Source organism: Rouxiella sp. WC2420, assembly GCF_041200025.1.
Lineage (GTDB): Bacteria > Pseudomonadota > Gammaproteobacteria > Enterobacterales > Enterobacteriaceae > Rouxiella.
In genome coordinates this window covers 4,995,693-5,052,230 of record NZ_CP165628.1, presented here as the reverse complement: position 1 = coordinate 5,052,230, position 56,538 = coordinate 4,995,693, and the positions used below count along the sequence as shown (strand labels likewise).

General features: G+C 52.3%; 52 protein-coding genes and 4 tRNA genes (2 of these 56 running past the window's edge). 36 read left to right on the top strand and 20 right to left on the bottom strand.

The window, feature by feature from the left end:
* The 7 genes from wzyE to AB3G37_RS23250 all read left to right on the top strand — a co-directional run.
* Positions 1 to 98 carry the final stretch of an ECA oligosaccharide polymerase gene (gene wzyE, locus AB3G37_RS23280; protein ID WP_369789214.1) on the top strand. The gene continues 1,282 nt to the left of window position 1, outside the view, so the window shows 98 of its 1,380 coding nt (coding positions 1,283–1,380); its start codon lies off the left edge, out of view; it ends in the stop codon at positions 96 to 98.
* A 2-nt stretch (positions 99 to 100) separates the two neighbouring features.
* Positions 101 to 850 carry a lipopolysaccharide N-acetylmannosaminouronosyltransferase gene (gene wecG / locus AB3G37_RS23275; protein ID WP_369789213.1) on the top strand — a complete coding sequence of 250 codons (750 nt, stop codon included), beginning with the start codon at positions 101 to 103 and terminating at the stop codon, positions 848 to 850.
* A 235-nt stretch (positions 851 to 1,085) separates the two neighbouring features.
* Positions 1,086 to 2,459: an amino acid permease gene (locus AB3G37_RS23270; protein ID WP_009637860.1), complete on the top strand. Its 1,374-nt coding sequence runs from the start codon at positions 1,086 to 1,088 to the stop codon at positions 2,457 to 2,459.
* Between the two features lie 152 nt (positions 2,460 to 2,611).
* Positions 2,612 to 2,688 (top strand) — tRNA-Arg (locus AB3G37_RS23265).
* Positions 2,689 to 2,755: 67 nt separating this feature from the next.
* Positions 2,756 to 2,831 (top strand) — tRNA-His (locus AB3G37_RS23260).
* Positions 2,832 to 2,883: 52 nt separating this feature from the next.
* A tRNA-Leu gene (locus AB3G37_RS23255) sits at positions 2,884 to 2,970 on the top strand.
* 68 nt (positions 2,971 to 3,038) lie between these two features.
* A tRNA-Pro gene (locus tag AB3G37_RS23250) sits at positions 3,039 to 3,115 on the top strand.
* 748 nt (positions 3,116 to 3,863) lie between these two features.
* On the opposite strand, the gene hemY is transcribed toward AB3G37_RS23250, so the two are convergent.
* Genes hemY through hemC form a run of 4 tightly spaced genes read right to left on the bottom strand, consistent with a single transcriptional unit; the run spans position 3,864 to position 7,925 of the window.
* On the bottom strand, positions 3,864 to 5,057 hold the full coding sequence (hemY, locus tag AB3G37_RS23245) for a protoheme IX biogenesis protein HemY (RefSeq protein WP_009637859.1): 1,194 nt from the start codon (positions 5,055 to 5,057) through the stop codon (positions 3,864 to 3,866).
* Between the two features lie 3 nt (positions 5,058 to 5,060).
* Positions 5,061 to 6,224, bottom strand: a complete 1,164-nt coding sequence (gene hemX, locus AB3G37_RS23240; protein ID WP_009637858.1) for a uroporphyrinogen-III C-methyltransferase — start codon at positions 6,222 to 6,224, stop codon at positions 5,061 to 5,063.
* 22 nt (positions 6,225 to 6,246) lie between these two features.
* Entirely contained in the window at positions 6,247 to 6,987 is a 741-nt protein-coding gene (gene hemD / locus AB3G37_RS23235; RefSeq protein ID WP_009637857.1) for a uroporphyrinogen-III synthase, read from the bottom strand.
* Positions 6,984 to 7,925, bottom strand: a complete 942-nt coding sequence (hemC, locus tag AB3G37_RS23230) for a hydroxymethylbilane synthase (RefSeq protein WP_369789212.1) — start codon at positions 7,923 to 7,925, stop codon at positions 6,984 to 6,986. The genes hemD and hemC overlap by 4 nt, the downstream gene beginning before the upstream one ends.
* A gap of 311 nt (positions 7,926 to 8,236) precedes the next feature.
* On the opposite strand from hemC, the gene AB3G37_RS23225 reads away from it, so the two are divergent.
* The 7 genes from AB3G37_RS23225 to uvrD all read left to right on the top strand — a co-directional run bounded on the left by AB3G37_RS23225 (position 8,237) and on the right by uvrD (position 16,634).
* On the top strand, positions 8,237 to 10,795 hold the full coding sequence (locus AB3G37_RS23225) for a class I adenylate cyclase (protein WP_369789211.1): 2,559 nt from the start codon (positions 8,237 to 8,239) through the stop codon (positions 10,793 to 10,795).
* 145 nt (positions 10,796 to 10,940) lie between these two features.
* Positions 10,941 to 11,135 carry a lipoprotein gene (locus AB3G37_RS23220; protein ID WP_037378880.1) on the top strand — a complete coding sequence of 65 codons (195 nt, stop codon included), beginning with the start codon at positions 10,941 to 10,943 and terminating at the stop codon, positions 11,133 to 11,135.
* A gap of 57 nt (positions 11,136 to 11,192) precedes the next feature.
* Entirely contained in the window at positions 11,193 to 12,017 is an 825-nt protein-coding gene (dapF, locus tag AB3G37_RS23215) for a diaminopimelate epimerase (RefSeq protein ID WP_009637853.1), read from the top strand.
* Positions 12,014 to 12,724 (top strand): DUF484 domain-containing protein, encoded by a 711-nt coding sequence (locus AB3G37_RS23210; RefSeq protein ID WP_369789210.1) that lies wholly within the window; start codon positions 12,014 to 12,016, stop codon positions 12,722 to 12,724. Before dapF ends, AB3G37_RS23210 begins: the two co-directional genes overlap by 4 nt.
* On the top strand, positions 12,721 to 13,632 hold the full coding sequence (gene xerC, locus AB3G37_RS23205) for a tyrosine recombinase XerC (protein ID WP_369789209.1): 912 nt from the start codon (positions 12,721 to 12,723) through the stop codon (positions 13,630 to 13,632). The genes AB3G37_RS23210 and xerC overlap by 4 nt, the downstream gene beginning before the upstream one ends.
* On the top strand, positions 13,632 to 14,348 hold the full coding sequence (gene yigB / locus AB3G37_RS23200) for a 5-amino-6-(5-phospho-D-ribitylamino)uracil phosphatase YigB (protein WP_009637850.1): 717 nt from the start codon (positions 13,632 to 13,634) through the stop codon (positions 14,346 to 14,348). Before xerC ends, yigB begins: the two co-directional genes overlap by 1 nt.
* A gap of 120 nt (positions 14,349 to 14,468) precedes the next feature.
* Complete coding sequence (gene uvrD / locus AB3G37_RS23195; RefSeq protein WP_369789208.1) at positions 14,469 to 16,634, top strand: DNA helicase II; 2,166 nt, start codon at positions 14,469 to 14,471, stop codon at positions 16,632 to 16,634.
* A 195-nt stretch (positions 16,635 to 16,829) separates the two neighbouring features.
* Here the strand turns inward: uvrD and AB3G37_RS23190 are convergent, their stop codons facing one another.
* Complete coding sequence (locus tag AB3G37_RS23190; protein WP_369789207.1) at positions 16,830 to 17,306, bottom strand: WbuC family cupin fold metalloprotein; 477 nt, start codon at positions 17,304 to 17,306, stop codon at positions 16,830 to 16,832.
* A gap of 456 nt (positions 17,307 to 17,762) precedes the next feature.
* Here AB3G37_RS23190 and corA point away from each other — a divergent pair, with 456 nt between their 5' ends.
* Positions 17,763 to 18,716, top strand: coding sequence for a magnesium/cobalt transporter CorA (gene corA, locus AB3G37_RS23185; protein ID WP_009637847.1), 954 nt, complete (start codon positions 17,763 to 17,765; stop codon positions 18,714 to 18,716).
* Positions 18,717 to 18,843: 127 nt separating this feature from the next.
* The gene (locus tag AB3G37_RS23180; RefSeq protein ID WP_369791019.1) at positions 18,844 to 19,899 is read left to right on the top strand and encodes an AbrB family transcriptional regulator; all 1,056 of its coding nucleotides are present in this window, start codon (positions 18,844 to 18,846) and stop codon (positions 19,897 to 19,899) included.
* Here the strand turns inward: AB3G37_RS23180 and rarD are convergent.
* Positions 19,896 to 20,834, bottom strand: coding sequence for an EamA family transporter RarD (gene rarD / locus AB3G37_RS23175; RefSeq protein ID WP_369789206.1), 939 nt, complete (start codon positions 20,832 to 20,834; stop codon positions 19,896 to 19,898). The genes AB3G37_RS23180 and rarD overlap by 4 nt on opposite strands.
* Before the next feature lie 25 nt (positions 20,835 to 20,859).
* The gene (locus AB3G37_RS23170) at positions 20,860 to 21,342 is read right to left on the bottom strand and encodes a thioesterase family protein (protein WP_369789205.1); all 483 of its coding nucleotides are present in this window, start codon (positions 21,340 to 21,342) and stop codon (positions 20,860 to 20,862) included.
* 209 nt (positions 21,343 to 21,551) lie between these two features.
* On the opposite strand from AB3G37_RS23170, the gene pldA reads away from it, so the two are divergent.
* From pldA to rhtC, 3 genes are all read left to right on the top strand, one after another.
* The gene (gene pldA, locus AB3G37_RS23165; protein ID WP_009637843.1) at positions 21,552 to 22,430 is read left to right on the top strand and encodes a phospholipase A; all 879 of its coding nucleotides are present in this window, start codon (positions 21,552 to 21,554) and stop codon (positions 22,428 to 22,430) included.
* An 87-nt stretch (positions 22,431 to 22,517) separates the two neighbouring features.
* Positions 22,518 to 24,350, top strand: a complete 1,833-nt coding sequence (recQ, locus tag AB3G37_RS23160) for an ATP-dependent DNA helicase RecQ (RefSeq protein ID WP_369789204.1) — start codon at positions 22,518 to 22,520, stop codon at positions 24,348 to 24,350.
* Between the two features lie 57 nt (positions 24,351 to 24,407).
* Positions 24,408 to 25,037, top strand: coding sequence for a threonine export protein RhtC (gene rhtC / locus AB3G37_RS23155; RefSeq protein ID WP_009637841.1), 630 nt, complete (start codon positions 24,408 to 24,410; stop codon positions 25,035 to 25,037).
* 216 nt (positions 25,038 to 25,253) lie between these two features.
* Here the strand turns inward: rhtC and rhtB are convergent, their stop codons facing one another.
* On the bottom strand, positions 25,254 to 25,874 hold the full coding sequence (gene rhtB, locus AB3G37_RS23150; RefSeq protein WP_369789203.1) for a homoserine/homoserine lactone efflux protein: 621 nt from the start codon (positions 25,872 to 25,874) through the stop codon (positions 25,254 to 25,256).
* Positions 25,875 to 26,019: 145 nt separating this feature from the next.
* On the opposite strand from rhtB, the gene pldB reads away from it, so the two are divergent.
* Both pldB and yigL read left to right on the top strand, forming a co-directional pair.
* Positions 26,020 to 27,012 carry a lysophospholipase L2 gene (gene pldB / locus AB3G37_RS23145; protein WP_369789202.1) on the top strand — a complete coding sequence of 331 codons (993 nt, stop codon included), beginning with the start codon at positions 26,020 to 26,022 and terminating at the stop codon, positions 27,010 to 27,012.
* A 48-nt stretch (positions 27,013 to 27,060) separates the two neighbouring features.
* The gene (yigL, locus tag AB3G37_RS23140; protein WP_369789201.1) at positions 27,061 to 27,870 is read left to right on the top strand and encodes a sugar/pyridoxal phosphate phosphatase YigL; all 810 of its coding nucleotides are present in this window, start codon (positions 27,061 to 27,063) and stop codon (positions 27,868 to 27,870) included.
* Positions 27,871 to 27,952: 82 nt separating this feature from the next.
* Here the strand turns inward: yigL and glpT are convergent, their stop codons facing one another.
* The 3 genes from glpT to AB3G37_RS23125 form a co-directional block, all read right to left on the bottom strand.
* Positions 27,953 to 29,305: a glycerol-3-phosphate transporter gene (glpT, locus tag AB3G37_RS23135; protein WP_369789200.1), complete on the bottom strand. Its 1,353-nt coding sequence runs from the start codon at positions 29,303 to 29,305 to the stop codon at positions 27,953 to 27,955.
* A gap of 311 nt (positions 29,306 to 29,616) precedes the next feature.
* Positions 29,617 to 30,186 (bottom strand): DcrB family lipoprotein, encoded by a 570-nt coding sequence (locus tag AB3G37_RS23130; protein ID WP_009637835.1) that lies wholly within the window; start codon positions 30,184 to 30,186, stop codon positions 29,617 to 29,619.
* A gap of 106 nt (positions 30,187 to 30,292) precedes the next feature.
* Positions 30,293 to 30,982 (bottom strand): 7-cyano-7-deazaguanine/7-aminomethyl-7-deazaguanine transporter, encoded by a 690-nt coding sequence (locus tag AB3G37_RS23125; protein ID WP_009637834.1) that lies wholly within the window; start codon positions 30,980 to 30,982, stop codon positions 30,293 to 30,295.
* Positions 30,983 to 31,348: 366 nt separating this feature from the next.
* Between AB3G37_RS23125 and tusA the strand changes: the two genes are divergently transcribed.
* Positions 31,349 to 31,594, top strand: coding sequence for a sulfurtransferase TusA (tusA, locus tag AB3G37_RS23120; RefSeq protein WP_369789199.1), 246 nt, complete (start codon positions 31,349 to 31,351; stop codon positions 31,592 to 31,594).
* Between the two features lie 73 nt (positions 31,595 to 31,667).
* On the opposite strand, the gene AB3G37_RS23115 is transcribed toward tusA, so the two are convergent.
* The 4 genes from AB3G37_RS23115 to rsmD form a co-directional block, all read right to left on the bottom strand.
* Positions 31,668 to 34,019, bottom strand: a complete 2,352-nt coding sequence (locus AB3G37_RS23115) for a zinc/cadmium/mercury/lead-transporting ATPase (protein ID WP_369789198.1) — start codon at positions 34,017 to 34,019, stop codon at positions 31,668 to 31,670.
* Between the two features lie 158 nt (positions 34,020 to 34,177).
* A complete protein-coding gene (locus tag AB3G37_RS23110) occupies positions 34,178 to 34,804 on the bottom strand; it encodes a lysoplasmalogenase (protein WP_369789197.1) in 627 nt (208 codons plus the stop codon).
* 280 nt (positions 34,805 to 35,084) lie between these two features.
* Positions 35,085 to 35,360, bottom strand: a complete 276-nt coding sequence (locus AB3G37_RS23105; RefSeq protein WP_009638768.1) for a DUF1145 family protein — start codon at positions 35,358 to 35,360, stop codon at positions 35,085 to 35,087.
* A complete protein-coding gene (rsmD, locus tag AB3G37_RS23100) occupies positions 35,350 to 35,973 on the bottom strand; it encodes a 16S rRNA (guanine(966)-N(2))-methyltransferase (RefSeq protein WP_369789196.1) in 624 nt (207 codons plus the stop codon). The genes AB3G37_RS23105 and rsmD overlap by 11 nt, the downstream gene beginning before the upstream one ends.
* 262 nt (positions 35,974 to 36,235) lie before the next feature.
* On the opposite strand from rsmD, the gene ftsY reads away from it, so the two are divergent.
* From ftsY to rpoH, 4 genes are all read left to right on the top strand, one after another.
* Positions 36,236 to 37,771: a signal recognition particle-docking protein FtsY gene (ftsY, locus tag AB3G37_RS23095; protein ID WP_369789195.1), complete on the top strand. Its 1,536-nt coding sequence runs from the start codon at positions 36,236 to 36,238 to the stop codon at positions 37,769 to 37,771.
* Between the two features lie 5 nt (positions 37,772 to 37,776).
* Entirely contained in the window at positions 37,777 to 38,448 is a 672-nt protein-coding gene (ftsE, locus tag AB3G37_RS23090; RefSeq protein ID WP_369789194.1) for a cell division ATP-binding protein FtsE, read from the top strand.
* Complete coding sequence (gene ftsX, locus AB3G37_RS23085) at positions 38,438 to 39,418, top strand: permease-like cell division protein FtsX (protein ID WP_009638772.1); 981 nt, start codon at positions 38,438 to 38,440, stop codon at positions 39,416 to 39,418. Before ftsE ends, ftsX begins: the two co-directional genes overlap by 11 nt.
* A gap of 319 nt (positions 39,419 to 39,737) precedes the next feature.
* Positions 39,738 to 40,595 carry an RNA polymerase sigma factor RpoH gene (rpoH, locus tag AB3G37_RS23080; RefSeq protein WP_009638773.1) on the top strand — a complete coding sequence of 286 codons (858 nt, stop codon included), beginning with the start codon at positions 39,738 to 39,740 and terminating at the stop codon, positions 40,593 to 40,595.
* Between the two features lie 116 nt (positions 40,596 to 40,711).
* On the opposite strand, the gene panM is transcribed toward rpoH, so the two are convergent.
* Positions 40,712 to 41,098 (bottom strand): aspartate 1-decarboxylase autocleavage activator PanM, encoded by a 387-nt coding sequence (gene panM / locus AB3G37_RS23075; protein WP_369789193.1) that lies wholly within the window; start codon positions 41,096 to 41,098, stop codon positions 40,712 to 40,714.
* 278 nt (positions 41,099 to 41,376) lie between these two features.
* Here panM and AB3G37_RS23070 point away from each other — a divergent pair, with 278 nt between their 5' ends.
* The 6 genes from AB3G37_RS23070 to ugpQ all read left to right on the top strand — a co-directional run bounded on the left by AB3G37_RS23070 (position 41,377) and on the right by ugpQ (position 47,884).
* The gene (locus AB3G37_RS23070) at positions 41,377 to 42,564 is read left to right on the top strand and encodes a PLP-dependent aminotransferase family protein (protein ID WP_369789192.1); all 1,188 of its coding nucleotides are present in this window, start codon (positions 41,377 to 41,379) and stop codon (positions 42,562 to 42,564) included.
* Positions 42,565 to 42,835: 271 nt separating this feature from the next.
* Positions 42,836 to 44,152, top strand: coding sequence for a sn-glycerol-3-phosphate ABC transporter substrate-binding protein UgpB (gene ugpB / locus AB3G37_RS23065; protein ID WP_009638776.1), 1,317 nt, complete (start codon positions 42,836 to 42,838; stop codon positions 44,150 to 44,152).
* Positions 44,153 to 44,297: 145 nt separating this feature from the next.
* On the top strand, positions 44,298 to 45,185 hold the full coding sequence (gene ugpA / locus AB3G37_RS23060; protein ID WP_369789191.1) for a sn-glycerol-3-phosphate ABC transporter permease UgpA: 888 nt from the start codon (positions 44,298 to 44,300) through the stop codon (positions 45,183 to 45,185).
* Positions 45,182 to 46,027 carry a sn-glycerol-3-phosphate ABC transporter permease UgpE gene (gene ugpE / locus AB3G37_RS23055; RefSeq protein ID WP_369789190.1) on the top strand — a complete coding sequence of 282 codons (846 nt, stop codon included), beginning with the start codon at positions 45,182 to 45,184 and terminating at the stop codon, positions 46,025 to 46,027. Before ugpA ends, ugpE begins: the two co-directional genes overlap by 4 nt.
* A gap of 37 nt (positions 46,028 to 46,064) precedes the next feature.
* Positions 46,065 to 47,138, top strand: coding sequence for a sn-glycerol-3-phosphate import ATP-binding protein UgpC (locus tag AB3G37_RS23050; protein WP_369789189.1), 1,074 nt, complete (start codon positions 46,065 to 46,067; stop codon positions 47,136 to 47,138).
* Positions 47,139 to 47,140: 2 nt separating this feature from the next.
* Positions 47,141 to 47,884, top strand: a complete 744-nt coding sequence (gene ugpQ / locus AB3G37_RS23045; protein ID WP_369789188.1) for a glycerophosphodiester phosphodiesterase — start codon at positions 47,141 to 47,143, stop codon at positions 47,882 to 47,884.
* Positions 47,885 to 48,060: 176 nt separating this feature from the next.
* On the opposite strand, the gene AB3G37_RS23040 is transcribed toward ugpQ, so the two are convergent.
* Positions 48,061 to 48,378 (bottom strand): hypothetical protein, encoded by a 318-nt coding sequence (locus AB3G37_RS23040; RefSeq protein ID WP_369789187.1) that lies wholly within the window; start codon positions 48,376 to 48,378, stop codon positions 48,061 to 48,063.
* Positions 48,379 to 48,472: 94 nt separating this feature from the next.
* Entirely contained in the window at positions 48,473 to 49,360 is an 888-nt protein-coding gene (locus AB3G37_RS23035; RefSeq protein ID WP_369789186.1) for a LysR family transcriptional regulator, read from the bottom strand.
* A gap of 135 nt (positions 49,361 to 49,495) precedes the next feature.
* Here AB3G37_RS23035 and AB3G37_RS23030 point away from each other — a divergent pair, with 135 nt between their 5' ends.
* Positions 49,496 to 50,722 carry an MFS transporter gene (locus tag AB3G37_RS23030; protein ID WP_369789185.1) on the top strand — a complete coding sequence of 409 codons (1,227 nt, stop codon included), beginning with the start codon at positions 49,496 to 49,498 and terminating at the stop codon, positions 50,720 to 50,722.
* 3 nt (positions 50,723 to 50,725) lie between these two features.
* Here AB3G37_RS23030 and metR read toward each other — a convergent pair whose 3' ends face one another.
* The gene (metR, locus tag AB3G37_RS23025) at positions 50,726 to 51,679 is read right to left on the bottom strand and encodes an HTH-type transcriptional regulator MetR (protein WP_369789184.1); all 954 of its coding nucleotides are present in this window, start codon (positions 51,677 to 51,679) and stop codon (positions 50,726 to 50,728) included.
* A gap of 104 nt (positions 51,680 to 51,783) precedes the next feature.
* Here metR and metE point away from each other — a divergent pair, with 104 nt between their 5' ends.
* Positions 51,784 to 54,060 (top strand): 5-methyltetrahydropteroyltriglutamate--homocysteine S-methyltransferase, encoded by a 2,277-nt coding sequence (gene metE / locus AB3G37_RS23020; RefSeq protein ID WP_369789183.1) that lies wholly within the window; start codon positions 51,784 to 51,786, stop codon positions 54,058 to 54,060.
* 246 nt (positions 54,061 to 54,306) lie between these two features.
* Positions 54,307 to 55,071 (top strand): SDR family NAD(P)-dependent oxidoreductase, encoded by a 765-nt coding sequence (locus AB3G37_RS23015; protein ID WP_009638786.1) that lies wholly within the window; start codon positions 54,307 to 54,309, stop codon positions 55,069 to 55,071.
* A gap of 116 nt (positions 55,072 to 55,187) precedes the next feature.
* Here AB3G37_RS23015 and AB3G37_RS23010 read toward each other — a convergent pair whose 3' ends face one another.
* Positions 55,188 to 56,015: a dienelactone hydrolase family protein gene (locus AB3G37_RS23010; RefSeq protein WP_009638788.1), complete on the bottom strand. Its 828-nt coding sequence runs from the start codon at positions 56,013 to 56,015 to the stop codon at positions 55,188 to 55,190.
* Positions 56,016 to 56,391: 376 nt separating this feature from the next.
* Between AB3G37_RS23010 and udp the strand changes: the two genes are divergently transcribed.
* Positions 56,392 to 56,538: the beginning of a uridine phosphorylase gene (gene udp, locus AB3G37_RS23005; RefSeq protein WP_009638789.1), read on the top strand. The gene runs 615 nt beyond the window's last position; the window shows 147 of its 762 coding nt (coding positions 1–147); the start codon lies at positions 56,392 to 56,394; the stop codon falls past the right edge of the window.

Here is a 56,538-nt window from a genome sequence, read left to right as displayed (position 1 = left end):
TGTTTGATACCGCCGGATTAATAAGAATGCGTGTTGACCACCTGGCCAATGTTGAACCCGTTGTGGTGACAGAGCCGTTCGTGCGCGATAAAGGATAATAATGAATTCAAGCTCAATCCCCCTGTCTATTCCGAAATACAGCATCCGTGACATTGAGCTGTGGGGATTTCGCGACATGGACCAGTTCCGCGACTATCTCATTACTGAGGACGCAGTAAAAACGGGGACTCTGGTCGCGATCAATGCCGAGAAAGTGCTGGCGACCGAGCGTGACGCCCAGCTGCGCAGTTTGATCAAAGAGGCGGATTATAAGTATGCCGACGGGGTCAGTATTGTGGCTTCCATCCGTCGAAAATATCCCGCCGCCAACGTTGAACGCGTGCCGGGTGCCGACCTGTGGGAAGCCGTAATGCAACGCGCAGGACAACTTGGAACGCCGGTATTTTTGATCGGCGGTCAAGAAGCTGTGTTATCACAAACCAAGGACAAGCTGCGTAAGCAATGGAACGTCAATATTGTCGGCAGTCAAAACGGTTACTTTACCCCAGCAGAGCGAGAGGCGCTTTTCGAGCGGGTTAAAGCCAGTGGGGCGAAAGTGATTACCGTGGCGATGGGATCTCCACGTCAGGAGATTTTGATGCGTGACTGTCGCAAGGTTTATCCCGACGCGCTGTACATGGGCGTTGGTGGAACCTACGACGTATTTATCGGCGCGGTAAAGCGTGCTCCTAAAGGTTGGCAGAAGCTCGGACTAGAGTGGCTTTACCGATTAATCAATCAGCCTAGCCGTCTGCCGCGCCAACTTAAACTGCTTAAGTTCGTTCTTTATTATTACACCCGTCGGCTGTAATCGTTTCATGCCCGTGTCTGGTCGCGGGCTTTTATCCTTACTCTCAACGTAATTTCACTGCAAAATTGCTGAAAATTCGACCTGCCCCGCTATTTTATTCATTCTCATTTGCAACTGACCCCAAAATACGAAACCATACCGCCGTTTTATCTGCCCTGACCTTGGGAAATAACAATAATATTCCGGAAAATCCGGAAAACAGAACAAACACAACACTTTGAGAAACAGAGGATTTATGGCGAGTAACGAAGAAAAAAACGGACTTCATCGAGGGTTGGAGGCCCGCCACATTGAATTGATAGCCTTAGGCGGGACTATCGGGGTTGGATTGTTTATGGGGGCCGCCAGTACATTGAGATGGGCAGGCCCTTCTGTTTTGCTGGCATATATTCTGGCTGGCGTGTTTGTCTTCTTTATTATGCGTTCAATGGGCGAGATGTTGCATCTCGAACCCGTCGCCGGATCGTTTGCCGTTTATGCTCATAAATATCTTGGTCCGTATTTCGGTTATCTAACCGCCTGGGGCTATTGGTTTATGTGGATAGCGGTGGGGATTTCGGAAATTACCGCCATCGGCGTTTATGCCCAGTACTGGTTTCCGCATTTGCCACAGTGGATCCCCGCGCTGGCGGCGGTTGCCATCGTTGCAGCGGCCAACCTTGCGGCGGTCAAGCTTTACGGTGAGATGGAGTTCTGGTTTGCGCTGATTAAAATCACGACCATTATTGTGATGATCGTCGTCGGCCTGGCGGTGATTTTCTTTGGTTTTGGCAACCACGGGCAGGCCATCGGTTTCGATAATCTGACCGTTCATGGCGGTTTCTTTGCCGGAGGCTGGAAAGGTTTCCTGTTTGCGCTCTGTATTGTTGTGGCGTCGTATCAGGGGGTTGAACTGGTGGGGATCACTGCCGGTGAAGCCAAGAATCCGCAAGTTACCCTTAAACGCGCGATTAATAACATCCTGTGGCGTATTCTGATTTTTTATGTTGGCGCGATTTTCGTCATCATTACCATTTTCCCATGGAATGAGATGGGCACCCACGGCAGCCCGTTTGTGCTGACCTTCGCCAAAGTCGGGATCACCGCCGCGGCCGGTATTATCAATTTTGTGGTGCTGACTGCTGCGCTATCAGGTTGTAACAGCGGCATGTACAGCTGTGGCCGTATGCTCTACGCGCTGTCGCAAAACGGCCAGCTGCCAGCGTTTCTGTCTAAAGTCTCTGCCAGCGGTGTGCCGGTGTACGGCATTACCGTAACGATTATTTGCCTGCTGGTCGGCTCGTGCCTGAACTATTTGATCCCGAATCCCGAGCAAGTGTTCGTCTATGTCTATAGTGCGAGTGTATTACCGGGGATGATCCCGTGGTTTGTGGTGCTGATTAGCCAACTGCGTTTTCGTGAAGCACATCGCACTGCATTGAAAGCGCACCCGTTTAAGTCAATTTTATTCCCGTATACCAACTATCTGACCCTGGCTTTCCTGCTTTGTGTGCTGGTTGGTATGGCAATTAACCCGGATACGCGAATTTCTTTGCTGGTTGGGGCAATTTTTATTGCTGCGGTATCACTTATTTACCTGGCTTTGGGAATGAATCGCCGCAGCCGTTAAGCGCTTTTAAAGAAAAAAGCGTGGGTGGGGAGCCTGATATGCTTACTTTTAGTGCTTAATGGACAATTCGTAATCAATCGAAACTTTTTCAAAAAAAAGCACTAGACAGCATGGCGGTTAAGCCGTAGTATCCCCACCCGCAACGGCGCTAAGCGCCCGTAGCTCAGCTGGATAGAGCGCTGCCCTCCGGAGGCAGAGGTCTCAGGTTCGAATCCTGTCGGGCGCACCATTGACCTCGGTTGGTTTTGCGCAAAGAGTTGCGGTGTTAGTTTCGGACGTGAAGTAAAGATACAATGGTGGCTATAGCTCAGTTGGTAGAGCCCTGGATTGTGATTCCAGTTGTCGTGGGTTCGAGCCCCATTAGCCACCCCACTTCTTCCTTGTGAAGTGAGTGTGAGTTGTAAAGAGTAAAGTTTGTGACAGTGCGAAGGTGGCGGAATTGGTAGACGCGCTAGCTTCAGGTGTTAGTGTTCTTACGGACGTGAGGGTTCAAGTCCCTCTCTTCGCACCACACAAAACTTTAATAGCTCTGTACCACGTAATCCGTAAGACAGGTTGTAAAGAGTAAAAGCACGACATCGGCGAGTAGCGCAGCTTGGTAGCGCAACTGGTTTGGGACCAGTGGGTCGGAGGTTCGAATCCTCTCTCGCCGACCAATTCAAATAAAGAGCCCTGCAGAAATGCGGGGCTTTTTGTTTTTCCTCTTTGTCATATTCCGTTGAATTACCTCATTACTTTCCCTTAAATCATCTTCTGTTCCCTTTCAGCGACAATAACTGTTAAGCTTTTGTTTTTAATAGACATTTATCTGTGAGTTTAATCGGCAGGAAAGGTAATACTTTAAATTCCAGTATTGATTGTCGTTGGTAAGAGACACTCATCTATCTGAAAAGTAAAAGATAAAAACCTTCGTGCTTAATAGTGTCGCTGAAAGACGACAGATTTGCTGTAAAAAATCTTTTTCTAACAATACGTTAATTCATTCCGAAAATGCTGCTCTTGGATAACTGAATATTTATACTTATTTATCATAGGCATAATTTTATATAGTCATGTCGGATGAGGTAATCAACCGATCTGGCACGCTCCCTGCAATATCTCTGTCGTAGATGCTCATTCCACCTTTTATGATTGCGTAGCTTCATAACCCTGGGAATGACGCAGAGCCAAATTACAGTGTCTCTTGTCTATCTGCCCGATAACCATTGTTCTCTCTGACAAACGTTATCAACCAGCAGACAAAACGTTGAGTGTGACACTACCCCTGTTGTCCAAGACCTGATTGTTTTTGACACTTGTCTCTCCGGCAAGTGTTTTTTTTGCCTGTGATTTATTAATCGTCCGATCCTGCGGCGAAAAAAAAAGCCCGCCAGATTGGCGAGCTTTAATCAGTTTTAAAGCGAGTTATTGCTGCGAATTGTTAATCGTCAGCATCAGCCCCTGATGGCGCATCTCCGCCGCTTCAGCCGGTTTGTGCAGCTTATCAAGCGCATCGGCCAACCAGGCGTAATCGTAGGCGTCAGGCCGTTGTCGCAGCGCTTCACGAAACGCTTCACTTGCCTGCAACCATTCACCATGCTTCAACAAAACTTGTCCCAGCGTGCTGCTTAGCAGCGGGGTAGCACCGTTTTGCTTGATTGACTGACGCAGGAATTTCTCAATCTGATCCGAGTTACCTGAGCGCAGTTTCGGCAGCATCGCTACCAGGCGTTCATCGTATTGGCGTTTCAGGCCATCAAGAATGACTTCCTGTGCCAGATCGTGATCGTTGCATTGAATCAAGTGCGCCGCCATTGCTACCTGTAATGCAGGTTCGTGGCGGGTTTTACGACTCTGATTCTTCCACCAGCGCTTGAGGCCTTCACTGCCTTCCTCAGCCATCAACTGGTTCATCATGCCGACGTAAGCTTGTTCCTGAACACGTTGCAGCTGCTCTTCGTCATAGATATTCGCTTTCGCCATCGAGGGCAAAATTTCCATCAGCGACGCGTAAGCACCCGTGCGCATGTATGCCTGTTCTGCCAGACGCAGAATTTCAGGGTGACGTGGCGACAGGCCAATCAGGCGATCGACACCGTGACGTGCGGCGTGGATCTCGCCCTGCGCCAGCTGAATACGCACGCGGGTAATATCCACCGGCAACTGATCGGTATCGGCAATCTCGGCGGCACGTTCCAAATACTGGTTAGTGCGAATCTCGTCACCGCGCTGCGAAGCCGCTTCGGCCGCCAGCAAATAGTTCACCATCGGCTGATCGGCATGGGCAGCGTTGCTGGTCAGCAGCTTTTCCATCTGACGATGGTCGCCCTCTGCCAGCTTGATCATCGCGCGCTGGGTCTGTTTACGCGCCTTTGAACGCTTGCGGCCCACAAACCAGCCACGAGTATTTGCGCCGGTACGGAATAAACGGCGCAGCAGCCATTCGATCAAAAACAGCACCACAAACAGCAGAATCGCCATGATCACCAGACCGGTAACGCTGGTTTCAACATTATAGTTGTCGGTCTGGATCAATACATAGCCCTGATGCCCGGCCAGCATTGGCCCAACAACAATCCCGGCAATAATGATTAGAAACAGTATGAGAACACGTAGCATGCGTTATTCCCCCTGTTTGCTGGTCGTTGCGGCGTTGCTGGTCGCCGCCGCGGCAGGCTGTTGAAGCAGATTGCGCACGCGCGTTTGCATCAGTTTTTCCAGCATTGGCTGGCTTTTCAGCTGATCCGGAACGTCCATTGAAACAGACTGTTGGCTCAGACTATCGAGATCCGCAAGGAACGCCTTGGTCGAAGGATCGGTTGTATCAAAATAGGCGCGAACCCAGGTCGATACCGTTTCCAGTGACTGCTTATAGATTTCATTCTGATGACGCGGCACGGCCTGTGCGGCAATCAGTAGACGCGAGCGGATGTTTTCGCGCAGATACACGTCCTGATTCGGTGCTAACAGCGGCTCGGCGCTGGTGTCGCGACGACGAATGGTAATGAAATCGGACATAAAGTTGTGCCAGCTCTTGCTCAGGTTTTGACGCCATTCTGTCAGTGAACCGGAGAGTTCGCCGCTGTCGCTGTCCATCGGCGTGTCATCCGTGTCGTTATCAGCCAGACGCAGGTTATCAACCTGATTTGAAAGCTGATTCACCTTAAGGATGATGCCGTCGAAATCGACCTGAGTCACTGCGGACAGGCTGCCGATATCGTCATTAATCGCTTTACGAACGCCAATCAGGCTTGGGTCGTTCATGTCGGCCAGGCTGGCGTCCGCGCTTTTCAACAGCGCGGCGGCAGTGGTAACGTCCTGATCGCTCCACAGTTTTCTACCAGCCAGTTTGACCAGGAAATCTGCCTGCGACAGCATCCAGGTTTTGGCATCGCTGCCGGAAATGCTGGCGACCTTATCCTGCAACTCACTTAACTGACGGCTGTAAGAGGCTTGCTGGCGCGTGGCTTCCTGCTGAGATTTATCCTGCTGGCTCAGCAAGGTGTCGATTTGTTGCTTATCCTGCTGCTGGCTGCTCTTGAGCGTCGCCAGTTGGTCTTGCAATGCTTCGTTGGCAGCAACTTCCGCCTGAGCCTGTTGGTGTCCGTGATAATAAATGCCTACGCCAAGCGCGATCACCAACACAATGGCGATTGCACCCAAAACGGGGCCCGTACGTTTTTCTTTCTGTACGGTTTCACGAGAAGCAATGTCTGGCTGTTGGGGGCTCTCAACCGCAATGTGAGTTTCATCTACCTTTGCGGAAGGATTTTTTTGTTCCGTCATCTGGGCACGTCCCTTAGTCAGGTTATTTTAATGCACGGATCAGCGCATCATTATCTGCGTTATCTGCAACCCTAATAGATTGCCAGCCAAGTTGGCGGGCAAGGGTTGCCAAACGTTCGCTGACCACTATCAACGTGCAGCTTAAAAGCCAACTTGTTCGATAGTAATCAGGAACTAACGTATATAACTGTTGTAACATTTCTCCGCTGGTGACCACCAGAGTATTCACCCCGGCGCGTTGCCAGCTTGAGCTTTGCTCACTGCCATCATAGAAAATCGGGCTGCGTCGATAACACTCACAGTAGCTTACGTTAACACCGCGCTCCCTCAGCGTATCCGCCAGCAGTTCTCGCCCGCCATTCCCACGCAAAATCAAAGCATTACGGCCTTTGATTGATTGCAAGGCAGGAAGATTCAACAGTGTTTCGCTGGTCTCGCCATCCTGTGGATAAATTATCGGCAGGCTGCTGGCGCGATGCGTCAGCAAACCAGTGGTTCGCCCAATAGCATAATAGCTTACAAAATCAGGCCAGTGTTGAGCCTGCTGACGTATCGCACGGTCAGCGTAGTTCACCGCATACTGGGAAAGGACAAAAATCATATCCTGCGGCTTTAACGAGGATAGCATTGTGGGCAGCTGCGCAAGCTCGCTACCCGGTGCAAACTCGATTAAAGGCGAGTGATAGGCGACCCTACCCAGCGTACGAAGCCGGGCTACAAGCTGTTCTCCCGAAGGTGAAGGGCGGGTCACCAGAATGGTCATTTTGGTGCGTTACCCTGGTAGACTTCCTGCAAGATTTCGCGTGCTCCGGCGTTCAACAACTCTTCCGCCAGACTGATGCCCATGCTTTCCGCTTCGGATGTCGGGCCACGACGTTCGCCGCGCACCATTTGACTACCGTCCGGCGCGCCAACCAGCGCGCGCAGCCAAAGGGTATCGCCTTCAAGCTCCGCATAACTGCCGATCGGTACCTGACAACCGCCTTCAAGACGCATGTTCATCGCACGCTCTGCGGCAACGCGCAGTGTCGTTTCTACATGAGCCAGCGGGGCCAGTAACTCCCGAGTGCGAACGTCGTCGAGACGGCATTCAATACCCACGGCACCTTGACCGACGGCGGGCAGGCACTCTTCCGGCGTCAGCGCAGCGCGAACGCGTGAGTCCAGACCCAGGCGTTTCAGACCGGCGACAGCCAGAATAATCGCGTCGTAATCGCCATTATCGAGCTTACCCAGACGGGTGCCAACGTTGCCGCGCAGATCGCGAATTTGCAGATCTGGGCGTTGCTGACGCAGTTGACACTGACGACGCAGGCTTGAAGTGCCTACTACGCTACCCAGAGGCAGATCGTCGAGGCTGGCAAAGTGATTGGAAACGAAAGCATCGCGCGGGTCTTCGCGCTCGCAAATCGTGACCAGCCCAAGGCCTTCCGGGAAATCGACCGGTACGTCTTTCATTGAATGAACGGCGATATCGGCGCGGCCTTCCAGCAAGGCCAGCTCAAGCTCTTTGACGAACAAGCCTTTACCGCCAACTTTGGCCAGTGGCGTATCCAGAATGATGTCACCTTTGGTGACCATCGGGACTAATTCAACCTGCAAATCCGGATGAAAAGCTTTAAGCTGACTTTGAACAAATTGTGCCTGCCACAGGGCTAGCGGGCTCTGTCGAGTGGCAATTCGGATGGTTTTGTCTAACATTCTTCTTACCGTTTTTTAATTTCGCAGACCATCCTACCACCTACGGTGATGAGGTGTCAGCGATCAGGGAAGTTGTGACGGTTTAACAGGGAAATTTGTGGCATGACGGATCAGGAAGTAAAATGTATAGAGACGCAACAGTAATTGTGGTGCGTTACTTCCTTTACGGTCAAACAGCAAGGTGTTAAATTGATCACGTTTCCAGCAATAATACGTCAAATACATATTTCAAATTAAAGTTTTTAAAAACTAATGGCGTATTTGGATACGGGGTTGTTTCTAGACACTGGAAGAAAATCGGGCGAAAAGTCTTGTACCTCTACATCGAGACATTAAAGCAAAGATTGGATGCAATTAATCAGCTTCGCGTTGATCGCGCAGTTGTGGCTCAAGGACCCGCTTTCCAGCAGGTCTATAGTCTGTTGCCCGTCTTGTTACATCACCACCATCCCCTGATGCCGGGTTACCTTGAAGGTAAAGTGCCCCATGGCGTCTGCATTTTTACGCCTGATGAATCCCAACAAACCTATTTGAACACTCTTGCCGAGAAATGGGGCAGTCCTTTTGAGCCGACGGTTAAAGGCGAACTGCCGATTACCGGCGTCTATTCAATGGGCAGCACCTCGTCGATTGGTCAGAGCCAATCTTCCGATCTCGACATTTGGGTCTGTCATCAATCCTGGCTAGACAACGAAGAGCGTAATCGCCTGCAGGAAAAATGCCTGCTGCTCGAAAAATGGGCGGCGTCGATGGGCGTTGAGGTCAGCTTCTTCCTGATTGATGAAAACCGCTTTCGCCATAATGAAAGCGGCAGCCTGAGTGGTGAGGACTGTGGTTCCACTCAGCATATCTTGCTGCTCGATGAATTTTACCGTACCGCCGTGCGTCTCGCCGGCAAACGTATTCTGTGGAATATGGTGCCGGGCGAAGAAGAGGCGCATTACGATGAGTACGTGCTCTCCCTTTATTCACAGGGTGCGCTCACGCCGAACGAGTGGCTTGACCTCGGCGGCCTGAGCACGCTGTCTGCCGAGGAGTATTTCGGTGCCAGCCTGTGGCAGCTATATAAAAGTATCGACTCGCCTTACAAGGCGGTGTTGAAAACCTTGCTGCTTGAAGCCTATTCCTGGGAATACCCTAATACCCAGCTGTTGGCGATGGACATCAAACAGCGTCTGCACCAAGGGGAGATTGTCTGCTTCGGTCTTGACGCCTACTGCATGATGCTCGACCGCGTGACCCGTTATCTGACGCAGGTGGAAGACTTCACCCGTCTTGACCTGGTTCGCCGCTGTTTCTATCTCAAAGTGCATGAAAAACTCTCTCGCACTCGCGCCACGGTGGGCTGGCGTCGTGAAATTCTGACTCAGCTGGTCAGCGAGTGGGGCTGGAGTGAAGAGCGGCTGGCGATACTCGATAACCGAGCCAACTGGAAAATCGAGCGCGTGCGTGAAGCACACAACGAGCTGCTTGATGCGATGATGCAAAGTTATCGTAACCTGATCCGCTTTGCGCGCCGTAACAACCTTAGTGTCAGCGCCAGTCCGCAGGATATCGGCGTATTGACCCGTAAACTGTATGCCGCCTTTGAAGCGCTGCCGGGTAAAGTCACGCTGGTTAACCCACAGATTTCGCCTGACCTTTCCGAAAGCGATTTGACCTTTATTCACGTTCCGACCGGGCGCGCCAATCGGACAGGCTGGTATCTCTATAATCAGTCGCCGTCGATGGATTCGATTATCAGCCATCAACCGCTGGAATATAACCGCTACCTAAGCAAGCTGGTGGCCTGGGCCTATTTCAACGGGCTGCTGACGCCGACTACGCGTCTGCACATCAAAAGCAGCAACTTATGTGATATCTCCAAGCTGCGCGAGCTGGTGGCAGATATCTCAAACAATTTCCCTATCCGCCTGCCTGCCCCGACGCCAAAGGCGCTGTATAGCCCTTGTGAAATCCGTCATTTGTCGATCATCGTCAATCTAGAGCACGATCCGACCGCGGCATTTCGTAATCAGGTGGTGCATTTTGATTTCCGCAAGCTCGACGTATTCAGCTTCGGCGAACAGCAGCAGTGCCTGGTGGGCAGTATTGACCTGCTGTATCGCAACTCGTGGAATGAAGTGCGTACCTTGCATTTCAGCAGTGAGCAAGCGGTGCTTGAAGCGCTGAAAACCATCCTGGGTAAAATGCATCAGGATGCCGCGCCGCCGGAGTCTGTAGAAGTCTTCTGCTATAGCCAGCATTTGCGCGGCCTGATCCGCACCCGTATTCAGCAGTTAGTGTCTGAATGCATTGAGTTGCGCCTGTCGAGCAAGCGCCTTGAGCCAGGTCGTTTCAAAGCGGTGAGAGTTTCCGGTCAGACCTGGGGACTGTTCTTCGAACGTCTCTCCGTTTCGGTGCAAAAACTCGAAAACGCCATCGAATTCTACGGCGCTATCTCCAATAACAAACTGCACGGTTTGTCGGTCAAAATGGATACCTCACAGGTGCATCTGCCGTCGGTAGTTGACGGCTACGCCAGCGAAGGGATCATCCAGTTTTTCTTCGAAACCAGCAGCGATGAGGTCGGCTTTAACATCTATATTCTGGATGAGTCGAATCGCGTCGAGGTTTATCACCATTGCGAAGGCAGCAAAGAAGATCTGGTGCGCGACGTCAGCCGTTTTTATTCGTCATCCCACGATCGATTCACCTACGGTTCAAGTTTTGTGAATTTTAACTTGCCGCAGTTCTACCAGATTGTCTCGCTTGAAGGGCGTACCCAGGTTATCCCTTTCCGCAGCAACGTTCTGTCGCACCTTTACGCGGCGGTGCCGGAAGTCGGTTCGGAACCTGCCAGCCTGGCGCAGCAGTTTCAAATCCACTGATCTGTCGATAGCCTACGCGACTGTTCCCTGTTTTTGATAATCGATTCCTATTGCTTTTCATGATCCAACTGCGATTATAGAGAGCTTGGACGGTGGATCGCAGATCCTGGTTAAAATGAAAACAATCAAAATGAAAAATTTGCATATGAAAACCGCACTACGTTGCTCTATGGCTGCTATGGCCCTGTTTGCACTTTCCGGCTGTGGATTGAAAGGGCCGTTGTACTTCCCGCCAGCCGCTAAATCTGCCAACCAAAAAGCAGTAGCGCCTAACGCGAATCAGGCAACCGGTGTTTCTCCTGATAAAGACGCGGCTAAAAACAGCGGGCAGCTTTACTAATCGTCAAGCAACAGGATCACTCTTCTGGCGATGGCCAGAGGTCAAGCGGAGTAAGATATGCAGTTCGCTAAAATGCACGGCCTGGGCAATGACTTTATGGTCGTTGACGCCGTCACCCAAAATGTTTACTTCTCTCCCGAACTGATCCGCCGACTTTCCGATCGTAACCGAGGCGTCGGCTTCGACCAATTGCTGGTCGTCGAGCCTCCTTACGATCCTGAACTGGATTTTCATTATCGCATCTTCAACGCCGACGGCAGCGAAGTCATGCAGTGCGGCAACGGGGCACGCTGTTTCGCCCGTTTTGTCCGTATCAAGGGGCTAACCAACAAACGTGAAATTCAGGTCAGCACCCAAAACGGGCGCATGACTCTCACGGTGACGGAAGACGAGCTGGTTGAAGTGAATATGGGCGAGCCGATTTTTGAGCCGCAGCAAATTCCTTTCCGTGCCCCTAAACCTGAAAAAACCTATATTTTACGGGCAGAAGAACACACTGTACTGTGTGGCGTCGTCTCGATGGGCAATCCTCATTGCGTGTTACAGGTTGACGACGTGGTCACTGCCGGCGTAGAACATCTTGGCCCACTGCTCGAAAGTCACGAACGTTTTCCAGAACGTGTTAACGTCGGTTTTATGCAGGTGATTCACACCGCCAGCATCAAGCTGCGAGTGTACGAGCGTGGTGCGGGAGAAACGCAGGCCTGCGGAAGCGGTGCCTGTGCAGCAGTCGCAATTGGCATACATCAAGGGCTGCTTGCGGAAGAAGTTCAGGTGGACCTGCCGGGAGGCAGCCTCAACATTCGCTGGAAAGGGCCGGGCCATCCGCTGTTTATGACCGGACCTGCCACCCATGTTTATGACGGATTCATTCATCTATGAACAATCTTGATGATCAGATAGAAAGCGCCAACGTTGCCGAGCTTGATGACGAGCTGGTAATGCAGTATTTGCTGCAAAACCCTGATTTTTTTATTAGAAACTCGCGCAGCGTTGAGCAAATGCACATTCCGCACCCGGTGAAAGGCAGTATCTCGCTGGTGGAATGGCAGCTTGGACGTCAACGTAACCAGATTTCCCGGCTGGAAGAAGAAATTACCCTGCTGATGGAACAGGCGACCATTAATGAAACCCTGTTTGGCCGCCTGATTGAGCTGCAAGCCAATCTCGCCGACGCTACCAGCCTGCAAGACATGCTTAACCGTTTGCAACGCTGGGGCCGAGGTTTTGGATTGGCGGGTGCCAACGTTCGGCTGTTTAGCGAAAGCTGGCGAATTGGCGCGCCTTCCGATTTCACGCATCTAGCTTTGACGCGCAGCTCGTTTGAATCTTTACGTATTCAAAGACTTGGTGATACCCACCATTTCCTCGGCAGTCTTAACGGCCCGGAACTGTTGCTGGTTCTGCCTCAGGCCAAGGCGGTCGGCTCAGTTGCGCTGTCGCTGATGGGCCAGGAAGGCGAATTGGGGATGCTGATTTTCAGCAGCCGCGATCCGCAACACTATCAGGCAGGAATGGGCACCGTGATGCTCGACCAGCTGGCAAAAATGCTACCCGGCCTGGTGTCGCGCTGGATAGAGCGCGCATGAGTCAAACTGACTCGCCACTGCAACCCGCGGTCGAGGCATTCTTACGTTATCTGCGGGTCGAGCGCCAGCTCAGCCCGCTAACGCAAAGCAGTTATCACCATCAACTTCAGGCGCTGATTGGCATGGCTGCCGATCTGAATCTGACTGACTGGCGCGACCTTGACGCCGCCAAAGTTCGCATGCTCACAGCTCGCAGTAAACGCGCGGGTCTCGGCGCGTCCAGCTTGGCATTGCGCCTTTCGGCGTTGCGCAGCTTCCTTGACTGGCAGGTGCATCAGGGCGTGCTCAAGGCTAATCCAGCCAAAGGAATTTCTACCCCGCGCGCGCCGCGCCATCTGCCTAAAAATATCGACGTCGATGAAGTCGGGCAGTTACTGAATATCGACCTCAATGATCCGCTCGCGGTTCGCGATCGCGCTATGCTCGAAGTAATGTATGGCGCGGGCCTGCGTTTATCTGAGTTGGTGGGCATAAATCTCGGACACGTTGATTTACCCTCCGGCGAAGTTTGGGTGATGGGTAAAGGGAGCAAAGAGCGAAAACTGCCGATTGGCCGCACGGCGGTCACCTGGCTTGAGAACTGGCTGGCGCTGCGTGACCTGTTCGGACCTGAAGATGACGCGATGTTTTTATCTAATCAGGGCCGAAGAATTTCAACCCGCAACGTGCAAAAGCGCTTTGCAGAGTGGGGCATCAAGCAGGGCGTGAACAGTCATATTCATCCCCACAAGCTGCGCCATTCCTTTGCGACGCACGTTCTGGAGTCGAGTGGTGATTTGCGCGCCGTCCAGGAGTTACTGGGCCACGCCAACCTGTCGACCACGCAAATCTATACCCATCTCGACTTTCAACATTTGGCGTCAGTTTACGATGCCGCGCATCCCCGCGCTAAACGAGGAAAATCCTGATGAAGTTCTACCGTCCCCTGCAACAGATCGAGGCGATCACATTCGATCTCGACGATACGCTTTACGATAACTATCCGGTGATTGTCCGTACCGAGTCGGAAACGATGCAGTTTTTGCGTCAGTACCATCCGGCGACCGCAGATATCGAATCGGCAGAATGGCGGGCGGTGCGAGCGGAGCTGCTCGAACAGGATGCAGAAATTTATCATGACGTTACCGCGTGGCGTCATAAGGCGCTGTACCACACGTTGCTGCGTCGCGGGTTGAGCGAGGCAGAATCCACAGCCGGTGCCGAAGCTACGATGCAGAACTTTGCTCAATGGCGCAGCCGCATTGATGTACCGCAGGAAACCCACGACACGCTTGCCGCGCTGGGCAAAAAATTCCCGCTGGTGGCGATCACCAACGGCAATGCCAATCCCGACCTGTGCGGCCTGTCGAAGCATTTCGAGTTTACACTGGTTGCCGGGCGGGACGGGCGCGCCAAGCCGTGGGACGACATGTACCAACTGGCGGCCGAGCGTCTTGACTTGCCGCTAGCCAACATTCTCCACGTTGGCGACGACTTGACCACAGACGTCGCCGGTTCTGTTCGCTGTGGCATGCAGGCCTGCTGGATCAACCTGCGTCAGGGTAATCTGATGACTATTCCCGATGCGCGCCTGTTGCCGCACATCGAGATCAACGCACTAAGCTCTCTCACCACGCTACTGTGATACCTCGGGTAGCCTTTTGTGATAATATACTGTATATAACAGCAGTAAACCTCCTTGGGGTGGTCGAAATTTCTTCGACCTTCCCGTGGATGCAATTCTCTATCCAGACAAACGGTGCTTATGGACGTTTCTGACCTGCTCGACAGCCTTAATGAAAAACAACGCGAAGCCGTAGGCGCCAAGCGCAGCAATCTTTTAGTGCTGGCAGGTGCAGGCAGCGGGAAAACCCGAGTTCTGGTGCATCGCATCGCCTGGCTGCTGTCAGTAGAGAACTGCTCCCCGTATTCCATTATGGCGGTGACCTTTACCAACAAGGCCGCAGCCGAAATGCGCCACCGTATTGAACAGCTGATTGGCACCAGCCAGGGTGGCATGTGGATTGGTACTTTCCACGGCCTGGCTCACCGCCTGCTGCGCGCCCATCATCTTGACGCCAATTTGCCGCAGGACTTCCAGATCCTCGACAGCGACGACCAGCTCCGCCTGCTCAAGCGTATTATCAAAGCGCTGAACATCGACGACAAACAGTGGCCGCCGCGTCAGGCTATGTGGTACATCAATGGCAAAAAAGATGAAGGTCTTCGTCCTCAACACGTTGAAAGCTATGGTAATCCAGTTGAAGCTACCTGGCTGAGGATTTATCAGGCCTATCAGGAAGCCTGCGATCGCGCCGGTCTGGTGGATTTCGCCGAGCTGCTGCTGCGCGCTCACGAGCTGTGGCTGAACAAGCCGCATATCTTGCAACACTACCGTGAGCGTTTTACCAACCTGATGGTGGACGAGTTCCAGGATACCAACAGCATTCAGTACGCCTGGATCCGCCTGCTGTGCGGTGAAAATAACAACGTGATGATCGTCGGCGACGATGACCAGTCAATCTACGGCTGGCGTGGTGCGCAGGTGGAAAACATCCAGCGTTTCCTGCAGGATTTCCCCGGCGCGGAAACTATTCGCCTCGAGCAGAACTATCGTTCCACCAGCACCATTCTGACCGCTGCCAACTCGCTGATTGCCAATAACAATGGCCGTATGGGTAAAAACCTCTGGACCGAGGGTGTCGAAGGCGAACCCATTTCTCTTTACTGTGCGTTTAACGAGCTAGATGAATCCCGCTTCGTGGTTAACCGCATCAAGGCGTGGCAGGACAACGGTGGGGCGCTGAACGACTGCGCGATTCTTTATCGCAGCAATGCCCAATCGCGCGTGCTGGAAGAGGCTTTATTGCAGATGGCGATGCCATATCGCATCTACGGTGGCCAGCGATTCTTCGAACGTCAGGAAATTAAAGACGCGTTGGCTTACCTTCGCCTGATGGCTAACCGCAACGACGATGCCGCTTTTGAGCGCGTGGTGAATACTCCGACGCGTGGCATCGGCGATCGCACCCTCGAAGTGGTGCGTCAAACGGCTCGCGATCGTCAGCTGACTATGTGGCAGGCAACTCGCGTGCTGTTGCAGGAAAAGGTATTGGCCGGTCGCGCAGCGTCTTCACTACAACGCTTTACCGAGCTGGTAGACGCGCTGGCGCACGAAACGGCAGAGATGCCATTGCACGTTCAGACCGACCGGGTGATCAAAGACTCTGGCCTGTTTATCATGTATGAGCAGGAAAAAGGCGAAAAAGGCCAGGCGCGTATTGAAAACCTTGAGGAACTGGTGACGGCAACGCGTCAGTTCAGCTATCAGGATGAAGACCAGGATCTGATGCCGTTGCAGGCTTTCCTTTCTCACGCCGCGCTGGAAGCCGGAGAAGGGCAGGCAGATGCTTATCAGGACGCGGTGCAACTGATGACGCTGCACTCGGCTAAAGGACTGGAATTCCCGCAGGTGTTTATTGTCGGTATGGAAGAGGGGATGTTCCCGAGCCAGATGTCGCTGGATGAGGGCGGGCGTCTTGAAGAAGAGCGTCGACTGGCCTACGTTGGCGTAACCCGTGCAATGAAAAAGCTGACTCTGACCTACGCCGAAACTCGCCGATTGTACGGTAAAGAGGTCTATCATCGGCCTTCACGTTTTGTTGGCGAACTGCCGGAAAACTGCGTTGAAGAGGTGCGGTTACGCGCCAGCGTGACGCGTCAGGTCAAACACCGCAGCATGGGCACGCCGGTGCTCAGTGAAAACAGCAGCGGCTTCGCTTTGGGGCAACGAGTGCGTCATCCAAAATTCGGTGAAGGCACCATCGTCAATCTGGAAGGTAGCGGTGAACACAGCCGCCTGCAGATCGCCTTCCCCGGCGAAGGCATTAAATGGTTAGTCGCCGCCTATGCCCGCCTTGAGGCGGTTTAAGCTAGCTTACTTGCTCTGTTGAGCTTGGGCAGTGCTCGAAATCCTCACGTACTAATGTACGCTCCGGTTTCTCCGCGCTGTCCGCACTCAACATAGCCGCGACGCTTGCGCTTAAATGTGATATTCAATGAGTAGAGCACTCAAACTGCCTACGACAATAACGCCCTCGTTTGGGCGTTTTCTGTGTTTAAAAGCTTAAAACTTCACGGTATCGCCCACTTTGGCATCCGGATACCAGGCCATAATCGCTGCGGATTTGTCGTCGCCTTCGGCCGGGCTGCCGGAGAAGGTATCTTCCTCTGGCACAGGGACATAAGGCCCCTGTTTAATTTCCAGGAAAGTGGTGCCTTTATCCAATGCAATCGCGCTGTGCCAAATACCCGCCGGAATTTCCAGCGTTCGTGTCTCTTCACCCAACACCAGCCGTTCGGTTATTTTTCCCTCTGAATTGTAAATCAATACAACAAGACGGCCGCTCAAAATGCTCAATAATTCCCAGGTATGCGGATGGCGATGGATGCGCACATAGCTTTGTGGCTCCATGGTCACTGCCAGTCGTTGTACCGGATCGTTGACGTCAGGATGCAGGTTAAGATTGGTGCGCAGGCGCGGCGATTGTTCCGCTTTGCTCGCGAGTTGGCCAAGATTTTCACGGGTAATTTGCTTAATCATTTTTGATCCTGAAAAGTATGGAGTGGTGGGGCGAATTTCGATTTGGTGTGCTACAGAGTGTAGTCAAAAAACGTCTTGCGGGTAAGCAGGCAGACTGTTGATGGACGGTTGAAAATCATGCCGAAATGTTGCGGAATTAAGCACCTTCCCGGTTGACAGTCTTTTTCTTATCGGCGTAACATGCGCGCACTATTATTTATGAGGATTTTCGCCTTGGACGCACCCAGTCGATACTGGCTCAATAATCTGTTAAGCAGGTTCCACTCCTAGGCCCTCATTGCTGACGGCCAGAGAGCGGATAATCGAATCCTGCTTAACTTGGTTGTCAGCGGCTCCAACCCGTCGCTGTGAGTCAGACCTGAATCGGGTCTGAAACATGCTGGTGACTTTCACCTGTGTTTCCCCTAGTGCTTCAATGCGTTGTCTAAACCTGTCACCATTAGGGAGAACGGGCACATGCTGAGTGCTTTTAAATTAGATAACAGCCGCTTATCCCGTTTGGAACTGGATGAATCAGAGACCTCTCTGTCTGAGTCTCTGTGGGTCGATTTGGTTGAGCCTGACGATCTGGAACGCGATCGCGTACAGAACGAATTAGGGCAAAGTCTGGCAACCCGGCCAGAACTGGACGATATCGAAGCGTCGGCACGTTTTTTTGAAGACGAAGACGGCCTGCATATTCACTCCTTCTTCTATTACGAAGACGCGGAAGATCACGCTGGTAACAGCACCGTGGCATTTACCATCCGCGACGGTCGCCTGTTTACTCTGCGTGAGCGCGAACTGCCGGCGTTTCGCCTGTACCGCATGCGCGCCAGAAATCAGCAACTGACCGACGGCAATGCCTACGAGCTGCTACTCGATCTGTTCGAAACTAAAATCGAACAGCTGGCCGATGAGATCGAAAACATCTACAGCGATCTGGAGAAGCTCTCGCGCGTGATTATGGAAGGGCATCAGGGCGATGAGTACGACGCCGCGCTTTCTACGCTGGCTGAGCTGGAAGATATCGGCTGGAAGGTTCGCCTGTGTCTGATGGACACCCAGCGCGCGCTGAATTTCCTGGTGCGTAAAGCCCGTTTACCTGGCGGACAGCTTGAGCAGGCGCGTGAAGTATTGCGTGACATCGAGTCGCTGCTGCCGCACAACGAATCGTTGTTCCAAAAGGTCAACTTCCTGATGCAGGCGGCGATGGGCTTTATCAACATCGAGCAGAATCGCATCATCAAAATTTTCTCGGTGGTTTCGGTTGTGTTCCTGCCGCCGACGCTGGTGGCATCGAGTTACGGGATGAACTTCCAGTTTATGCCTGAGCTAAAACTGGAATTTGGTTACCCGGCAGCGCTGGTATTAATGCTGCTGGCGGGCCTTGCACCCTATCTGTATTTCAAAAGAAAAAACTGGCTGTAACGCTAATTTCACCCGTGACAAATTCCCCGGTTCGCCGGGGAATTTCTGCCCTACTCTTACCTGTTCCCTTCCTAAATGTGCTAAAAATATGCCTCCTGTTGCTTTTACGTAGATTCGAATAATGTACATGGAAAGAATGGCTCCCGTCGCCCAGTGGTGTAGTCTGGTCGTCGCGTCGCTGATTTTAGGCTTTATCTTTCAATATTTTAATGTTCCGGCCGCATTGCTGTTGGGGCCGATGATCGTCGGCGTCGTGATGGGCCTGTTTGGCGCTACGGTGCGCATTCCAGGCGTATTTTTCAAAATCGCGCAAGGCGTGATTGGCTGTATGATTGCGCAGGCGCTTTCACCTTCCATTTTACCGCCGCTGCTGCACGACTGGTTTTTAGTATTGATGGTGTTGGTCTGCACGCTGCTGGCCAGCGGTCTTTCCGGCTGGCTACTGGTGAAATTCAGCGATCTTCCCGGTCCGACCGGTGCGTGGGGGTCTTCTCCGGGCGGTGCCAGCGCAATGGTGGCAATGGCTGGCGACTTTGGGGCCGACGTGCGATTAGTCGCGTTTATGCAGTACTTGCGCGTGCTGTTTGTCGCCACGGCGGCCGCGATTGTCTCGCGGCTAAGCTTGGGCGATCACGCCACGGGTGCGGCGGCAGTAGAATGGTTTCCGGCATTGGACTGGCGCTTTCTGGTGACACCCGCGCTCGCGCTCGCCGGCGTCTGGCTTGCCCCCAAGCTGCGTATTCCCTCGGGTGCGCTGCTTATCCCGGCGGTGGTCGGCGCGTTCCTGCACTCTACAGGCACGGTATTATTAGAAGTTCCCGAATGGTTGTTGGCGATTGCCTATACCCTGATTGGCTGGAGTGTAGGCCTGCGTTTTACTCGCCCTATCTTCAAGTTGGCTTTGCGCACGCTGCCGCAGATGGTGGTCTCGATTATTGGTTTGATTTTGCTGTGCGGCGCAATGGCCTGGGTACTGACTAAAATCCTGCACGTCGACATGCTGACGGCCTATCTGGCAACCAGCCCGGGCGGGCTGGATACGGTGGCAATTATCGCAGCCGGTAGCCACGTGGATATTTCGTTTATAATGGCGATGCAGACACTGCGGCTGTTGACCATTATTGTCACTGGCCCTGCAATGGCGCGCTTTATCTCACGCAGCGCCACGCCGACAACCTCTTAGTTTTTGATTTCGACGGCCTCGGCGGTGGCGATGCCTACCGCCTTGAGGTTTTTCTGCTGGCGCTGATGCTGAACCGCGTCATAGATAAAAAAGGCTAAACCGGCCCAGATAAAGGCGAATGTCACCAACTGAGATTGTTTAACCGACTCGCCATAAAACAGCACCGCGAGCAGGAACATCAATGTTGGGCCGATATACTGGAAAAAGCCCAGCGTGGAGAATTTCAGTCGTGAGGTCGCGGCGGTAAAGAACAGCAGCGGCACGGTGGTGATCACCCCTGCTGCCGCCAGTAACAGGTCCAGAGACAGTGGATTGTTAATCAGATTGCTGGTCGCACTGTGGGCAAAATAGAACAGATAAATTGCAGCAGGCAGTAGCAGCCACATCGTTTCAATCAACATTCCCGATTGAGCATCCACGGCGATCTTCTTGCGTAGCAGGCCATAAAACGCGAAGGTCAGTGAAATCCCCAGGCCAATAATCGGCAGCGAGCCAAATATCCACAACTGTACCAAGACCCCGGCTAGCGCCAGCACCGCCGCCACCCACTGTAATCGACGAAAGCGTTCGCCGAGAAACATCATCCCCAGCAAAACGTTCACCAGCGGACTGATAAAATAGCCCAGGCTGGCCTCGAGAATATGGTCATGGTTGATGGCCCAGATAAACAGCAGCCAGTTTCCACCGACCAGAAGGGCGCTCACCAACAGTAATCCAACCTTAATCGGGGTGCCAAACACTTTGCGCACGCCGCCCCAGCCTCGGCTGACTGACAGCAACACCAGCATAAAGAAGAAGGACCAGATCACCCGATGGGTCAGGATTTCTTCGGCGGGGACTCGTTGCAGCAACTTGAAGTAGGCAGGCGCAACGCCCCAGATAAAATAGGCGATAAAGGCAAAGATTACGCCCTCGCGGGTTCTTTTGGCATCCATGGCAATTCCCTGTTAATTCATGTTCCTAGCCAACCAGATAGGTCGCGGTGGCGGTGGCGATATGAATCGCGGTTTCATTGAATAAATCGACGCGCGCGACGGAAACTTTATTTCCAGCGCGGATCAGTGTGCTTTTTACTACAAAATTTTCGCCACGACCGGGACGCAGATAGTCAACTCGCAGATCAATGGTGCCCATCTTCGATAAACGCTGACGCAGTTCCGGTTCCAGCAGTGGATGTTCAGGTTTATCAAAGCGGATCAGTGCGCTGTTAACGCACACCAGTCCGGCGGCGACGTCCAGCACTGACGCAATCACGCCGCCGTGCAGAATCTTTTGCACCGCATTGCCCACTAACTTCGATTGATTTTGAAAAGTCAGCTCGGCATAGCCAGCATCAAGGCGGCAAAGTTCTAGACCAAGCTCGCGATTGAATGGCATGTCATAGATAAAAATCTCACCTATTAGCTGGCGGGCTGCATCGTGACTCAATGGTGTGGCAGACATAACATTTCCTGATAGCGAATGACGAGGATAGTATTTGCTTTGTGAATGAATTGTTGATTTTAAGCATCCTGGTGATTGTTTTCTAGCTTACTTATGCTAATCCTCTACAGGTTTAAAATTGTGTGTAGAATGGCCTGTTTTTTTAACAATATGTATCAACATTTTTTGATTATGCCGATTCGCGGCAATTAACTTTTTGGGGTGAAAGGATGGGTAAATCTTGGGCTGCTGGCGCTGCCATGCTGGCTTTACCGCTACTCAGCTATGCTGATGAAGCAAAAATTCAGGACGTGCATGACACACCGAGCGTGCGCGGCAGCATCATTGCCAACATGCTCCAGGAACACGATAATCCGTTTACGCTTTATCCTTACGATACAAACTATGTCATTTATACTGACACCAGTAATATCAACAAGCAGGCGATCCAGTCTTATAACTGGGCCCACAATGCCAGACACGATGAGCTAAAATTCCAGCTGAGTCTGGCGTTCCCAATCTGGCGCGGTATTGCTGGCGATAACTCAGTATTGGGTGCGTCTTATACGCAGAGATCCTGGTGGCAGATTTCCAACAGTAAAGAGTCCTCGCCTTTCCGTGAAACCAACTACGAGCCACAGTTATTCCTCGCCTGGGCCACTGATTACGAGTTCCTTGGCTGGACTCTGCGCGAGGCCGAGTATGGATTCAACCATGAATCCAACGGTCGTGCCGATCCCACCTCGCGCAGCTGGAACCGCGTGTATGCTCGTTATATGGCGCAGCATGGCAACTGGCAAGTTGAGCTAAAACCCTGGTACCGTATTCCAGAAAGTAAAAGTAATGATGATAATCCGGACATCACCAAGTATATGGGTTATTACCAGGTGAAAGTCGGCTATGCGCTGGGCGATAGCGTTATCACCGTAACCAGCCACTATAACTGGAACACCGGTTACGGCAGCGGTGAACTGGGTTGGAGTTATCCAATTACTCGTCATGTGCGCTTCTATACCCAGCTGTTTAGTGGCTACGGTGAGTCAATGATTGACTACAACCACAAGCAGACTCGCTTCGGTATTGGTATCATGATGAACGATATGATGTGACCGACCGATCGGCACCAGCATAACCCGACGCTATCTTCATGTTATTCAAGGAGAAGTGTTCGGGTGTAATAAATTTTGGGGAAACGAGTGTCAACGGCGGCAGTGATAAATAAGGAGTTACTGGCAGAGCAGGTGTTGCGAGATACCTTCGGCTACCAGCAATTTCGACCGGGTCAGCAGACGATCATAAATGCAGCCATCTCAGGTAAAGATTGCCTGGTGGTGATGCCTACTGGCGGCGGAAAGTCGCTGTGTTATCAGATCCCTGCGCTGGTGATGGATGGCCTGACGTTGGTGGTCTCTCCGCTGATTTCCCTGATGAAAGATCAGGTCGATCAGCTGATGGCTGCCGGTGTAGAAGCCGGTTGCCTCAATTCTACCCAAACCCGCGAACAGCAGCAGGAAGTCATGGCTGGCTGTCGCAGCGGGCGTATTAAAATGCTCTATATCGCCCCTGAGCGTCTGACCATGGGCGATTTCCTGGAGCAGCTGCAACAGTGGAATCCGGCGATGCTGGCGGTCGATGAAGCTCACTGTATTTCTCAGTGGGGCCACGATTTCCGTCCAGAATATCGCGCGCTCGGCCAGCTGAAACTGCGTTATCCACAGCTGCCGGTGATTGCCCTGACCGCAACCGCCGATGACGCTACGCGTAACGATATCGTGCGCCTGCTCGAACTTAACGACCCGCTGGTGCAGGTTAGCAGCTTTGATCGTCCCAATATTCGCTACACTCTGGTCGAGAAGTTTAAACCTCTCGACCAGCTGCTGCGTTTCGTGCAGGACCAACGCGGCAAAAGCGGCATTATTTATTGTGGTAGCCGCGCCAAGGTTGAAGACACCGCCGCCCGGCTGCAAAGCCGTGGCATCAGCGTGGGTGCCTACCATGCCGGTTTGGAAAACGATCGCCGATCGCAGGTGCAGGAAGCATTCCAGCGTGACGACGTGCAAATTGTGGTCGCGACTGTCGCCTTTGGCATGGGGATTAACAAGCCCAATGTGCGGTTCGTGGTGCACTTTGATATCCCACGCAATATCGAATCTTATTATCAGGAAACCGGACGCGCGGGGCGTGACGGTTTGCCTGCCGAAGCTTTACTGCTTTACGATCCGGCCGACATGGCTTGGCTACGCCGATGCCTTGATGAAAAACCGGCAGGGCCACAGCAGGACGTCGAACGCCACAAGCTCAACGCGATGGGCGCCTTTGCCGAAGCGCAAACCTGCCGTCGTTTAGTGCTACTGAATTACTTTGGCGAAGGCAAGCAGGAAGCCTGCGGCAACTGCGATATCTGCCTTGACCCACCTAAACGCTACGATGGCCTGATGGACGCGCAAAAAGCGCTGTCCTGCGTGTATCGTGTCGGCCAGCGCTTTGGCTTAGGCTATATCGTTGAGGTGCTGCGTGGGGCGAACAATCAGCGTATCCGCGAATACGGCCATGACAAGTTGCCGATTTACGGCATGGGGCGCGAGCAAAGCAATGAGCACTGGATAAGCGTGGTGCGCCAGCTCATTCACCTCGGGCTGATTACCCAAAATATCGCCATGCACTCCGCGTTGCAGCTCACCGAGGCTGCCAGACCGGTATTGCGCGGCGAGATAGCGATGCAGCTGGCCGTTCCGCGCCTGCAAACACTTAAAATTCGCGGCACCAACACGCAGAAAACCTATGGTGGCAACTATGACCGCAAGCTGTTTGCCAAACTACGTAAGCTGCGTAAGACCCTTGCGGATGAAGGAAACGTTCCACCTTACGTAGTATTTAACGACACGTCGCTGTTGGAAATGGCCGAACAGCTGCCAGTCAGCCCCGGCGAAATGCTTGGTATTACCGGGGTTGGCCAGCGCAAGCTTGAAAAATTTGGTCGTCCATTTATGGCATTGATCCGCGATCACATTGATAACGACGACGAATGAGTACAATGCCCGACCGTCAATAATCAAATAAGTCAGCGTAAAGAGGAGCAGTAAATCATGTTAATTCTGTTTTTAACCGTTGCCGCCGTGCATCTCGTAGCATTGATGTCGCCGGGGCCAGACTTCTTCTTTGTTTCTCAGACGGCAATGAGCCGCTCGCGCAAAGAGGCAATGATGGGCGTGTTTGGCATTACGCTGGGGGTGCTGGTTTGGGCCGCCGTCGCATTAATGGGCCTGCACCTTTTGCTGCAAAAAATGGCCTGGCTGCATCAAATCATTACCGTGGGCGGCGGGCTGTATCTTTGCTGGATGGGCTGGCAACTGCTGAAGTCTGCGCGGGCGCAAAAAGCGGCGGGTGAAAGCGTATCCGAGATTCAGCCGGTAATCTTGCCCAAGCGCGGTAAAACCTTTATGCGCGGTTTGCTGACCAATCTTTCTAATCCGAAAGCGGTTATTTATTTCGGCAGTATCTTCTCGCTGTTCGTTGGCGATAGCGTCGGCAATGGCGAGCGTTGGGGATTGTTTGCGTTGATCAGTCTCGAAACGCTGGCCTGGTTCTCGGTAGTCGCGATGGTGTTCGCTCTGCCAGTGATGCGCCGAGGTTATCAGCGCTTAGCCAAGTGGATTGATGGCGTAGCGGGCGTGCTGTTCGCGGGTATCGGTATCCACCTGATTATTTCCCGCTAATCTTCAACGTCATGTAATAAAAAACCGCCGATGGCGGTTTTTTGCATTATTAAGTGACTAAAGCAGCTATTTTTCGTTTATCTTCGGCGATTAATACCACACTCCAATGACTTTTTATTCGGATGCCCGCTCCAAATCGCGCTTTCAGGAATAGCCTCACCATGGTGAGTGAGTTTTTGTCCATCATAGGGATAAAACGGGCCTTCTTCGCTGTCGTCAAATTTTCCGCGCCGTTGCCAGCAGCAGCCCAACCATCATAAACAGCGAGCCGAAGATGCGATTGAGCAGGGTCATTTGCTTTGGCGCTTTTATCCAGCCAGAAATGCGTTTTGCCAGCGTGGCGTAACCGATCATCACGATAATATCGACGGCGACAGTGGTAACTCCCAGCACCAGATACTGCGCAACTTGCGGTTGGTGTGGAACGATAAACTGCGGGAACAGCGCGGCGAGAAACACGATGCTTTTTGGGTTGGTAAGATTGACCAGCACCGCGCGTTTGAACAAACGACGGCGCGGCATACTACTGGCCAGCGCGTTCATGTCGATAGCTCCCGCTGCGCGCCATTGGCAGATCCCCAACCAGATAAGATACGCCGCCCCACACCATTTCAGAATTTCAAACGCCAGCAGCGACTGTGACACCAGCGCGCCAAGACCGATACCCACCAGCACGATATGAATCGACAGGCCGAGCTGTAATCCGGAGATAGAGGCGACCGCACCGCGATAACCGTGGCTGATACCGGTACTCATGGTGTTAATGGCACCAGAACCCGGTGAAAGGCTTAAAATCGAGGTTGTGAGCAGATACGTCAGCCACCAATCTACTGTCATTTTACTTCTTCCTTAATGCTGACTCTGCAGCTTGAAATCTATTGAGAACCGTCTTTTTGTGGCACAATACGCTATTGCTTATTAATGCGCTACGGCCTGAAAACAACTTATTTCTCCACGCGGTATTTTTGTTCTGGGACAGTCGATGCCATCAAATTACGATCGCTGGTTAACGCGAGAATACGGCTTTTCAGCCTTTGCTACCGGACCCTTGCTGGATTTCTGGCGCACACGCGAAGAAGCCGAGTTTAACGGGGTTGATAACGTCCCGATCCGCTACGTGCGTTTCTGCTCCGCTCGTCATAACAAAGTCATTTTTATATCCACCGGGCGTATCGAAAGCTACGTAAAATATCCTGAGCTGGCCTACGATTTGTTTAACTGTGGCTACGACGTCATGATTCTTGACCACCGTGGCCAAGGCCGTTCAGGAAGATTACTTAAAGATCCGCACTTGGGGCATGTCGACAAGTTTGACGACTACGTGTCAGATTTATCGACCTTTTATAAGCTCGAGATCGCTCCGCGCAATTATGCTAAAAAGTTTGCGCTGGCTCATTCGATGGGTGGCGCGATCATGGCACTGTTTTTAGCCAGTGAACCTAAAAACTTCGATGCAGCAGTGCTTTGCGCACCGATGACAGGAATTTCGTTGCGCACACCGGACTGGCTAACGCGCAATATTCTTAACTGGGCTGAACGGCGTCCGCTTTATCGTAATAATTACGCACTGGGTACCGGCACCTGGCGGCCACTGCCGTTTGTGGTCAATCGCCTGACCCACAGCCGCGAGCGCTATCGTCGTAATCAGCGTTTTTATGCCGATTATCCCGAGTTGCGGGTGGGCGGGCCGACCTACCATTGGGTGCGCGAAAGCATTCAGGCAGGCGTCAAGATTCTGGAACAAGCCAAAAATATTACTACGCCACTGTTGTTATTGCAGGCAGGTGAAGACCACGTTGTCGATAACAGGTCGCATGCTGCTTTTTGTCAGGCCATGGCCATTGCCGGACACCCCTGCGTTGGGGGTAAGCCGCTGGTTATCGAAGGCGCACGCCATGAGATCCTGTTCGAGCGGGACGATATGCGGGCAAAGGCGTTAGACGCCATCATGCGCTTTTATGCGCGACGAACTTAAACCGCGGCCTACCGCGCACAACTCCATCAGAGGTTAGAACCTAACGTTATGTATCATGTTGTTGCATCCGATTTAGATGGCACGCTGCTGTCACCCGATCATTCCCTGAGCCCTTTCGCCAAAGAGACCCTGCAACTATTAACCCAGCGGGATATTCACTTTGTGTTTGCCACCGGACGTCATCACATTGACGTTGCACAGATGCGCGATGCTCTGGGCATCAGCGCGTACATGATCACCTCCAACGGTGCGCGCGTACACAACACCGACGGCGAATTGATTTTTAGCCATAATCTCGACCCGGATATCGCCGAAGATCTCTTCGCCATTGTCCACGAAAATCCCGATATTCTGACCAATGTATACCGCAACGACGATTGGCACATGAATCGCGATCGTCGCGATCAGGAAGACTTTTTCAAAGAATCGATTTTCAAGTACAAGATCTATCAGCCGGGCCTGCTGGAAACTGACGGTATTGCCAAGGTGTATTTTACCTGCGACGATCACGAAAAATTGATCCCGCTGGAGCAGGCGATTAACGCGCGCTGGGGCGACAGGGTCAATGTCAGCTTCTCGCTGCCGGTATGTCTGGAAGTGATGGCCGGTGGCGTGTCGAAAGGCCACGCGCTGGAAGAAGTTTCCAGGCTGATGGGCTATACTCTGAAAGACTGTATCGCCTTTGGTGACGGCATGAACGACCTTGAGATGCTAAACATGTCGGGTAAAGGCTGTTTGATGAGCGGTTCACTGCCGCGTCTAAAAGCGGCGATGCCGGAGGCGGAAATTATCGGCTCCAACGCCGACGACGCCGTGCCGCATTACCTGCGTAAAATGTATCTGAACAGCGAGCGTTAATACTTCGCTTACGAAAAAGGGCCGTCAGTTGTGCAACTCGCGGCCCTTTGTTTTTCCGGCTCATTATCTGATTTTTTTATGACTAACTGCGTTTAGCCAGTTCCGCTTTGTGTTTGCTTTCACTCAGCATAGTCATTACGAGCAAAATCACCGCCAGCACACAGCCGCCGATCATCACGATAAACCCACCATTCCAGCCGAAATAGTCCACCGTGTAACCAACAATCGCGCTTGCTGCGACCGATCCTCCGAGATAACCAAAAAGGCCGGTAAAACCAGCCGCCGTTCCTGCTGCTTTTTTCGGTGCCAGTTCCAGCGCGTGCAGGCCAATCAGCATTACCGGCCCGTAGATCAGAAAGCCGATGGTGATCATGCAGGCCATATCCACGCCGGGATTTCCCACGGGATTAAGCCAGTAAACCACAGTGGCGATTGTCACCAGCGTCATAAAGAACACGCCAGTGGCCCCGCGATTGCCCTTGAACACTTTGTCTGACATCCAACCGCAAAGCAGAGTGCCCGGTATCCCGGCATATTCATAGAGGAAATAGGTCCAGGAAGACTTATCGAGTGCAAAGTGCTTCACTTCCTTAAGATAGGTCGGTGACCAGTCGAGAATGCCGTAACGCAGCAGGTAAACAAATACGTTGGCCAGTGCGATGTACCACAGCAGCTTGTTGGGCAACACGTATTGCATAAAGATTTGTTTTGCCGTCAGTTCTTGCTCGGCCGAAGCTTTGTCATAATCGGCCGGGTAATCGTTTTTATATTCTTCGATAGGCGGCAGACCACAGGATTGCGGGGTATCGCGCATCATTACAAAAGCAAAAATTGCCAGCGCGATAGCGGCAAATGCCGGCATGTACAGCGCGGCGTGCCAGTCGTTAAACCACGCCATGCCGAGCAGAAACAGTAGGGGAGGAATGCCGCCACCGACGTTATGCGCACAGTTCCATACTGAAACGATGCGCCCGCGCTCTTTCTGTGACCACCAGTGAACCATAGTTCGTCCGCATGGCGGCCATCCCATGCCCTGGAACCAGCCACAAAGGAACAGCAATACGAACATGATGGCAATGCTTGACGTTGCCCAGGGCACGAAACCCATAAAAAGCATCACTACGGCGGATAAGATCAGCCCGGCAGGCAGAAAAACGCGGGGATTAGAACGATCGGAGACCGCACCCATAATAAATTTGGAGAAACCGTAGGCGATGGAAATGCCTGACAGCGCCAGCCCAAGATCGCCGCGTGAGAATCCCTGTTCAACCAGATACGGCATCGCCAGAGCAAAATTTTTACGCACCAGATAGTAGGCCGCATAACCAAAGAAAATGCCGATAAATATCTGCCAGCGCAGGCGGCGGTAGAGTGGATCGACGTGCGTATCGTCCACTGGCGCGATATGCGCGGCCGGTTTGAAAATACTAAGCATGATGCCTCCGAGGTGCTTTCCATAGGTATTGAAATGTTCCATAACGAGCATCCTACGGATCCGACACACGAAGATGGAATCTGCTTTATGACAGTAATGTTGCAGAAATATGACTGTCGGGGCGATTCTGCCGGATTTATTAACACTTTGAAATATTAATGCGCATGAATTGGCGGGATGAGATCACGTTTTAAGGATTTATATGCGCATTTACGTTCGATTTTGCGCGAAATGTGAGGGTGTGTTGAAAATAGGCGGGATTTTAAGGACGAAATACGCGGAGGCAGGCTCCGCGTTTATTGCCGCTAATATTACTGAACTTTAAGCGTTGAGATAATCGCTTCGGCATCAGTTTGTGCCTGTTGCTGATTGTCGGCAGGCAGGGTGATTTGCATGGTCATCAGCTGGTTGTCAATTTTCGCCAACACAATAGAAGAATAGGCTTTTGAACCGGCAGAGTTGATCACGCTGTCATACTGTTGCAGAGTTTGACCATTTACCTGGATCGATTTATTGGTCACAACTTGCAGGTTGGTATCGCGATCGTGCTGCTGCTGTTCCAGTCGATTGGCAATAACTTCCAGCGAGTCTGGTGTGGAATCGCCGAGAATAACGATCACTGCTTTTTGCCCGGATTTATCGGCATAAACGTGCATGTTATTGGCTTGAGTACCCAACTTGCCGCTTTGGTCACTCATGCCGTTTGGCAATGCAAAGGTGAGTTTGCCATCCAGCAGGCTAATTTGCTTAGTTGCGGCAGCCGCAGCGGCTGGCGTTGCGCCCTTGTCTGCTGATGCTGTTTTATCATCAGTTTTGCCATCGCAGGCCGCCAAACCGGCAACCAGCAGCGTTATTCCCATAAACTTGGCTAATTTGTGCATAGGGCTTCCTTTAAGTTTCACGCACCTTACATCCGCCAACGCGTGACGGATGTAGATTATTGACTTCACGGCCTTTATGGCAACCTATTCACGGGCGAAAAGCAAGTCAGATATTGGCGGCTTTTGTGTCGTCATGAAACGCTACGGGTTCGCCTTTACCTGATTGCGCCAGGCGCTTGAGCAGGACGTTGAGCAGCATACCGTACATCGGCAGGAAGAAAATCAGACAAATGAGCAATTTGAAGCTGTAATCTACCAGTGCAATTTCAACCCAGTGCTGGGCCATAAACGCATCGCTACTTTTATAGAAAGCAATAAAGAAGAACGCCAGAGTATCGCTGATATTACCGAGGAACATTGCCGCCGTGGGCGCTACCCACCAGCTGTTGCGCTGACGCAGGCGGTTAAACACTTGTACATCAAGGATTTGCCCCAACACGTAAGCCATAAAGCTGGCGGTTGCGATGCGCGCCACCATAACGTTGAGACTACTCAGCGAAGCAAAGCCCTGCCAGCTTCCCTGATAAAACAGCGCGGAGATGAAATATGAAATCACCAGCGCAGGCACCATCACCGATAAAATAATCCGCCGCGCCAGGGGAGCACCAAAAATACGCACCGTCAGATCGGTTGCCAGGAAGATAAACGGAAAGGTAAAAGCGCCCCAAGTGGTAGTAAAACCAAAGATGGAGACAGGTAATTGCACCAGATAATTACTGGAAGTAATGATGGCGATATGAAATAGCGAAAGCCATATCAACGCGGAAAACCGCTGTTGAGCTGTAAAGGAATACATAAATTGTGACCTTTTTAGTGGTTGGGGTGAGGGAACCCAATAACGCCTGCTGCATCTTGCCCTATGCGACGAGTGCTGTGCGGGCTAAATATTGTACTAAAAACGGCGAATTTGCTACCGCGGCGCGCATACTATCCTTCCCACCTCGTTTGCGCAACACTATCCTGCCCCCTTGACGCTGTAACATCGTTGGCTTCGCTCTTTCACCCGAATCACTTACTAAATGCAAGCTCATCGGGATTCACTCGCTTGCCGCCTTGTTACAGCGCCAAGGGCTTTGGGGTACAACATCGCTTGCGTCGTTTAAATTGCGAGTTAAACTGTCGCGGCTTAAACAGGGTGAATCAGAAAGGGGAAACCGCCACCATGAACGACGTATTTGACCATCCCGACCACCAGTTAGACGCGCTCGGCCTGCGTTGCCCGGAGCCGGTAATGATGGTGCGCAAAACCGTGCGTAAAATGAACGACGGTGAAACCCTGCTGATTTTGGCCGACGATCCGGCAACTACCCGCGATATTCCTGGCTTCTGCCGTTTTATGGAACACACCTTAGTAGCCTCTGACACTGAACAGCTGCCTTATCGCTACCTGCTGAAAAAAGGGTTGTAATAAAAAAGCACCGACGCATAACCACGCCAGTGCTTTTAGATTTTAAACAGTCCAGCATTCTGACCTGATTATTTTATGATTTTTTCCTGAGTAACCGCAGCGCATTGGCCGTGACCAAGGCCGTTGCCCCCGAATCTGCTAATACCGCCAGCCAAAGACCGGTCAATCCAATCAGCGTCGTCACCAGGAAAATCCCTTTTAGACCCAGAGCGATAGTGATGTTTTGGCGGATGTTAGCCCGCGTTGCTCGTGAAAGCTCAATCATCTGTGCCAGACCACCGAGGCGATTGTGAGTCAGGGCCGCATCGGCAGTTTCCAGCGCCACGTCGGTGCCGCTGCCCATCGCAATACCTATACGCGCGGCCTTCATCGCCGGTGCATCGTTGATGCCGTCACCTACCATTGCTGTAACCCGGTTCTGGCTAAGCTCGGCCACTGCACGTACTTTATCTGCCGGAAGCAGACCTGCCTTGAAGTCGATGCCCAGTTTGGCGGCAATACTCTGTGCGGCCAGCGGGTTATCGCCGGTCAGCATCACCGTTTCAATTCCCAATCGTTTAAGGTCCGCCAACGCGCTGATAGCGTCCGCCCGCAGTTTGTCCTGCATCGCCAACAGCCCAACCGGGCGCTCATCCTGAACAATCACGACGACGGTTTTACCCATCGACTCCAGCTCGGTAATTTGCGCAACCACTGTGGCCGTCAAGGTATTTTCAGGCAAATGTTTGGGGGCAGCGACCAATACCCGTTTTTCGTGTACCCAACCTTCAACGCCCACACCAGCTAGTGCTCGACGACGTTCGGCAGTCAAAGGCGGTTGCGCCGTGGCAGCTTCGATAATCGCCTTGGCCAGCGGATGATGCGAGCCGACCTCCACGGCTGCGGCCATTGCCAGCAGCTGCGATACCGAAATATCGGCTAATGCGATACTGTCGGTGACCTCTGGTTTGCCTTCGGTCAGCGTGCCTGTCTTGTCCAATGCAATAGTCTCAACCAGCGCCAGCTGTTCGAGCGCGGCACCGCCTTTTATTAGCGCTCCCTGACGTGTTGCCGCCGCCAGTCCAGAAGTAATCGCGGCTGGGGTTGAAATCACCAACGCGCAAGGGCAACCAATCAGCAGCAGCGTCAGCCCGCGATAAATCCAGGTTTCCCAAGCTAAACCCATCGCCAGCGGCGGGATGATAATCACCAGCAGCGCCATCAGCATGATAACCGGAGTGTAATAACGGCTAAAGGTATCGAGGAAACGCTCGATGGGTGCGCGGCGTTCTTCTGCTTCTTCAATCAGCTGCAAAATGCGGTCGATGGCACTTTTGCCCGGCGCAGAAGACACGTTGAGCTGCGCAACCGCATCAACACACAGGCTGCCTGCCGGAATTTTTTCGCCGGGCTGGCGTTCGACCGGAACGGACTCGCCGGTTAACGCGCTTTCATCAAAGCTCGCAGCGGCCTGCATCAATACGGCATCCACCGGCAAACGGCCACCGGCCGAGACTTCAATAACATCATCAGGGCGCAGGCTGGCAACTGGCACCGTCTGCAATTTACCCGCGACCATTTTCTGGGCGCTTTCGGGGATCAGTGCCATCAGGGCTTTGACACCACTGCGCGCGCGGCTGGCGGCAAAGGCTTCAAGCTTTTCACCGACCATAAACAGCAGCAGAACCATCGCTGCTTCGGCGGTGGCACCAATAAACAGCGCGCCAATTGCAGCAATGCTCATCAGGGTTTCAATGGCAAACGGCGTGCCGCTGCGAGTCTGACGAATTGCCTGACGCAGCACCGGCCACAGGCCAACCAGCGTAGTTAGAGTAAAGGCGATTTTGCCAAACTGCGGCGTAAACTGATTGAGTAAACTACTCAGCAGCATCAGTCCAATCAGTCCAATCAGTAAGGCGTTTTCCCGCAGAAAGGAGGGCGCTGCAGCAGCGGGGGATTCTGGCTCGATCAGCGTGAAACCGGCGGCTTCAACGGCCTGAGTGATTTTTAGGGAAAGGCTTTCAGCCGAGAGGTTGTGAGGGGCATCAACCACCAGTTTTTCGGTTGCGAAAAGTACTTTGGCCTTGCTGATATTGGCCAGGCCGCCGACGGCATTTTCAATCTTGCGCGCACAGCTAGGGCAATCCATACCCGTTACTAACCAGCTTAAACGCTGTGTACCGGGTTGAGCCGTGCTGGGACTTTCCTCATCACCGCCTTCATTATCATCACTGTTGCAAGCCTCGTGGTTGTGCGAGTGTGAGTGCCCACTGGGTGGGGTTGAAGTACAGCAGGATGAGGCGGCCAGAGGCGCAGAATCACTACAGCAATCAGCCGGATGCGGGCCAACAGGTTTGATACGGCTAATTTGCTTAAACGTCGTCGTGCGAGGGGCCGAACTTTTACAGCTCCCGCCACAGCTGGAAGAATGTTGATGTGTAGACATATAAACTCTCCTGAATAGCGTCTTCGAACGCTGATTGCAGGAGTGTACACCTTGGAGTGGACTCCAGGGTCAAGGTAAAAGTACAGGCCGATGCCCAACGCCCCCTTTAAATAATTTTTACGCTAATAATTTCAATTATTTAAAGGGGGCAGAAGGCGTTACAGATACAGTGATTCCACAATCAGGAAGTGGCCGCCGAAATAACAGGCGGCAACAATGGCGTCTGCCGTGCGGAATTTGTAGCGGTAATGGCTGACCATCCAGACGATATTGGCGACCAGCAACAGGATCGCGCCGCAAAGTGCTGCGAAGGCTGCGTTAGTGCCACGGAAGAAATATTGCTCGCCGGCGACCCATACCATGATTAACGTCATAACCATGAAAGTGATAATCGCCCAGCGCATTTCTTCGAGTCGGGTCCAGATCGTTGCCAGCAAAACCAGGCCGATGACGAAGAGCACGACGGGTAGCGGCCAGTAGTATACAAAACTCATCTGACTGGCGAAGCTCAGGGTGTAAAGCAAGTGCGACAGGAAAAATGCCCCGATAGCGTAAAGGTAGCGCTCTTTAGGCAATAGCAGCAGCGCATCGGCAATCAGCGTTGCCAGCAGGCCCACTTCAATCAGGTAGCCATTGGTGGAAATCACCGGCGCTAACCACGCGAGCAGCATCAACAATAGCAGGGTAACAGGTTTAAACAGCCAACCTTGCCAGCGCGGCCCCCGATAGCGAGCATCGACATACAGCCAGGCAGAAAGAAATACAGCAATAAACGGCCAACTCATTGTTTGTCCTTATCTATTCAAAGAAAGCAAAGAACTGCCAAAACAGAGGAGCAATTCCCGCTCCACCACATCCTTTCAGTGTAGGAGAGGCACGGGGGGCCCGACAATCTTAAAACAGGCTTAAAATTGCTTTAGTGAAATAAACTGGGGATTTAGACAGGTTGGTTTAACTTTTATCTAGCTAAATCGCGCCGTGCTGGGGATGAAAGATGCGATGGCGATAAGCGACTCTGACAGGCAACACAATCACCTTAGTCATCGACAGAGTCGCCGTAGTCATTTATTTTTTCGGCAGCGGCGGCTGTTTCTTCTGCCAGGCCAGCAGTTCAAATACGCCGAACAGGAAAATTCGCAGCTCGAGCCAGCCGCCAATCTTAGGCTGATCTTTGGCCTGCGTGGCTTTAAGCAGCATGACCTGAATCCCGTGCATGAAGAACATAAACACCATCGCCACGTCGAGGAAATATCTCATCGGTTTAGGGAACGGGTGCACGATGTTCGACAGCAAGAAAATCCAGATGCAAAGCATCAGTAAACGACCAAAATTAATCAACATCTGACTGCTCCTGTGGCGAGGTGTCCGCGTCTGGCGTAACGTCGCGATGATATAAACGATAGGCAACTTGTCCGGCTATTTTTTCGCGATGTAGACGCCAGCCATTGGGCACCAGGATCGGGCCGTGTTCCACTTCTGATTCAATGTAAATCCAGGCTTCATCAGCCAACCAGCCGTTTGCGTCGAGTAATCCGAGCGTGTCTTGCAGGATGCCTTTGCGAAAAGGTGGATCGAGAAAAATCACGTCATAGGGCGTACCACTTTTAGCTAGCCAATTCATGGTGTTAACGTTAATCACCTGACCCTGCTGCGCATTCAGCAGCGCGAGATTACGCTCGAGTTGCTGAGCTACCGGTTTTTCGAATTCCAGCAACGTGGCGCTGCCCGCATAGCGCGACAGGGCTTCGATACCCAGCGCGCCACTGCCGGCGAAGCAGTCCAGGCAACGCGCACCCTGAATTACCGGGGCCAGCCAGTTAAATAATGTTTCTCTCACCCGATCTGTTGTCGGGCGCAGTCCTGGGCTGTGCGGCACCGGTAGCTTGCGTCCACGCCATTGCCCACCAATCAGGCGGATCTGGCCAGCAGCCGGGGTTTGCGGTTTTTTTGCCATAGTTTTTGAGTATAAATTCTGGTTGTATAAATGTCGTCGTGGGTGTTCAGAACACGGTTTGGAGGGCTATTCTACCGGTGTGGCACGTTTGGGCAAACATTTATCCCTCTCTTGCGTAACGGTTCGGCGCGTAGTTGATTGTATGAGCAGTGAATTCATCACTCAGGCGTGTTGCGTTTAAGGGAAAGTGATAGACTGCTAGGTTATTACCCTATTAATAATCCGTTCGTCGAGAATTAACGGCGTGGAGTGAAGTTGTAAAATGGCAAAAGAGAAAAAACGCGGCTTTCTTTCCTGGTTTGGACGTGGTCGCAAGGAAGAAGAACAGCCGCAAGATGCAGAAAAACTTGAGCAGCCCGTTGAGCCGGTAGAACTTGCCGAAGCCGAGGCGCACTTAGCTTCTGAACAGCATCATGAAGCTCCTCGCGAAGAGCACGCCGGAGAATGGGACGCTGCCGCAGTCGCCGAAGCAGAAATCGTTGATAAAGCCCACGAAATCATTTCTGAGCCTCAGCACGTCGAGCCTGTGGTTATAGAATCCGAGACTGTAGGGTCTAGTGTCATAGAACCTGAAGTTGCAGAGCCTGAGGTTATTGAAAGTCTGCCGGAAGTCGAGCCTGCAATTGCAGAGCACCAGCCCGAAGCCGAGCCAGCGATCATTGACGTCGAGCCGATAAAAGAGGTTGAGCCGACTTCACAAGTGCTGGCACAGGAAATCGTTGAAGTCACCGAGCAGGTTGCCGCGCACCAACATCTGCCCGAGGCAGTGATCCAGCCAGAGCACGACGTGCCTGAAGTGCAGGATTTACCGGTCGCACAAGAGCCGTTGGTCAGCCTGCCTGCGCTGGAACAGCAGACCGAGCAGGAGCGTCCAACCAAAGAAGGCTTCTTTGCGCGCCTTAAACGCAGCCTGATTAAAACCAGGCAGAATTTAGGTTCCGGCTTTATTGGCCTGTTCCGCGGCAAGAAAATTGATGACGAGCTGTTCGAGGAGCTGGAAGAACAGCTGCTGATCGCTGATGTCGGCGTCGAAACTACCCGTAAAATCATTACTTCCCTGACCGAGCATGCCAGCCGCAAGCAGTTGAAAGATGCTGAAGCGCTTTACAGCAAGCTGAAGGAAGAAATGTCTGAAATATTGGCTAAAGTTGATAAGCCGCTGGATGTTGGCGGGAAAACCCCGTATGTCATCCTGATGGTCGGTGTTAACGGCGTCGGTAAGACCACAACCATCGGTAAACTGGCGCGCCAGTTTGAGGCCGAAGGTAAATCGGTAATGCTGGCGGCGGGCGATACCTTCCGTGCAGCGGCGGTCGAACAGCTACAGGTGTGGGGACAGCGCAACAACATTCCGGTGATTGCCCAGCATACCGGCGCTGATTCTGCCTCGGTGATTTTCGACGCGATTCAGGCAGCCAAATCACGCAAAGTTGACGTGCTAATCGCCGATACTGCGGGCCGTTTGCAGAATAAATCCCATTTAATGGAAGAGCTTAAGAAAATTGTCCGGGTCATGAAAAAACTGGACGAAGACGCCCCTCACGAGGTTATGCTGACGCTGGATGCCAGTACTGGGCAGAACGCGGTGAGCCAGGCCAGGCTGTTTAACGAAGCAGTCGGTCTGACGGGCATCACCTTGACCAAGCTGGACGGTACCGCCAAGGGCGGCGTGATCTTCGCTATCGCCGACCAGTTTGAGATCCCTATCCGTTACATCGGCGTAGGTGAGGGTATCGAAGATTTAAGGCCGTTTAAGGCTGACGATTTTATTGAGGCACTTTTTGCCCGAGAGGATTAATACGGATGATTCGCTTTGAACAGGTCAGTAAAGCTTATCTAGGCGGGCGACAGGCGCTGCAAGGCGTCGATTTTCATATTCAGCAGGGAGAGATGGCGTTTCTGACCGGCCATTCTGGAGCCGGTAAAAGTACACTGTTGAAACTGATTTGCGGTATCGAACGCCCGAGTGCAGGAAATATCCTGTTTGGCGGACATGATATTAGCCGCTTGAAAAGTCGCGAGGTGCCGTTCCTGCGTCGTCAGATCGGCATGATCTTCCAGGATCACCACTTGCTGCTGGATAGAACCGTTTACGACAATGTGGCTATGCCATTGATTATCGCTGGTGCCAGCGGTGAAGATATTCGCCGTCGCGTTTCTGCCGCGCTGGACAAAGTCGGGCTGCTGGACAAGGCGAAAAATTTCCCTATCCAGCTGTCCGGCGGCGAGCAGCAGCGCGTGGGCATCGCTCGTGCCGTGGTGAATAAACCGGCGGTACTGTTGGCCGATGAACCTACAGGTAACCTGGACGAAGCGCTGTCGGAGGGGATTTTGCGGTTGTTTGAAGAATTTAACCGTGTCGGCGTAACTGTGTTGATGGCAACCCATGACATGGGGCTGATTGCCAGCCGACGTTATCGCACGCTGACTTTGAGTCAGGGAAGAATGACCGGAGGCGCGTACTATGGCGAATAGTCCAAAACCGGTCAGGAAGGCCAAGAGCACCCCTGAATCGAAGAGTAAATCATTGCAGGGCGGTTTCCGCGAGCAGTGGCGCTATGCCTGGAGCAACACCATCCGTGACATGTTGCGCCAGCCGCTGGCCACACTGTTAACGATCATGGTGATCGCCATCTCGCTGACTCTGCCGAGCGTTTGCTATCTAGTATGGAAAAACGTTAGTCAGGCAGCCGAGCAGTGGTATCCGACGCCGCAATTGACTGTGTTTATTGATAAATCGCTGGACGATGACGGCGCTCTCAACGTAATCAAACAGCTGAAGGCCGAAGCTGGGGTCGATAAAGTCAATTATCTGTCCCGTGAAGAATCGTTAAGTGAGTTCCGCAACTGGTCAGGTTTTGGCGGCGCGCTGGATATGCTGGAACAGAATCCATTGCCTGCTTTGGCGATTGTTACGCCGAAAATGAATTTTGAGGATTCCAAGACGCTGAGCACTTTGCGTGATCGCATTGCTGCGGTTCAGGGCGTTGAGCAAGTCCGCATGGATGACAGCTGGTTTGCACGTCTTGCTGCGCTAACAGGGCTGGTGGGGCAAATTGCTTCTATGATCGGCGTGCTGATGATAGTCGCCGTGTTCCTGGTCATTGGTAACAGCGTACGCCTGAGCATTTTCAGCCGCCGCGATACCATCAACGTGATGAAGCTAATTGGTGCCACCGACGGCTTCATTCTGCGACCTTTCCTTAACGGCGGAGCAATGTTGGGCTTCTGCGGCGCGGTGCTGTCATTGATCCTTTCCGAAGGGCTGGTGTGGCGTCTGGAAACCGTGGTTACCCAGGTGGCATCGGTGTTCGGCACGACCTTTGTTCTGCACGGCCTTGGCTGGGACGAAAGCCTGCTGCTGCTGCTGATCTCGGCAATGATTGGCTGGATCGCCGCTTACCTGGCAACCGTACAACATTTACGACGATTTACACCACAGTAAGATTTTTTTGTTATACTCTTCCCTTGTAGCTGCGGATTGTGCTGCAAGGGAAGATCCCCATATTAATACTCTGCGTCAAAGGATCCTTATAATCAGGACCTTAACTTGTTCTTCCCCGGTAAGCACAATTTCCCAATCATTTCCCCTTTACCTCGCATAAAGTCATTGGGCCGAGAAGGCGCTAAGAATGAACTTTGAACGAGATTCAGGGTCAAATTAGCAGCAAATGTGAGTGGTTCTTCGTTGAACTGTATCCGTCGGTATTCATTCCACGGCAACGTTGTGTAAAACCTTCTTACGTCACATTAGAGAGGCTTTAATGACCAAAGAAATGCAAACTTTAGCATTAGTCCCCCAAGGTAGCCTGGAAGCCTATGTTCGGGCCGCCAATGCCTATCCTATGCTTACGGCAGAGGAAGAGCGGGCGCTGGCTGAACGGCTGCATTACGAGGGTGATCTGGAAGCGGCCAAGCATCTGATCCTGTCTCACTTACGCTTTGTCGCTCATATCGCTCGTAATTATTCAGGTTACGGTTTGCCACAGGCTGACCTTATCCAGGAAGGCAACATCGGCCTGATGAAAGCGGTTCGCCGTTTTAATCCAGAAGTCGGCGTACGCCTGGTTTCCTTCGCTGTGCATTGGATCAAAGCCGAGATCCACGAATACGTTCTGCGTAACTGGCGTATCGTGAAGGTCGCGACCACCAAAGCTCAGCGTAAGCTGTTCTTTAACCTGCGCAAAAATAAACAGCGTTTAGGTTGGTTCAGCCATGAAGAAGTCGAGCATGTTGCGCGTGAACTTGGCGTAACCAGCAAAGACGTGCTGGAAATGGAATCCCGCATGGCAGCGCAGGACATGACCTTTGATCCAACGCCGGACGAAGAGCCGCGCGATGGTCAGGCTATGGCACCGATGCTGTATCTGCAGGATAAAAGCTCTGACTTTGCTGAAAGCATCGAAGAAGATAACTGGGAAAGTAACGCCGCCGATAAACTGACTTTCGCAATGGAAGGTCTGGACGAGCGTAGCCAGGATATTATTCGTGCCCGCTGGCTCGACGACGACAACAAGTCGACGCTGCAAGAATTGGCCGACAAGTATGGTGTTTCCGCCGAACGTGTCCGTCAGCTTGAAAAGAATGCGATGAAAAAGCTGCGCACAGCGATCGAAGCCTGATGCGATAATACAGACAAATGCAAAGTAAAAAGCGACCTTGAGGTCGCTTTTTTTATACCTACAATTTGCCGAAAAAACAGTCGCCTTGCCGCTTGAGATAAAAATTACTCGCAGAATCAATGCCGTGTTTTATGCCAGCCGTCTGCTATTAATTCAAATCCGCAGGCGCGCATAAAAGCGTCTAAGGCCGGTTTATCAGCCACTGCCTGCATTGAGAAATCCCGCACTTCAGGCAACTGTTGCTGCAAATCTTCCAGCAAATACAACCCGACACCGCGACGGCGGGTGACTTCACGCACGCATAAATCGTTTAATTCAGCCTCCTTGCCGCTAATAAAAACTTTTACTGCACCCAGCAGGCGATCATTAAAACGAGCGGCAAAAATTATCTTCAGATCGCCCTCGCTTTGCCAATCGGAGACCTGTTGATTCGGCCAGATTTTGGCTAAATCAATTTTATCCTGATCAGTTAATGCGTCGAGTCTTTCAATGGTTAATTTCATGATGAGATGCAGATTTTTAGGGAAAAAGGACGGTGACAGTTTACCTGATCACCCCAGATTCGTTACCTGACTTTTTTCAAGGAAATTTGCGTTTGGTAAGCTGCTTACCCAGCGCAGCGAGTGCCGCTTGCCTGCTAGTGTGATAAAGATTGTTGATTCCAAAAAAATCTGTGTTAAATCTATTAAACCGCACGCTAAGTGCTTTGCGGTTTTTTGTTTATCTATAAATTAACTTTGCTCACATTCTTATCAATTTTGCACACGACCGGGAACATTAAATGAACACAGAAGGTTTACTCGCCGCCCGCATGACCAGGCTCAAGAGTTCGGCTATTCGGGAATTGCTCAAGCAAAGCCAAATGGAAGGCGTTATTTCACTGGCGGGAGGTATTCCTTCTTCGGCGCTATTCGATTTTGAAGGTTTGGCGCAAGCTACCCAACTGGCGATTACCGAGCGGCCTGAGCTAGCATTCCAATACGGCCTGACTGAAGGCAGTCACGGACTGCGCGTCGGCATTGCCGAGCTGTGCAAAGGTCGCGGCATTGTTGCCACGCCGGAAGATATCGTAGTGACCGCCGGATCCCAGCAGGCGCTCGATCTGGTGATGCGCGCGGTGGTTAACCCGGATGACGTGTTCGTTGTTGAGCGCCCAACTTATTTGGCCGCGCTGCAAACCTTGGAACTGGCTGAAGCAAATCTGGTATCCGTTGGTTCTGACGGCGACGGCATGAAGGTTGACGAACTGGCCGAAGTGCTGAAAACCCGAAAAATCAAAGGCGTTTACTTAGTACCGACCTTTGGCAATCCAAGTGGCGTGACGCTGAGTTTGGCGCGTCGCGAACAGCTGGTAAAACTGGCCGCCGAGCACCATTTCCTGATCGTTGAAGATGACCCGTATGGCGAGCTTCGTTTCACGGACGAGCGCCTGCCGACCCTTTACGAGCTTTCGCATGCTCAATACGGCCATGCAGATAACATCATCTACACGTCAACTTTCTCCAAAATTCTGGCACCGGGCCTGCGTCTTGGCTGGGTTATCATGCCGCAATGGCTGTTGAATAAAGTGGCGATCATCAAACAGGCCGCCGACCTGCACGCTAGCTCACTGTCGCAAACTGTAGCGGAATATTATTTGGGGCTGGGTCGACTGGATAAGCAGATTGAAACTATCCGTGCTGCCTACAAAAAGAAATGCAGCCTACTGGCCGAGTTACTGGAACGCGAGCTTGGCCACGTTTTGACCTTCGAATATCCTAAAGGCGGTATGTTCCTGTGGGCGCGATTCCGCGAGCCGCGTAACTGTACCGAATGGATGAAGAAAACCCTCGAGCAGGGCGTAGTCTTCGTGCCGGGCGAGTTCTTCTTCTCGGATAATCCGGATTACTCGACTTTCCGTATCTCCTTCGCCACCGCGACAGAAGAGCAGCTGCATGAAGCCGTTGCCCGCCTGAAACGCGCGCTGTAAAACCGAGATAACAGGTTGGCTGTCTCACTGAGGCGGTTAACCTTAGTGCAAACTGATAAATAACTTAAGGCGCATCGCTAACCCGATGCGCTTCTTTTTTGCCATCTTCCCGTCATCTGCGTTTCACTCTGCTGTCACGTTATTGTCATTTAACGGTTATTTTTCTGTCATTTAGCCGTGTCATGTTAGCTCCCGAATAAAAAAGTTTTTTAACTTCCATTACTTCTCTGCAATTACAAATTCAAACACCGGCAGAATTCAGGAGACAGGCATGTTTAACAATTTAAAAAAATCGGCTCTGGGTGCAGCACTGATGCTGGCTTTCAGCGCCAACGCTCTGGCCGTCACGGAAATTCCTTTCTGGCATTCCATGGACGGCGAGTTAGGCAAAGAGGTCAACTCATTGGCCGATCGTTTTAACCAAACGCATCCTGACGTAAAAATTGTTCCTGTTTATAAAGGCAAATACGACCAGAATCTGGCTGCCGGTATTGCTGCTTATCGCACCGGCAACGCTCCGGCGATTTTGCAGGTCTATGAAGTGGGCACCGCGACCATGATGGCCAGTAAAGCGATCAAGCCGGTCTATCAAGTGTTCGCTGACGCGGGCCTGAAAGAAGACGTTTCCCAATTCGTGCCAACGGTTTCCGGATACTATTCAGACTCTCAGGGTCGTCTGCTGTCTCAGCCGTTCAACAGCTCCACGCCGGTGCTGTACTACAACAAAGACGCGTTTAAGAAAGCGGGTCTGAATCCCGATCAGCCGCCAAAAACCTGGCAAGAGCTGGAGCAGGACACCGCCAAGCTGAAAGAGGCCGGCATGAAGTGCGGCTATGCCAGCGGCTGGCAGGGCTGGATCCAGATTGAAAACTTTAGCGCCTGGCACGGTTTGCCAGTGGCGACCAAAAATAACGGTTTCGACGGCACCGACGCAGTTCTGGAATTTAACAAGCCAGAGCAGATCAAACACATTCAGTTTCTGGAAGATATGAACAAGAAAGGTGAGTTCACCTATTTTGGTCGTCAGGATGAGTCTACTGCCAAGTTCTACAACGGCGATTGCGCGATGACTACCGCCTCATCTGGCTCGCTGGCCGATATTCGTCAGTATGCCAAATTCAACTATGGTGTAGGCATGATGCCTTACGACGCTGACGTGAAAGGCGCGCCGCAGAACGCCATTATCGGTGGTGCCAGCCTGTGGGTGATGAAAGGCAAGGATGATGCGACCTATAAAGGCGTGGCCGAGTTCCTGCAATTCCTGACAACTCCGGCAATTGCCGCGGAATGGCATCAAAAAACGGGCTATCTCCCGGTTACCACTGCCGCCTATGAGCTGACCAGACAGCAGGGCTTCTATGACAAGAACCCAGGTTCTGACGTTGCAACTCGCCAGATGATGAACAAACCGCCGCTGCCGTTTACCAAAGGCCTGCGTCTGGGCAACATGCCGCAAATCCGTACCATCGTAGATGAAGAGCTGGAAGGCGTATGGAGCGGCCAGAAGACGGCAAAACAGGCGCTTGATGAGTCAGTACAGCGCGGTAACCTGCTGCTGCGCCGTTTTGAAGCCTCTGTTAAGCAATAACAACGACCGTTGCCAAATCAATAGGGCAGTGCGTAACAATGAATCTCGACAGCCGTTGTTACGCATTGTTCTTTTGAACAGTTTGGTCACGCCATCGTTGATCTTCGTTGCCCTTTTCAGCCCTTAGTTTCTATGAGTAATTCCTATGAGTTCACACCGTCCCGGGTTTGGCTGTAGTTGGTTGCCGTATGTGCTGGTTTTGCCTCAGCTGTTGATTACGGCGATCTTTTTCCTCTGGCCCGCCGGTCAGGCACTGTGGTATTCCGTGCAAACCATGGATCCTTTTGGTATATCGAGCCAGTTTGCTGGATTTACCAACTTTCAGCAGCTGTTCCAGGACCCCTACTATCTCGCTTCTTTCTACACCACGCTGAAATTCAGCTTCATGGTGGCGTTTTTCGGCCTGGGTATTTCGCTGCTGCTCGCTGCGATGGTGGATCACGTAATCCGCGGTAGTCGTATTTATCAGACTTTGCTAATTCTGCCTTATGCCGTAGCGCCCGCCGTGGCTGCTGTTCTCTGGATGTTTCTGTTTAGTCCTGGATTAGGGCTGATCACTCACTTCCTTGGCACGCTCGGCTATAACTGGAACCACGCACAGAACAGCGGACAGGCGATGTTCCTGGTAGTACTGGCATCTATCTGGCAGCAGGTAAGCTATAACTTCTTGTTTTTCCTCGCTGCGCTCCAATCGATTCCACGTTCGCTGGTCGAGGCCGCTGCCATCGACGGCGCTGGCCCAATTCGTCGTTTCTTTAATTTGGTGTTGCCGCTGATTTCTCCAGTCAGTTTCTTCTTGCTGGTGGTCAATCTGGTTTATGCCTTCTTCGATACCTTCCCGGTAATTGATGCGGCCACGCAAGGCGGTCCGGTACAGGCGACAACAACGCTGATTTACAAGGTTTATCGTGAGGGTTTCACCGGGCTCGACCTCTCAAGCTCTGCCGCACAGTCGGTGGTATTAATGGTCATGGTGATCGCCCTGACATTTATTCAGTTCCGCTTCGTTGAGCGTAAGGTGCGTTACCAATGATCGAAAACAGAAGAGGTCTCGATATTTTCTGTCACCTGGTGCTGATTATTGGCGTGCTGCTGGTGTTATTCCCGCTGTACGTGGCCTTTGTTGCCGCGACGCTCGATAACAAACAGATTTTTGAAGTGCCGATGAGTCTGGTTCCGGGCGGGCACTTTTTCGAAAATATACGGACTATTTGGTCACAGGGCGCAGGCGGCAGCAGCCCGGCATTTGGCCCGCTGTTGCTGAACAGCTTTATCATGGCGATGGCAATTACCATCGGCAAGATTTCGATTTCGATGCTGTCGGCCTACGCCATTGTCTATTTCCGTTTTCCGCTGCGTAACCTGTTCTTCTGGCTGATCTTTATGACACTGATGCTGCCGGTTGAGGTGCGTATTTTTCCTACAGTACAAGTGATCGCCAATCTGCACATGCTTAACAGCTACACCGGCCTGACTTTGCCTTTGATGGCTTCCGCCACGGCTACGTTCTTGTTTCGCCAGTTCTTTATGACGCTGCCGGATGAGTTGCTGGAAGCGGCGCGCATCGACGGCGCTGGAGCAATGCGCTTTTTCTGGGACATTGTCCTGCCGCTCTCGAAAACCAATCTGGCGGCGCTGTTTGTCATCACCTTTATTTACGGCTGGAACCAATACCTGTGGCCAATTCTTATCACCAGCGATGCCTCGATGGGCACGGCGGTGGCGGGGATTAAAAGCATGATCTCTTCGGGAGACGGCTCAACACAGTGGAATCAGGTAATGGCTGCGATGATCATGACGTTATTACCACCCTTGGCGGTGGTACTCCTGATGCAGCGCTGGTTTGTGCGCGGCCTGGTAGACAGCGAGAAATGATTAACTTGGTAAACGATTCATTTGGTAAACAATAAACATGGCAAATTTAAAACTCCAGGCAGTGACCAAGTCCTACGACGGACAAAACCAGATAATCAAGACTATCGATTTGGATGTCGCTGACGGCGAATTCATCGTGATGGTTGGCCCTTCCGGCTGCGGTAAGTCAACGCTGTTGCGTATGGTAGCTGGCCTCGAACGCACCACCAGCGGTGATATTTATATCAACGACGTGCGTGTGACCAATCTTGAGCCGAAAGATCGCGGTATTGCGATGGTGTTTCAAAATTACGCACTGTATCCGCACATGAGCGTGTACGACAACATGGCCTATGGCCTGAAAATTCGCGGTTTTGGCAAGGCGCAGATTCAGTCGCGCGTTGAGGAAGCGGCGCGCATACTGGAATTAGGTCCGTTGCTGAAACGCAAGCCGCGTGAGCTTTCCGGCGGCCAGCGTCAACGCGTGGCAATGGGGCGCGCCATCGTGCGAGAACCGGCAGTTTTCCTGTTCGACGAGCCGTTATCAAACCTTGATGCCAAATTGCGCGTGCAGATGCGCCTCGAGCTGCAACAGCTGCATCGCAGATTGCGCACCACCAGCCTGTATGTGACTCATGATCAGGTGGAAGCCATGACCTTGGCCGAACGGGTTATCGTGATGAACAAAGGGATTGCCGAGCAAATCGGTACGCCTTCCGAGGTTTATCAGCGTCCCGCCAGCCTGTTTGTCGCCAGCTTTATCGGCTCTCCGGCGATGAATTTATTGCCGGGTCAACTGACCACCGACGGCACGTCTCTGGTGATGGAGGGCGGCTATGAACTCCCATTGCCAAAGGCGCGACCAGAATGGGGCAGTCGTGAATTGACCTTGGGTGTACGACCTGAACATATTCAGCTAACCAATGATCCGCACAGTGGCATTCCAATGGAGCTAAAAAACCTTGAGCTGCTGGGCGCGGATAACCTGGCGCACGGGGTTTGGGCTGGAAGTGGGGTGGTGGTCAGACTCTCTCACGAAAATTGTCCGGCTAGCGGCACGTATTTACGTTTGGTTTTACCCGCTCACGCGCTACACTTTTTTGATTCGAAAAGCGGATTACGGATGGAGTGAAAATGACAGTTTGGCCTTATCCACGCATTGTGGCTCATCGCGGCGGCGGTTCGCTAGCGCCTGAGAATACCCTGGCAGCAATTGATACCGGGGCTCGCCTCGGTCACAGCATGATTGAGTTTGACGCCAAGCTGGCACAGGACGGCGAGATTTTCCTGTTGCACGACGACACCCTGAATCGAACCAGCAATGGCTGGGGCGTAGCGGGTGAGCTGAGCTGGGACAAGCTGGTGCAGCTCGATGCTGGCAGTTGGTACAGCACCAGCTTTAGCGGAGAAAAACTGCCGTTGCTCTCTGAGGTTGCGTCGCGCTGTGCCGAATACGGCATGATGGCCAACATCGAAATTAAAGGCACCACCGGGCTGGCGTATGAAACAGGTGAAAAAGTGGCGCTGGCGGCGGCTGAATTATGGCGTGGTCAGCCAGTTCCCCCGCTGCTTTCTTCGTTTGATGTGCCGTCTCTTGAAGCTGCACAGGCTGCTGTGCCTGAGTTACCGCGTGGTCTATTGCTGGATAAATGGGATGAAAACTGGCAGGCGCTCACCTCGCGTCTGGGCTGCGTTTCTTTGCATATCAATCATAAAGAGCTGACTGAAGAACGGGTTGAGAGCCTGCATCAGGCAGGTCTGCGCATTCTGGTGTATACCGTAAATAGCCCGGAAATAGCGCGGCTGCTGCTGGACTGGGGCGTGGACTGCATCTGCACCGATCGCATCGATCTTATCGGCCCTGATTTCGCGGTTTAAAGCCTTCATAAACGGTAGCGATTGATTACAGAGGCTTAAATTTACTTGGGTATTAAATGTAGTATCAAATTTAATACCCAGTGAGCGCCTAATAATTACTCATCACCAGTGCAGATACTGTGGTGTTTGTTAAATACTATTGTGTTTGATCAAATACTAAGGCGTTTGATCAAATACTAAGGCGTTTGATTAAGCTTCTGCTGCAAGCGTTGCTGATTATTATCGAGCTGGCTTTGCTGCAAACGCTGCTGATCGTTGAGTGACTGAGATTGCAGCCTTAGTCGCTGCTGCTGTTGGCTGAATTTCAGGTCTTGCTCTTGTTGGCGCTGATGTAATTGCTGATCGCTTTGCATCCGCTGCTGCATCCGTTGTTGCGCCGGATTATTCAGTAGCTGCTGCTGCCTTTCGATGGGCGTTTGGGTGATCGCGGCGAAGCTGGAAGCGGTCATTAGCATCATCCCAAGTCCCGCTAGAATCTGTTGAAAACCTTTCATGGTAAAATCTCCTGCTGGATGTTTCCTACATTAAGTTTACTTCATTAACCTGTTGTTTGGATGATTTTCGGACAAGCTCAGAGTTTGTCAAAAACTAGCGGTTTAACGGGTTTTGGGCGAAGTATTCCACCAGATAGTCGATAAATGCCCGCAGTTTGGGGGTGACGTGCTTACTCACCGGCCATAGCGCCCAATAGCCGTTCTCGGCCGCTGGCTGATCGGCAAACACTGGCAGCAGCAAGCCGTCACGCAAATAGGCTCGAACCTGATATTCCGGCAGACAGGCAATGCCAAGCCCCTTGAGCGTAGCGTCGATTATCACCCGATTGGTATTGCAAACCATGGCGGCGGGAAGCTCGGAAGCGTCAATGGAGCCGGTCCACTGTTCAATGCGCCCGGTGCTCGGATACTTGTGCAACAGGCAGGCGTGTTGCAATAAATCCAACGGCTGCTGAGGCATGCCTCGTTGCGCAATGTAGGCCGGAGCGGCAACAATGGCTCGCTGATACCCACCGAGATAGCGCGATTTCAGCCGTGAATCGACCGGCGTGCCAGTGCGGATCACGGCATCAAAGCCTTCCTCGATAATATCGACCATGCGATCGGTCATATCGATATCAAGCTGAATTTCCGGGTAGCGTTGCATAAACCCGCTGATCAGTGGCAGAACAATGACGTCGACAAATGGCAGGATGATTTTTAACTGCCCCTGCGGCGCGCGATGACTTTCCATCAGCTCAAGCTCGGCGTTTTGCACCTCGTCCAGAATGCGGCGGCAGCGCTCAAGATACTGCGACCCTTCGTGGGTCAAAGTAATGCTACGGGTACTGCGGTAAAACAGCTGTACCGATAAACGCGTCTCAAGCCGGGCGATACTTTTCCCTATCGCCGATGAAGAAACGCCTAACTGTTTCGCTGTTTCTGAAAAGCTGCGCGTTTCTGCCACTTGCACAAATATCTCGATGCCGCTCAGCTTGCTCATTATAGATCCTTCTCATTTAAGACATTTATGTCCGATATGATAAGAATTTTAGCCTATTTTTCTTCTATGTTTTTGTCTTTATCCTGTACCGCAATCTGAAGGGTGTTTTTAGCCGCTTTATAACAGGAAAAAATCATGTCGCAGTCATTACCGGCCGAAAGCCCTATAAACTCCGCAAAACTTGGCGTTCCAGGCTATTCCCCTGCACGACTGCTGAAATCCGCGTGGTTGGTCGTCGCCGTATTTATGCTTTCCAATGCACCAACGCCGCTTTATATCCATTGGAAGCAGCAATTTGGCTTTTCATCCGGTACTTTAACGCTGATTTTTGCCTGCTACATTTTGGCGCTGGTTTTCACGCTGTTGGTTGCCGGCCAGCTGGCGGACAGGTTGGGGCGTAAGAAAGTCATTATTCCCGGCCTGATTGCCTCGGTATTGGCCTGTTTGTGTTTTATCGGCGCGCAGTCGATTTATGCACTGTTGGCAGCACGTTTTCTGACCGGGATTGCAGTAGGCGTTACCGTGACCGCCAGTATGGCTGCGGTTGTCGATGCTGGTGGTGAAAGCCGTAAACGTCAGGCCGCGCTGGTAGCATCGATTGCAATGGTTGGCGGAGCAGGGCTGGGGCCAGTGATGAGCGGGGCGATTGTGCGCTTTTTGCCGCACCCGGTATTCACCGTTTTTACCGTTGAGCTGCTGGTGCAACTGAGCGCAATTATTATTGCTTTTCGCCTGCCGCCGGTGCAGCGAATCGGCGTGTCGGCATCCCGCCCGCTGCGCCTTCCTTCTATCCCGAAGAAGAATATTTTTCATCTGCTGATGGGGTGCCTGTTTTTCGCGCCGGGTCTAACCGCAACTTCGCTGATGCTTTCGCTAGGACCGGTGCTACTGAACCATTATTCGAATGCCGGTAGCCCGGTTATTGCCGGGATCATGGCCTGCGTGATGTTTACGGTCGCGGTGGGAACACAAATTTTGTGTCGTAAACTACCCATCAGCCAGGTGTTTTACATTAGCGGTACGGCGCTGATTGTGGCGATGCTGAGTATTATTGCCACGCTGCACGGCGGGGGCGTAAAAATGATTTTCATCGCCGCACTTGCCTCGGGTGCCGCACAGGGGCTCGGGCAATTGGGCGGACTGACGCTGTTGTCGATGAATATCGCCGCCGATCGTCGCGCCGAAGGCAACGCGCTGCTTAATATCGGCGCCTATATTCCGGCAGGATTACTCCCCGTTGCAACCGGCTATCTGATGGATATTACTGGCATGACCCTGAGCTTCACCCTGCTTGCCTCAACGCTTGTTACCGTGGCGGTTATAGGGCTGACGATAGCCACACGCCAACGTAATCTGGGTTAATCATCAAGCTTCTGGCGGTTCTGAAATCGCCCTTGGAGCAGAAGAAATTCCAGGGCGCGAGGCGTCTCGTACAAACGGCAAATGATTGCAGGCGTGCTGGCGCGCCGATCGGATAAATGCCTCTGTCACTGCCTGTCGCTGCTCTCCATCGCGAACGGCAGCGTACAGGCGGCTCCACAGGCCGTCACCCAAAGTTTTAGTCACTACCAGGCCCTGTTTCTCAAAGCTCTCCACTACCCAGTGCGGCAGCGCGGCAATACCCATGTGTGCCGACACCATCTGGATCAGCAGCAAGGTATTATCAACGCTTTTCAGCGCCGGACTGACTCCTGCCGGCTGCAGGAAATGTCGCCAGATATCGAGACGTTGGCGCTGAACCGGGTAAATCAGCAGAATTTCGCTGCTCAAATCTTCCGGAGTGATCACGTCTTTGCAGGCCAGTGGATGATCCGGTGCCAGCACCAGTCGAACTTCAAAATCAAACATTGGCGAATAGTGCAGGCCGCTGCGAGGAAGAATGTCGGAAGTTAAAACGATATCCAGCTCGCCCTGTTGCAAGGCCGGCTGCGGGTCAAAAGTCACACCTGATTTAAAGTCCATCAACACCTGTGGCCAAGTCTGATGAAAAGCATCCAGCGCGGGTGTCAGCCACTGAATACAGCTGTGGCATTCAATCGCGATGCGAAGCGAAGCCTGATGTGGTTCATGACAGGCCTGCAATGCCTGCTGAATTTGTGGCAATACCTGCTCCGCCAATTGCAGCATGATCTCCCCCTGCGGCGTAAAGCGCAGCGGCTGACTTTTACGCACGAACAGTCTGAAACCGAGACGCTGCTCCAGATCGCTGAATTGGTGCGACAGGGCTGATTGGGTCTGGTGTAACTGTGCCGCTGCGGCGGCAAGAGAGCCGGTATTTCGCAGAGCTTGCAGCGTCCGCAGGTGTTTCAGTTCGATCATGAGAGTCCTTCACTGTCACTGTGAATAATTTGCGCTTGTGGAATATACAGTACCTGCGGATTATGGATGTGTAAACATCTGGATGGCCAAATGGGAATTTAAAGATGACGATACTGAATCACACTCTGGGTTTTCCACGCGTTGGTTTGCGTCGTGAACTGAAAAAAGCTCAAGAAAGCTACTGGGCTGGCAACATCACTCAAGAAGAATTATTGGCGACGGGCCGCGAACTGCGCGCCCGCCATTGGCAACAACAACAGCAGGCTGGCGTGGATTTAGTGCCCGTTGGCGATTTCGCCTGGTACGATCACGTTTTGACTACCAGCCTGTTGCTGGGCAATGTTCCAGAGCGTCACCAAGGCGCTGATGGTTCCGTCGATATCGACACCTTATTTCGCCTGGGTCGTGGCCGAGCACCGACGGGCAAACCTGCCGCCGCTGCCGAAATGACCAAATGGTTCAACACTAACTATCACTACATGGTGCCTGAATTCGTGAAGGGTCAGCAGTTCAAACTGACCTGGACTCAGTTGCTGGAGGAAGTTGACGAAGCGTTGGCGCTAGGCCACAAGATTAAACCTGTGCTGCTCGGCCCGTTGACTTATCTGTGGCTAGGCAAAGTAAAGGGCGAGCAGTTTGACCGCCTGTCACTGATCAACGATATTCTCCCGGTTTATCAGCAAGTTCTGGCTGAGCTGGCAAAGCGTGGCATTGAGTGGGTTCAAATCGACGAGCCTGCACTGGTGCTGGAATTGCCACAGGAATGGCTGGATGCCTACAAACCGGCTTATACCGCGCTGCAAAGTAAAACCAGGCTGCTGCTGACTACCTATTTCGACAGCATCGGCCACAATCTGGAAACTATCCGTCATCTGCCGGTACAAGGTTTGCACATTGACGCCGTGGCGGGCCGCGATGATCTGACGGCGGTGGCCAACGCGCTGCCGAAAGACTGGCTGCTGTCGCTGGGCGTGATTAATGGCCGTAATGTCTGGCGTGCCGACTTAAGCACCTGGTTTGATCGCCTTAAACCTCTGGTTGCCGGTCGCAGTATTTGGCTCGGTAGCTCCTGTTCACTGCTGCACAGCCCAATCGATCTTAGCGTCGAAACGCGTCTGGATACAGAAGTGAAAAGCTGGTTTGCCTTTGCCCTGCAAAAATGTGCCGAGCTGGCGATGCTGGCTGATGCACTGAACAATCCGAGTGCTGAAGCGCAGAGAAAACTGGCTGAATACAGCGCCCCAATTCGTGCTCGTAAAGAATCTACCCGTGTAAACAACGCCGCTGTCGGCAAGCGTCTGGCGGCAATCAATGCCAGAGATATCGAGCGTCCAAGCGCCTATCCAAATCGTGCCAAGTCTCAGCGCACGCGTTTTAATCTGCCCGCCTGGCCGACCACGACGATTGGTTCATTCCCGCAAACCACCGAAATTCGAGGCCTGCGCCTGGACTTCAAACAGGGTCGGCTGGACAGTAAAAATTACCGCACCGGCATCAGCGAGCACATCAAGCAGGCAATCAATGAGCAGGAACGGCTAGGGCTGGACGTGCTGGTACACGGGGAAGCCGAGCGTAACGACATGGTCGAATACTTCGGCGAGCATCTGGACGGTTTTATATTTACTCAAAACGGCTGGGTGCAGAGCTACGGCTCTCGCTGCGTTAAACCGCCGGTAATCATCGGTGACGTGAGCCGTCCTGAAGCCATTACTGTTGAGTGGGCCAAGTACGCGCAGTCTCTGACCGAAAAACCGGTTAAAGGCATGCTGACCGGCCCAGTGACCATTCTGTGCTGGTCATTCCCGCGTGAAGACGTGAGCCGTGAAATCATTGCCAGGCAGATTGCTCTGGCACTGCGTGACGAAGTTGAAGACTTGGAAAAAGCCGGTATCGGCATTATTCAAATCGATGAACCAGCGCTACGCGAAGGCTTGCCTCTGCGTCAGTCCGAATGGCAGGCTTATCTGCGCTGGGCAGTTGACGCCTTCAAACTGAATGCCGCGATTGCTCGTGACGAAACACAGATCCACACTCATATGTGTTACTGCGAGTTCAATGACATCATGGATTCTATCGCCGCGCTGGATGCAGACGTGATCACCATCGAGACTTCTCGTTCAGATATGGACTTGCTGGAGTCGTTCAGGCACTTCGAGTATCCGAATGAAATCGGTCCGGGTGTTTACGATATTCACTCGCCGAATGTGCCCAGCGTGGAGTGGATTGTGGACCTGTTGCGTAAAGCTGCAGACCGCATCCCGGCTGAGCGCCTGTGGGTAAATCCAGACTGTGGCCTGAAAACTCGCGGCTGGACGGAAACACGCGAATCGCTGGAGAACATGGTGAAAGCCGCTCGGCGCCTACGCGCTGAAAACGTCTAAGAGTTAATGTGTGATGTTGTGATGTCATTGGGCGCTTCGGTGCCCTTTTTTACGTCTGATTGCCCGCCATTATTATTTTGTAACTTCTTTGATGCTGCTCTGTAGCCCCCGACACCCTTTGCCTGCCCCCAATCCTTACGCGCTAATTTGGCCGATTTGAGCCGAAATAGCAGATTTTTTACTAGGCTGAAAGGAGTAAGCCCTTTAGACAATAGTTGATTAATGATTCAACGTAAGGAGACAAAGATGAGCCGATTTAAAGATAAAGTGGTCGTCGTCACTGGCGCAGGTTCTGGTATGGGAGCTGCAACCGCGCAACGCTTCTCGGCTGAAGGAGCCATTGTTGTGCTGGTCGGACGCACTGAAGTCAAGTTGGCCAAGGTGGCTAACACGCTGGAAAATACCCACTATTATATCCACGTCGCCGATATCTCAAATCCGCAGGATGTTGAAAAACTTGCCAAAGTAGTGCTGGACAAGTTTGGCCGCGTTGACGTGCTGGTAAACAATGCCGGTGTGGTGGTGCAGGGTAAAGTCAATGAAGCCAGCATTGATGACTGGAAGAAAATTCTCGATATTGATGTCAGTGGTGTGTTCTACGCGACGCGCTTCTTTATCGATGCCTTGAAAAAGAGCAAAGGTAATATTGTTAATGTTTCATCGGTTTCAGGTCTGGGCGGTGACTGGGGCATGAGCTTCTACAATGCTGCCAAAGGAGCCGTGACTAATTTTACCCGCTCTCTGGCAATGGACCACGGTGCAGACGGTGTGCGTGTCAACGCTGTCTGTCCGAGTCTCACGCTGACCGACATGGCCGGTGACATCAAAGACAACAAGGCGTTACTGGCGAAATTCGCTGAACGAATCCCGCTAGGTCGTGGTGCCGAGCCTGAAGAGATTGCCTCGGTGATTGCCTTCCTTGCCAGCGATGACGCCCGCTTTGTTACCGGCGTTAATCTGCCGGTTGATGGAGGTTTAAGTGCCTCGAACGGGCAGCCTAATCAGTCTTAACTATTTATTTTTAACTAATTGTTCATGTTGCATGAGCATTAAAAAAGCCCCGGGGTAAATGCCTCGGGGCTTTTTGATTCCATTAATGGAAAATTCTATTAATGCGCTCGAAAGATTTACTTCACGCCATATTTGGCAAACCACGCCAGCATGCGCTGCCAGCCATCGGCCGCGGCTTCCGCGTTATAGCTTGGGCGATAATCGGCATTAAATGCATGCCCGGCTTCAGGGTAAACCACGATCTCGGCATTGGCATTGGCGGCACGTATCGCCTGACGCATACTTTCAACCGTATCCTGAGCAATACCCGTGTCCTGACCGCCGTACAGCCCTAATACCGGAGCCGTTAAGTCAACCGCTTCATCGACAGGATGAGTTGGCGTGCTCAGCGTTTTATTGCCCACCAACTTGCCGTACCACGCAACGCCAGCCTTGAGTTGCGGGCTATGAGCAGCATAAAGCCAGGTGATACGCCCTCCCCAGCAGAAACCAGTGATCGCCAATTTGCTGGCGTCACCACCGTGCTGAGCGGCCCAGTGCGCGGCATGGTCCAGATCCGCCAGCACCTGTTGGTCAGGAACTTTGCTAACCAGTTTCTCCAGCAGCTCACCGACCTCGGTGTAGTCGGCAGGATCGCCCTGACGGAAATACAGCTCAGGCGCGATCGCCAGGTAGCCTTCTTTAGCCAGTCGGCGGCAGAGATCGCGGATGTGCTCATGTACGCCAAAGATCTCCTGAACCACCAGCACAATCGGCAGTTTGCCAGTGTGTTCGGCCGGTCTTGCCAGATAGGCAGGCAGATTTTCTCCCTGCGATGGGATGGTAGTTTCGCCCGCGTGCAGGCCTTCAGTATCGGTGTGGATAGTGGTAGCGGATACAGGCGTAACGGCAGGGGAGAAACTGTCAGGTGCTTGTTTTAATTGTATTAAATCATCAGTCTTCATTGCAGTCTCCATACAAGGGTAAATACTTTTCTTTTAAAACGATGAATCGGATTTTCGAAATAAAGACTCAGTTTCTAAACTATAAGCCATAAAATGATCACATCAACAACCATAGCCTGTCATCTGCCTGCACCTTATGTAAAAAATGCTTAGGCGCGCGAAATTTGACCGGTTAGGCATAAAGACCGCAGGGATTAATCATTATAGATTGGCTTAATTGCTCAAAATTTTGTGATTTCCATCACATTTAAAATGTAATCGATGGTAATTGTAGTGTCGCTTAGCGATTCGCATCACAAAATTAAGCTGCAATGAGCGATAAAGTAAGGAGATATTATGCTCGTTATAAATGACCGAATTAAAAAGGAGTTCAATTATGTCTCAGTCTGAAGTTTTCCATCTTGGCCTGACCAAAAGCAGCTTGCAGGGCGCCACTCTGGCCATCGTACCAGGGGATCCCGAGCGCGTAGAAAAAATCGCCAGACTGATGGAGAACCCGGTACGCCTGGCTTCACACCGCGAG

What these genes read in the sequence shown, in the direction of transcription:
- xerC (WP_369789209.1), top strand. Translation starts at nt 12,721, where the DNA reads ATGAGTCAAACTGACTCGCCACTGCAACCCGCGGTCGAGGCATTCTTA.
- ftsY (WP_369789195.1), top strand. Translation starts at nt 36,236, where the DNA reads ATGGCAAAAGAGAAAAAACGCGGCTTTCTTTCCTGGTTTGGACGTGGT.
- ugpQ (WP_369789188.1), top strand. Translation starts at nt 47,141, where the DNA reads ATGACAGTTTGGCCTTATCCACGCATTGTGGCTCATCGCGGCGGCGGT.
- metE (WP_369789183.1), top strand. Translation starts at nt 51,784, where the DNA reads ATGACGATACTGAATCACACTCTGGGTTTTCCACGCGTTGGTTTGCGT.
- AB3G37_RS23220 (WP_037378880.1), top strand. Translation starts at nt 10,941, where the DNA reads ATGAAAACCGCACTACGTTGCTCTATGGCTGCTATGGCCCTGTTTGCA.
- yigB (WP_009637850.1), top strand. Translation starts at nt 13,632, where the DNA reads ATGAAGTTCTACCGTCCCCTGCAACAGATCGAGGCGATCACATTCGAT.
- tusA (WP_369789199.1), top strand. Translation starts at nt 31,349, where the DNA reads ATGAACGACGTATTTGACCATCCCGACCACCAGTTAGACGCGCTCGGC.
- ugpB (WP_009638776.1), top strand. Translation starts at nt 42,836, where the DNA reads ATGTTTAACAATTTAAAAAAATCGGCTCTGGGTGCAGCACTGATGCTG.
- AB3G37_RS23035 (WP_369789186.1), bottom strand. Translation starts at nt 49,360, where the DNA reads ATGAGCAAGCTGAGCGGCATCGAGATATTTGTGCAAGTGGCAGAAACG.
- hemC (WP_369789212.1), bottom strand. Translation starts at nt 7,925, where the DNA reads ATGTTAGACAAAACCATCCGAATTGCCACTCGACAGAGCCCGCTAGCC.
- AB3G37_RS23010 (WP_009638788.1), bottom strand. Translation starts at nt 56,015, where the DNA reads ATGAAGACTGATGATTTAATACAATTAAAACAAGCACCTGACAGTTTC.
- AB3G37_RS23190 (WP_369789207.1), bottom strand. Translation starts at nt 17,306, where the DNA reads ATGATTAAGCAAATTACCCGTGAAAATCTTGGCCAACTCGCGAGCAAA.
- rarD (WP_369789206.1), bottom strand. Translation starts at nt 20,834, where the DNA reads ATGGATGCCAAAAGAACCCGCGAGGGCGTAATCTTTGCCTTTATCGCC.
- AB3G37_RS23170 (WP_369789205.1), bottom strand. Translation starts at nt 21,342, where the DNA reads ATGTCTGCCACACCATTGAGTCACGATGCAGCCCGCCAGCTAATAGGT.
- AB3G37_RS23030 (WP_369789185.1), top strand. Translation starts at nt 49,496, where the DNA reads ATGTCGCAGTCATTACCGGCCGAAAGCCCTATAAACTCCGCAAAACTT.
- metR (WP_369789184.1), bottom strand. Translation starts at nt 51,679, where the DNA reads ATGATCGAACTGAAACACCTGCGGACGCTGCAAGCTCTGCGAAATACC.
- AB3G37_RS23125 (WP_009637834.1), bottom strand. Translation starts at nt 30,982, where the DNA reads ATGTATTCCTTTACAGCTCAACAGCGGTTTTCCGCGTTGATATGGCTT.
- AB3G37_RS23040 (WP_369789187.1), bottom strand. Translation starts at nt 48,378, where the DNA reads ATGAAAGGTTTTCAACAGATTCTAGCGGGACTTGGGATGATGCTAATG.
- uvrD (WP_369789208.1), top strand. Translation starts at nt 14,469, where the DNA reads ATGGACGTTTCTGACCTGCTCGACAGCCTTAATGAAAAACAACGCGAA.
- yigL (WP_369789201.1), top strand. Translation starts at nt 27,061, where the DNA reads ATGTATCATGTTGTTGCATCCGATTTAGATGGCACGCTGCTGTCACCC.
- AB3G37_RS23070 (WP_369789192.1), top strand. Translation starts at nt 41,377, where the DNA reads ATGAACACAGAAGGTTTACTCGCCGCCCGCATGACCAGGCTCAAGAGT.
- AB3G37_RS23270 (WP_009637860.1), top strand. Translation starts at nt 1,086, where the DNA reads ATGGCGAGTAACGAAGAAAAAAACGGACTTCATCGAGGGTTGGAGGCC.
- AB3G37_RS23110 (WP_369789197.1), bottom strand. Translation starts at nt 34,804, where the DNA reads ATGAGTTGGCCGTTTATTGCTGTATTTCTTTCTGCCTGGCTGTATGTC.
- ugpE (WP_369789190.1), top strand. Translation starts at nt 45,182, where the DNA reads ATGATCGAAAACAGAAGAGGTCTCGATATTTTCTGTCACCTGGTGCTG.
- dapF (WP_009637853.1), top strand. Translation starts at nt 11,193, where the DNA reads ATGCAGTTCGCTAAAATGCACGGCCTGGGCAATGACTTTATGGTCGTT.
- hemD (WP_009637857.1), bottom strand. Translation starts at nt 6,987, where the DNA reads ATGACCATTCTGGTGACCCGCCCTTCACCTTCGGGAGAACAGCTTGTA.
- ftsX (WP_009638772.1), top strand. Translation starts at nt 38,438, where the DNA reads ATGGCGAATAGTCCAAAACCGGTCAGGAAGGCCAAGAGCACCCCTGAA.
- ugpA (WP_369789191.1), top strand. Translation starts at nt 44,298, where the DNA reads ATGAGTTCACACCGTCCCGGGTTTGGCTGTAGTTGGTTGCCGTATGTG.
- AB3G37_RS23210 (WP_369789210.1), top strand. Translation starts at nt 12,014, where the DNA reads ATGAACAATCTTGATGATCAGATAGAAAGCGCCAACGTTGCCGAGCTT.
- hemX (WP_009637858.1), bottom strand. Translation starts at nt 6,224, where the DNA reads ATGACGGAACAAAAAAATCCTTCCGCAAAGGTAGATGAAACTCACATT.
- panM (WP_369789193.1), bottom strand. Translation starts at nt 41,098, where the DNA reads ATGAAATTAACCATTGAAAGACTCGACGCATTAACTGATCAGGATAAA.
- AB3G37_RS23130 (WP_009637835.1), bottom strand. Translation starts at nt 30,186, where the DNA reads ATGCACAAATTAGCCAAGTTTATGGGAATAACGCTGCTGGTTGCCGGT.
- AB3G37_RS23115 (WP_369789198.1), bottom strand. Translation starts at nt 34,019, where the DNA reads ATGTCTACACATCAACATTCTTCCAGCTGTGGCGGGAGCTGTAAAAGT.
- AB3G37_RS23105 (WP_009638768.1), bottom strand. Translation starts at nt 35,360, where the DNA reads ATGTTGATTAATTTTGGTCGTTTACTGATGCTTTGCATCTGGATTTTC.
- AB3G37_RS23180 (WP_369791019.1), top strand. Translation starts at nt 18,844, where the DNA reads ATGGAAAGAATGGCTCCCGTCGCCCAGTGGTGTAGTCTGGTCGTCGCG.
- ftsE (WP_369789194.1), top strand. Translation starts at nt 37,777, where the DNA reads ATGATTCGCTTTGAACAGGTCAGTAAAGCTTATCTAGGCGGGCGACAG.
- glpT (WP_369789200.1), bottom strand. Translation starts at nt 29,305, where the DNA reads ATGCTTAGTATTTTCAAACCGGCCGCGCATATCGCGCCAGTGGACGAT.
- AB3G37_RS23050 (WP_369789189.1), top strand. Translation starts at nt 46,065, where the DNA reads ATGGCAAATTTAAAACTCCAGGCAGTGACCAAGTCCTACGACGGACAA.
- pldB (WP_369789202.1), top strand. Translation starts at nt 26,020, where the DNA reads ATGCCATCAAATTACGATCGCTGGTTAACGCGAGAATACGGCTTTTCA.
- rhtC (WP_009637841.1), top strand. Translation starts at nt 24,408, where the DNA reads ATGTTAATTCTGTTTTTAACCGTTGCCGCCGTGCATCTCGTAGCATTG.
- hemY (WP_009637859.1), bottom strand. Translation starts at nt 5,057, where the DNA reads ATGCTACGTGTTCTCATACTGTTTCTAATCATTATTGCCGGGATTGTT.
- rhtB (WP_369789203.1), bottom strand. Translation starts at nt 25,874, where the DNA reads ATGACAGTAGATTGGTGGCTGACGTATCTGCTCACAACCTCGATTTTA.
- rpoH (WP_009638773.1), top strand. Translation starts at nt 39,738, where the DNA reads ATGACCAAAGAAATGCAAACTTTAGCATTAGTCCCCCAAGGTAGCCTG.
- corA (WP_009637847.1), top strand. Translation starts at nt 17,763, where the DNA reads ATGCTGAGTGCTTTTAAATTAGATAACAGCCGCTTATCCCGTTTGGAA.
- pldA (WP_009637843.1), top strand. Translation starts at nt 21,552, where the DNA reads ATGGGTAAATCTTGGGCTGCTGGCGCTGCCATGCTGGCTTTACCGCTA.
- AB3G37_RS23015 (WP_009638786.1), top strand. Translation starts at nt 54,307, where the DNA reads ATGAGCCGATTTAAAGATAAAGTGGTCGTCGTCACTGGCGCAGGTTCT.
- wecG (WP_369789213.1), top strand. Translation starts at nt 101, where the DNA reads ATGAATTCAAGCTCAATCCCCCTGTCTATTCCGAAATACAGCATCCGT.
- rsmD (WP_369789196.1), bottom strand. Translation starts at nt 35,973, where the DNA reads ATGGCAAAAAAACCGCAAACCCCGGCTGCTGGCCAGATCCGCCTGATT.